This window comes from Pseudoalteromonas sp. T1lg88, assembly GCF_002964765.1.
Classification (GTDB): Bacteria; Pseudomonadota; Gammaproteobacteria; order Enterobacterales; family Alteromonadaceae; genus Pseudoalteromonas.
The window spans coordinates 153438-211108 of the sequence record NZ_PQCF01000026.1 but is presented as its reverse complement, the minus strand read 5'-3'; the positions used below and the strand labels follow the sequence as shown (position 1 = coordinate 211108).

Annotated in this window: 50 protein-coding genes, 4 tRNA genes and 2 pseudogenes (2 of these 56 cut by a window edge); 38 read left to right on the top strand and 18 right to left on the bottom strand. The window is 49.8% G+C overall.

Annotated elements, in window-relative coordinates; all coding sequences use genetic code 11:
• Window positions 1-102, top strand: partial view of a response regulator transcription factor gene (locus C2M34_RS08935; RefSeq protein ID WP_105200794.1) — the 3' end only. 552 nt of this gene lie to the left of the window's left edge; 102 of the gene's 654 nt are visible here — the last part of the coding sequence; its start codon lies off the left edge, out of view; the stop codon is at window positions 100-102.
• Between the two features lie 70 nt (window positions 103-172).
• Here C2M34_RS08935 and purU read toward each other — a convergent pair whose 3' ends face one another.
• Both purU and C2M34_RS08925 read right to left on the bottom strand, forming a co-directional pair.
• Window positions 173-1006 (bottom strand): formyltetrahydrofolate deformylase, encoded by an 834-nt coding sequence (gene purU / locus C2M34_RS08930; RefSeq protein WP_105258569.1) that lies wholly within the window; start codon window positions 1004-1006, stop codon window positions 173-175.
• Window positions 1007-1078: 72 nt separating this feature from the next.
• Window positions 1079-4510 (bottom strand): PAS domain-containing hybrid sensor histidine kinase/response regulator, encoded by a 3432-nt coding sequence (locus C2M34_RS08925; RefSeq protein ID WP_105258602.1) that lies wholly within the window; start codon window positions 4508-4510, stop codon window positions 1079-1081.
• A gap of 331 nt (window positions 4511-4841) precedes the next feature.
• On the opposite strand from C2M34_RS08925, the gene C2M34_RS08920 reads away from it, so the two are divergent.
• The 4 genes from C2M34_RS08920 to C2M34_RS08905 all read left to right on the top strand — a co-directional run bounded on the left by C2M34_RS08920 (window position 4842) and on the right by C2M34_RS08905 (window position 9457).
• Complete coding sequence (locus C2M34_RS08920) at window positions 4842-5105, top strand: DUF4212 domain-containing protein (protein WP_105190622.1); 264 nt, start codon at window positions 4842-4844, stop codon at window positions 5103-5105.
• 11 nt (window positions 5106-5116) lie between these two features.
• Complete coding sequence (locus tag C2M34_RS08915; protein WP_105200792.1) at window positions 5117-6841, top strand: sodium:solute symporter family protein; 1725 nt, start codon at window positions 5117-5119, stop codon at window positions 6839-6841.
• A gap of 118 nt (window positions 6842-6959) precedes the next feature.
• On the top strand, window positions 6960-8810 hold the full coding sequence (locus C2M34_RS08910) for a DUF294 nucleotidyltransferase-like domain-containing protein (RefSeq protein WP_105213733.1): 1851 nt from the start codon (window positions 6960-6962) through the stop codon (window positions 8808-8810).
• Window positions 8811-8812: 2 nt separating this feature from the next.
• Window positions 8813-9457, top strand: a complete 645-nt coding sequence (locus tag C2M34_RS08905) for a 3'-5' exonuclease (RefSeq protein ID WP_105200790.1) — start codon at window positions 8813-8815, stop codon at window positions 9455-9457.
• Here the strand turns inward: C2M34_RS08905 and C2M34_RS08900 are convergent.
• Window positions 9444-9839 carry a rhodanese-like domain-containing protein gene (locus C2M34_RS08900; RefSeq protein ID WP_158677891.1) on the bottom strand — a complete coding sequence of 132 codons (396 nt, stop codon included), beginning with the start codon at window positions 9837-9839 and terminating at the stop codon, window positions 9444-9446. The two genes, C2M34_RS08905 and C2M34_RS08900, sit on opposite strands and share 14 nt — an antisense overlap.
• 258 nt (window positions 9840-10097) lie before the next feature.
• Between C2M34_RS08900 and C2M34_RS08895 the strand changes: the two genes are divergently transcribed.
• The 6 genes and pseudogenes from C2M34_RS08895 to csrA all read left to right on the top strand — a co-directional run bounded on the left by C2M34_RS08895 (window position 10098) and on the right by csrA (window position 16170).
• Entirely contained in the window at window positions 10098-10718 is a 621-nt protein-coding gene (locus C2M34_RS08895) for a GTP cyclohydrolase II (RefSeq protein ID WP_105200788.1), read from the top strand.
• Window positions 10719-10748: 30 nt separating this feature from the next.
• On the top strand, window positions 10749-11570 hold the full coding sequence (locus C2M34_RS08890) for a BPSS1780 family membrane protein (protein ID WP_105258568.1): 822 nt from the start codon (window positions 10749-10751) through the stop codon (window positions 11568-11570).
• Window positions 11570-12034 carry a regulatory protein RecX gene (locus C2M34_RS08885; RefSeq protein WP_105200786.1) on the top strand — a complete coding sequence of 155 codons (465 nt, stop codon included), beginning with the start codon at window positions 11570-11572 and terminating at the stop codon, window positions 12032-12034. Before C2M34_RS08890 ends, C2M34_RS08885 begins: the two co-directional genes overlap by 1 nt.
• Window positions 12035-12044: 10 nt before the next feature.
• A pseudogene (alaS, locus tag C2M34_RS08880) lies at window positions 12045-14644 on the top strand (alanine--tRNA ligase).
• A gap of 21 nt (window positions 14645-14665) precedes the next feature.
• Complete coding sequence (locus tag C2M34_RS08875; RefSeq protein ID WP_105200785.1) at window positions 14666-15883, top strand: aspartate kinase; 1218 nt, start codon at window positions 14666-14668, stop codon at window positions 15881-15883.
• Between the two features lie 92 nt (window positions 15884-15975).
• Window positions 15976-16170: a carbon storage regulator CsrA gene (gene csrA, locus C2M34_RS08870; RefSeq protein WP_105190613.1), complete on the top strand. Its 195-nt coding sequence runs from the start codon at window positions 15976-15978 to the stop codon at window positions 16168-16170.
• Window positions 16171-16193: 23 nt separating this feature from the next.
• Here csrA and C2M34_RS08865 read toward each other — a convergent pair whose 3' ends face one another.
• Entirely contained in the window at window positions 16194-16673 is a 480-nt protein-coding gene (locus C2M34_RS08865; protein ID WP_105258567.1) for a YcxB family protein, read from the bottom strand.
• Window positions 16674-16710: 37 nt separating this feature from the next.
• Between C2M34_RS08865 and C2M34_RS08860 the strand changes: the two genes are divergently transcribed.
• Window positions 16711-17655: a hypothetical protein gene (locus C2M34_RS08860; protein WP_105258566.1), complete on the top strand. Its 945-nt coding sequence runs from the start codon at window positions 16711-16713 to the stop codon at window positions 17653-17655.
• 48 nt (window positions 17656-17703) lie between these two features.
• Here C2M34_RS08860 and C2M34_RS08855 read toward each other — a convergent pair whose 3' ends face one another.
• Complete coding sequence (locus C2M34_RS08855) at window positions 17704-20679, bottom strand: TonB-dependent receptor domain-containing protein (protein ID WP_105200782.1); 2976 nt, start codon at window positions 20677-20679, stop codon at window positions 17704-17706.
• Window positions 20680-21113: 434 nt separating this feature from the next.
• On the opposite strand from C2M34_RS08855, the gene C2M34_RS08850 reads away from it, so the two are divergent.
• The 4 genes from C2M34_RS08850 (at window position 21114) to C2M34_RS08835 (ending at window position 24962) form a co-directional block, all read left to right on the top strand.
• Entirely contained in the window at window positions 21114-21350 is a 237-nt protein-coding gene (locus tag C2M34_RS08850) for an OadG family transporter subunit (protein ID WP_105258565.1), read from the top strand.
• A 15-nt stretch (window positions 21351-21365) separates the two neighbouring features.
• Window positions 21366-23162 (top strand): sodium-extruding oxaloacetate decarboxylase subunit alpha, encoded by a 1797-nt coding sequence (gene oadA, locus C2M34_RS08845; protein WP_105258564.1) that lies wholly within the window; start codon window positions 21366-21368, stop codon window positions 23160-23162.
• A gap of 8 nt (window positions 23163-23170) precedes the next feature.
• Window positions 23171-24301: a sodium ion-translocating decarboxylase subunit beta gene (locus C2M34_RS08840; RefSeq protein WP_105213725.1), complete on the top strand. Its 1131-nt coding sequence runs from the start codon at window positions 23171-23173 to the stop codon at window positions 24299-24301.
• A gap of 481 nt (window positions 24302-24782) precedes the next feature.
• A complete protein-coding gene (locus tag C2M34_RS08835) occupies window positions 24783-24962 on the top strand; it encodes a hypothetical protein (protein WP_105258563.1) in 180 nt (59 codons plus the stop codon).
• A 59-nt stretch (window positions 24963-25021) separates the two neighbouring features.
• On the opposite strand, the gene C2M34_RS08830 is transcribed toward C2M34_RS08835, so the two are convergent.
• Complete coding sequence (locus C2M34_RS08830) at window positions 25022-26341, bottom strand: peptidoglycan DD-metalloendopeptidase family protein (protein ID WP_105200777.1); 1320 nt, start codon at window positions 26339-26341, stop codon at window positions 25022-25024.
• A gap of 150 nt (window positions 26342-26491) precedes the next feature.
• Between C2M34_RS08830 and tyrS the strand changes: the two genes are divergently transcribed.
• The gene (tyrS, locus tag C2M34_RS08825; protein ID WP_105200776.1) at window positions 26492-27694 is read left to right on the top strand and encodes a tyrosine--tRNA ligase; all 1203 of its coding nucleotides are present in this window, start codon (window positions 26492-26494) and stop codon (window positions 27692-27694) included.
• Window positions 27695-27897: 203 nt separating this feature from the next.
• On the opposite strand, the gene mtnN is transcribed toward tyrS, so the two are convergent.
• Together mtnN and folE2 are read right to left on the bottom strand one after the other, a co-directional pair.
• Complete coding sequence (gene mtnN / locus C2M34_RS08820; RefSeq protein WP_105200775.1) at window positions 27898-28605, bottom strand: 5'-methylthioadenosine/S-adenosylhomocysteine nucleosidase; 708 nt, start codon at window positions 28603-28605, stop codon at window positions 27898-27900.
• Window positions 28606-28949: 344 nt separating this feature from the next.
• The gene (gene folE2 / locus C2M34_RS08815; protein ID WP_105200774.1) at window positions 28950-29873 is read right to left on the bottom strand and encodes a GTP cyclohydrolase FolE2; all 924 of its coding nucleotides are present in this window, start codon (window positions 29871-29873) and stop codon (window positions 28950-28952) included.
• 252 nt (window positions 29874-30125) lie between these two features.
• On the opposite strand from folE2, the gene C2M34_RS08810 reads away from it, so the two are divergent.
• Together C2M34_RS08810 and arcB are read left to right on the top strand one after the other, a co-directional pair.
• Complete coding sequence (locus tag C2M34_RS08810) at window positions 30126-31889, top strand: hypothetical protein (RefSeq protein ID WP_105258562.1); 1764 nt, start codon at window positions 30126-30128, stop codon at window positions 31887-31889.
• A 42-nt stretch (window positions 31890-31931) separates the two neighbouring features.
• On the top strand, window positions 31932-34268 hold the full coding sequence (gene arcB, locus C2M34_RS08805) for an aerobic respiration two-component sensor histidine kinase ArcB (protein WP_105258561.1): 2337 nt from the start codon (window positions 31932-31934) through the stop codon (window positions 34266-34268).
• Here arcB and arcA read toward each other — a convergent pair.
• Complete coding sequence (arcA, locus tag C2M34_RS08800) at window positions 34265-34981, bottom strand: two-component system response regulator ArcA (protein ID WP_105200771.1); 717 nt, start codon at window positions 34979-34981, stop codon at window positions 34265-34267. The genes arcB and arcA overlap by 4 nt on opposite strands.
• 538 nt (window positions 34982-35519) lie before the next feature.
• Here arcA and C2M34_RS08795 point away from each other — a divergent pair.
• The gene (locus C2M34_RS08795; protein WP_105200770.1) at window positions 35520-35981 is read left to right on the top strand and encodes a DUF3293 domain-containing protein; all 462 of its coding nucleotides are present in this window, start codon (window positions 35520-35522) and stop codon (window positions 35979-35981) included.
• On the opposite strand, the gene C2M34_RS08790 is transcribed toward C2M34_RS08795, so the two are convergent.
• Window positions 35978-37024, bottom strand: a complete 1047-nt coding sequence (locus C2M34_RS08790; RefSeq protein ID WP_105200769.1) for a methyltransferase — start codon at window positions 37022-37024, stop codon at window positions 35978-35980. The genes C2M34_RS08795 and C2M34_RS08790 overlap by 4 nt on opposite strands.
• A 1-nt stretch (window position 37025) precedes the next feature.
• Window positions 37026-37751: a tRNA (guanosine(46)-N7)-methyltransferase TrmB gene (trmB, locus tag C2M34_RS08785; protein ID WP_105213718.1), complete on the bottom strand. Its 726-nt coding sequence runs from the start codon at window positions 37749-37751 to the stop codon at window positions 37026-37028.
• Between the two features lie 150 nt (window positions 37752-37901).
• On the opposite strand from trmB, the gene mutY reads away from it, so the two are divergent.
• The 6 genes from mutY (at window position 37902) to C2M34_RS08755 (ending at window position 39920) form a co-directional block, all read left to right on the top strand.
• On the top strand, window positions 37902-38969 hold the full coding sequence (gene mutY, locus C2M34_RS08780; protein WP_105258601.1) for an A/G-specific adenine glycosylase: 1068 nt from the start codon (window positions 37902-37904) through the stop codon (window positions 38967-38969).
• A gap of 42 nt (window positions 38970-39011) precedes the next feature.
• On the top strand, window positions 39012-39284 hold the full coding sequence (locus C2M34_RS08775; RefSeq protein WP_105200767.1) for an oxidative damage protection protein: 273 nt from the start codon (window positions 39012-39014) through the stop codon (window positions 39282-39284).
• Window positions 39285-39401: 117 nt separating this feature from the next.
• A tRNA-Phe gene (locus C2M34_RS08770) sits at window positions 39402-39477 on the top strand.
• A 46-nt stretch (window positions 39478-39523) separates the two neighbouring features.
• A tRNA-Thr gene (locus tag C2M34_RS08765) sits at window positions 39524-39599 on the top strand.
• A gap of 133 nt (window positions 39600-39732) precedes the next feature.
• A tRNA-Phe gene (locus C2M34_RS08760) sits at window positions 39733-39808 on the top strand.
• Window positions 39809-39844: 36 nt separating this feature from the next.
• A tRNA-Phe gene (locus C2M34_RS08755) sits at window positions 39845-39920 on the top strand.
• A gap of 157 nt (window positions 39921-40077) precedes the next feature.
• Here the strand turns inward: C2M34_RS08755 and C2M34_RS08750 are convergent.
• From C2M34_RS08750 to C2M34_RS08735, 4 genes are all read right to left on the bottom strand, one after another.
• Window positions 40078-41430, bottom strand: coding sequence for a M28 family metallopeptidase (locus C2M34_RS08750; RefSeq protein ID WP_105258560.1), 1353 nt, complete (start codon window positions 41428-41430; stop codon window positions 40078-40080).
• 215 nt (window positions 41431-41645) lie between these two features.
• The gene (locus C2M34_RS08745; protein ID WP_105258559.1) at window positions 41646-42332 is read right to left on the bottom strand and encodes an LrgB family protein; all 687 of its coding nucleotides are present in this window, start codon (window positions 42330-42332) and stop codon (window positions 41646-41648) included.
• Window positions 42329-42718, bottom strand: coding sequence for a CidA/LrgA family protein (locus C2M34_RS08740; RefSeq protein ID WP_105200764.1), 390 nt, complete (start codon window positions 42716-42718; stop codon window positions 42329-42331). The genes C2M34_RS08745 and C2M34_RS08740 overlap by 4 nt, the downstream gene beginning before the upstream one ends.
• Window positions 42690-43481 (bottom strand): crotonase/enoyl-CoA hydratase family protein, encoded by a 792-nt coding sequence (locus tag C2M34_RS08735; protein ID WP_105258558.1) that lies wholly within the window; start codon window positions 43479-43481, stop codon window positions 42690-42692. The genes C2M34_RS08740 and C2M34_RS08735 overlap by 29 nt, the downstream gene beginning before the upstream one ends.
• 260 nt (window positions 43482-43741) lie before the next feature.
• Here C2M34_RS08735 and C2M34_RS08730 point away from each other — a divergent pair, with 260 nt between their 5' ends.
• From C2M34_RS08730 to C2M34_RS08710, 5 genes and pseudogenes are all read left to right on the top strand, one after another.
• Complete coding sequence (locus C2M34_RS08730) at window positions 43742-44929, top strand: efflux RND transporter periplasmic adaptor subunit (RefSeq protein WP_105200762.1); 1188 nt, start codon at window positions 43742-43744, stop codon at window positions 44927-44929.
• Between the two features lie 11 nt (window positions 44930-44940).
• Window positions 44941-48068 (top strand): annotated as a pseudogene (locus C2M34_RS08725) (efflux RND transporter permease subunit).
• Between the two features lie 105 nt (window positions 48069-48173).
• On the top strand, window positions 48174-48488 hold the full coding sequence (locus C2M34_RS08720; protein ID WP_105200761.1) for an HI1450 family dsDNA-mimic protein: 315 nt from the start codon (window positions 48174-48176) through the stop codon (window positions 48486-48488).
• A 9-nt stretch (window positions 48489-48497) separates the two neighbouring features.
• Window positions 48498-49325 carry a DUF481 domain-containing protein gene (locus C2M34_RS08715; RefSeq protein ID WP_105200760.1) on the top strand — a complete coding sequence of 276 codons (828 nt, stop codon included), beginning with the start codon at window positions 48498-48500 and terminating at the stop codon, window positions 49323-49325.
• Window positions 49326-49340: 15 nt separating this feature from the next.
• Window positions 49341-49826 carry a hypothetical protein gene (locus C2M34_RS08710; RefSeq protein WP_105258557.1) on the top strand — a complete coding sequence of 162 codons (486 nt, stop codon included), beginning with the start codon at window positions 49341-49343 and terminating at the stop codon, window positions 49824-49826.
• A gap of 46 nt (window positions 49827-49872) precedes the next feature.
• On the opposite strand, the gene C2M34_RS08705 is transcribed toward C2M34_RS08710, so the two are convergent.
• On the bottom strand, window positions 49873-50358 hold the full coding sequence (locus C2M34_RS08705; RefSeq protein ID WP_105200759.1) for an FKBP-type peptidyl-prolyl cis-trans isomerase: 486 nt from the start codon (window positions 50356-50358) through the stop codon (window positions 49873-49875).
• Window positions 50359-50371: 13 nt separating this feature from the next.
• On the bottom strand, window positions 50372-51277 hold the full coding sequence (gene ygfZ / locus C2M34_RS08700; RefSeq protein WP_105258556.1) for a CAF17-like 4Fe-4S cluster assembly/insertion protein YgfZ: 906 nt from the start codon (window positions 51275-51277) through the stop codon (window positions 50372-50374).
• A gap of 144 nt (window positions 51278-51421) precedes the next feature.
• Between ygfZ and C2M34_RS08695 the strand changes: the two genes are divergently transcribed.
• Window positions 51422-51673, top strand: coding sequence for an FAD assembly factor SdhE (locus C2M34_RS08695; RefSeq protein WP_105213710.1), 252 nt, complete (start codon window positions 51422-51424; stop codon window positions 51671-51673).
• Window positions 51606-52085, top strand: a complete 480-nt coding sequence (locus tag C2M34_RS08690) for a protein YgfX (protein WP_158681407.1) — start codon at window positions 51606-51608, stop codon at window positions 52083-52085. The genes C2M34_RS08695 and C2M34_RS08690 overlap by 68 nt, the downstream gene beginning before the upstream one ends.
• Here C2M34_RS08690 and nadB read toward each other — a convergent pair.
• Window positions 52066-53676 (bottom strand): L-aspartate oxidase, encoded by a 1611-nt coding sequence (gene nadB / locus C2M34_RS08685; protein ID WP_105200755.1) that lies wholly within the window; start codon window positions 53674-53676, stop codon window positions 52066-52068. The two genes, C2M34_RS08690 and nadB, sit on opposite strands and share 20 nt — an antisense overlap.
• Window positions 53677-53884: 208 nt before the next feature.
• Between nadB and rpoE the strand changes: the two genes are divergently transcribed.
• The 5 genes from rpoE to lepA form a co-directional block, all read left to right on the top strand.
• Window positions 53885-54466 (top strand): RNA polymerase sigma factor RpoE, encoded by a 582-nt coding sequence (gene rpoE, locus C2M34_RS08680; protein WP_105200754.1) that lies wholly within the window; start codon window positions 53885-53887, stop codon window positions 54464-54466.
• Window positions 54467-54468: 2 nt separating this feature from the next.
• Window positions 54469-55074 (top strand): sigma-E factor negative regulatory protein, encoded by a 606-nt coding sequence (locus C2M34_RS08675; protein ID WP_105213708.1) that lies wholly within the window; start codon window positions 54469-54471, stop codon window positions 55072-55074.
• Between the two features lie 6 nt (window positions 55075-55080).
• Window positions 55081-56022: a MucB/RseB C-terminal domain-containing protein gene (locus C2M34_RS08670; RefSeq protein ID WP_105258554.1), complete on the top strand. Its 942-nt coding sequence runs from the start codon at window positions 55081-55083 to the stop codon at window positions 56020-56022.
• Window positions 56023-56030: 8 nt separating this feature from the next.
• Window positions 56031-56480 (top strand): SoxR reducing system RseC family protein, encoded by a 450-nt coding sequence (locus C2M34_RS08665; protein WP_105258553.1) that lies wholly within the window; start codon window positions 56031-56033, stop codon window positions 56478-56480.
• Between the two features lie 68 nt (window positions 56481-56548).
• Window positions 56549-57671: the 5' portion of a translation elongation factor 4 gene (lepA, locus tag C2M34_RS08660; protein ID WP_105200750.1), read on the top strand. Its footprint extends 665 nt past the window's final position; the window shows 1123 of its 1788 coding nt (coding positions 1-1123); the start codon lies at window positions 56549-56551; the stop codon falls past the right edge of the window.

The following is a 57671-nucleotide window of genomic DNA, read 5'->3' as shown; positions in this document are numbered from 1 at the left end:
CATATTACCGCCATCTTCCGTAAACTCGGGGTGTATAACCGCACTCAGGCGGTACTTATTGCCTCCAAGTTGCAGCTTGAGGCCATGGAAAGCCAACAATAAAGAAAAATAAGGCTAACAGGCAAGGCTAGGAGTGCCTTGCCAGCAAACACTGATCTAATCAAAAACCGCTCTAGTCAAAAACCACGGTGCGGTTGTCATTAACAAAGAGCTTATGCTCGGCGGCCAGCTCCAGGGCTTTACAAAACACCAGCTTTTCCACATCCCGTCCTTTTTTCGCCATGCTTTCGGCGCTGTCCGCATGGGTGACATTCGTTACCTGCTGCAAAATAATCGGTCCTTCGTCGAGCTCATTATTCACAAAGTGGGCGGTCGCGCCGATGATCTTAACACCGCGCTCAAAGGCCTGGTGATAGGGCCTGGCACCAATAAAGGCGGGCAGGAAGGAGTGGTGAATATTAATAATGCGCCCGGCAAAACGGGCAACAAATTCCGGGCTTAAAATGCGCATATACTTGGCCAGGCCAATCAAATCCGGATTGTATTCGGCAATTTTATCTGCCACCAGGCGGTCATGCTCACTGCGACTTAAGCCTTCATGGCTGATGCAGTGAAAGGGCACATGAAAGCCCTGTGCCAGGGGTTGTAAGTCCGGGTAATTGGCGATCACCGCCAGCACCTGAATATTCAAGGCCTGCTCAAAACACTTTAATAATACCCCGCCAAGGCAATGGGCTTCCTTGGTCGCCAACAAGACCACCTTAACCGGCTCGTCGCCATGGAGCGACAGTGTGGAGTTACTCGGTAAAATTGCTTGTAGCTGAGCCTCCAGGTCGATATTGCTAAAATCGCCATCGAGTTCGGTGCGCATAAAAAAGCGGCCATGGGCCTTGTCGACAAACTCATTGTTGCGGGTGATATTGAGACCATGCTCAAAGCACAGGCCGGTGATCTTGGCGATTAGACCTTCTTGGTCCGGGCACTGCGCCAGTAAAACCTTTTTCATTCCTCATTCCTGTTTGTGTTACACGAATTGCCATTATGCTCAGGGTTTCACGATAATGGCAATTGTGCTTTTTTATAAGGAATGATTTAGCAGGGCCTTTAGTTTAGCGGGCTTAACCGGCTTGGAGAGATAATGCACACCGGCATTTTTTGCCGCCAGTTTTAACTGGTCGTCGCGCACCGCAGTGATCAAAATAGCGGGTATCTCTTTGCCTCTCAGGGCTCGGATCTTGGCTATCAGAGCCAGGCCATCATCGCCCTCACCAAGCTGATAATCCATAAAGATAATATCGATATTGGTGTCGCTCTCGACCACAGCCAGCGCTTGCTCAGCCCCTTGGCAACCATGACAGCGTGCGCCCCATTTGTTCAGTAGATGATGCATGGCTTCTATATTGGCGGCCTCATCATCGACCACCAGTACATCATAATGAGATTGAGCCGCAGCTGTGGTTGCCGGAATACTTGAACCTTGAATTCGAGCCAGCGAGCCGTAGGGCACTTCTACCTTAAAGCAACTGCCCTTACCGAATTGTGAGCGCATGGTCAGGGGATGGGAAAGCAGCTCGGCCATGCGTTTTACCACCCCAAGCCCAAGGCCGACACCCTTGTTGTCGCCGGACTCAACGCGATAGAAATCATCGAATATTTTTTTCTGTTCATGATCTGAAATGCCCAGACCCGTATCCCACACCTCTATGCTGAGATGGTGTTTACGGCGGCGACAGGCAACCAGCACCTTGCCGCTAGGGGTGTATTTCACCGCGTTGGAAACCAGATTCTGAATGATGCGGCGCAGATAGGTGGTATCGCTGTGGACCACCTCATTGCTCGAACGCAGGGTCAGTTTCAGGCCCTTGTCGGCGCATAAAATGGCGTATTCATTGACCAGGGGCGTAAGAATATCGTCGATATGAAAGTGGCGCGGCGTGGGCGACATGGCGCCTTGGTCGAGCTTGGCAATATCGAGCAGGGCCGACATCAGGTGCACTGTACTGTCCAGACTGTCACCGAGCTTGGCCAGGCTATTGGCGTTGTGGGCGCTTAGCTCCTGCTCGTCCATGGACGCCAGATACAGGCGTGCGGCATTGAGAGGCTGAAGAATATCGTGGCTGGCCAGGGCGAGGAAGCGGGTTTTACTGTCGTTGGCATGTTCCGCTTCTAGTTTTGCCGCCTTCAATGCCTGCTCGATTTGCTCCCTGCTGGCGATTTGCGCCTTAAGATCCTGGTTCATGGCGCGTACTTCCTGGGTCCGTGCCTCGATGCGGTTTTCCAGATCCATGTTGATCTCTTCCAGGGCGTTTTGCGTTTCCATGTGTGCGGTAATATCGGAAAAACTGGTCACAAAGCCGCCGTCCGGCAGCGGGTTACCAATCATCTCAAACACCTGGGCATTGCGGCGATGACGAATAAAGTGATGGGGGGTGCCGTTACGCAGGTGTCGCACCCGTTTTTCCACATGCTGTTCAATTTCGCCGGGGCCGCATTCACCGCGCATGGCGTTATAGCGGATCACCTCTTCTATGGGCTGACCTTGCTGTAAGAAGCCGTCGGGGTAGCCAAACATCTGCGCGTAGCGCTTGTTCCAGGCCACCAGATTAAGGTCCTTATCGACGACGGAAATACCTTGGCTCAGATTTTCTAACGAGGTAAACAAGAGGTTCTGGTTAAAACGCAGCGCTTGCGTGGTTTCGTCGAAAAAGTTGACCACTTCTTCAAAGGCCAGGCGTTTGCCACTGGCCACGGTTTGTATCAAGGCTTGTGCCGAGGAGGCGCCAAGCACCCCGGTCAGGGCGCGCTCGCAATAGGCGATAAATTCATTGCTTGGTTGAGCATTGTTGTCGTCTATATCTTCGCTCAGGCTGTAATGAGCCAGCACCTGGGTACTACGCTGGGCGCCGAGGAAGGTTTGCAGCAGCACTTTAAAGTCATACACAGTGGCATCAACGTTCTTATTCAGACGCTTGGCAAAGTTCAGTTGCTCCATGGGATTAACAAAGGCGGCGGCCTGAATGCGGTCGATAAGGCGCTCCTGAGCCCCTAAAGAGAAGCTGATATAGCAGCAGATATTGGCAAACAGGGCGATGAGGGTGCCCTGGGTAATTAGATTTTGCTGGGCACCGCTGTCGAGTGCCGTGGTGGCGCTCAGAATAGGGATGAGCAGGAACAGGGTCCAACAGACTACACCGGCGGTCAGGCCCGCATACACGCCATAGGCATGGCCCTTACGCCAATACAGGCCGCCGACTATGGCCGGCAGTAACTGGGTGACTAAAGAAAATGCCACCAAGCCCATGGAGGCCAGGGTTTCACCATGACCAAAAAACTGCTGATAGAGATAAGACAGCAGCAATATGGCGCCTATGGTAAAGCGTCGCACCAGTAAGATACGCGAGCGATAGCTGGTGTTGATATGGCTGCGGCGGAACTTACGTTTAAGTAACAGCGGCAGTACCACGTCATTGGAGATCATGGTGCTCAGGGTCAGGGTCGCTACCACTATCATGGCGGTGGCCGCTGACAGGCCGCCGATAAAAACAAAGGTAGTCAAAACACTGTGACCGCTGCTCAGCGGCAGTGCCAATACAAAGCTGTCGGCGCTATGGCCATGGCCAATTTCCGGCATTATGGCGGCGCTGGCGATGGGAATAATCATCAGCGCAATAAGTAGTAAATACAGGGGGAAGGCCCAGCGTGCCGTGCGCAGATGGCGGATATCCTGGTTATCAACCACGGTGACATGAAACTGGCGTGGCAAGCAAATGATGGCCGCCGCCGCCATCAGGGTCTGGCCGATAAAGCCAAAACTCAGTACCTGGGAGTTCCGCCAGTGTTGCCATACGGTATCGAGTGAAACGCTCTGGGGGAGGCTGTAAAAGGTATATAAAGCGAGACCGGCGACAAAGACCAGGGCAATAAGCTTTACCAGGGATTCAAAGGCCACCGCCAGCATCAAACCGGAGCGGTACTCGGTCACATCCACCTTGCGGGTTCCGAAGAAGATGGCGAACACCGCCATGATCAGGGCTCCGCCCAGAGCCAGCACAGGGCCTGATATCTTGGAATCTCCCGATAATAAGATAAAGCTGCTGGAGAGCGCCTTAAGCTGCAGGGCGATATAGGGAATGGTGGCCATCAGGGCGATAAAGGTCACTAAAATCGCCGTCAGTTGCCGTTTGCCGTAGCGCGCCGAGATAAAGTCGGCAATGGTGGTGATATTTTGCTTTTTACTTACCAAGACGAGTTTGCGCAGGAAGCCCTGAAAGAAGACAAACAATAAAATGGGCCCGAGCAAAATTGGCAAGTAGTGCCAACCATCACTGGCGGCTGTGCCCACCGAGCCGTAGTAGGTCCAGGAGGTACAGTAGATCCCGATCGCCAAGGCATACACAAAGGGGTGATGGCTGATGTACTTGGCCCAGGGTGTGGTTTTGTCGCCCCAGTTGGCTAACCAAAACAACACGGAGATATAGGCCAGAGATACAAGAATTAAAGCTAAGGTCATGGTGTAAGGGTTATTTTTATAAGTACCTCTACCATAGCAAAAGCCCATGGCGAATAGCAGTGCTTTTGTTGCGCACTAGCATGCGACTAAGGGTTATTAGACTAATGTATAAATGCCAAAAAATGCCGTGCCAACCATTTCCTTAATAACTAAAAAGTTCATTATCCATATGTTTTTATTGGTTATTTTTTATTTTATGCTTCTCTCTCATCAAAGGTTAACTTTTTGTTACGACTAAGGTCTGAATTTCCTCTTGGCCAAGCATTGCTAGATTCAAAAGTGATGATAACAACCGTTCATGCCTTTGGGTGTGATGTAAAGGGGATACAAAATGGCTTTTAAAGATGCAGAACATGCGAAGGCCTATTGGAGTGAAAACCTCAGCCTGGTATTTAAATTACTGGTGGTGTGGTTTGTCGTTTCTTTTGGCTTTGGCATTTTGTTGGTCGACGTACTCAACGAAGTACGATTCTTTGGGTTTAAACTGGGCTTTTGGTTTTCACAACAAGGCGCTATTTACACCTTTGTAGCTCTTATTTTTGTCTACGCATACAAAATGAATGCGTTAGATAAGAAATACGGCGTAGACGAATAAGGAGCAAAATGATGGATGTTCAAGGACTTACCTTTTTAATTGTTGGCCTGAGCTTTGCGCTCTATATAGGTATCGCCATTTGGGCGCGTGCCGGCTCAACCAATGAATTCTATGTTGCCGGTGGTGGCGTACCACCCTTAGCCAATGGTATGGCTACGGCCGCAGACTGGATGAGTGCAGCCTCGTTTATTTCCATGGCGGGGATCATCTCCTTTGCCGGTTATGACGGCGGTGTATATCTTATGGGTTGGACCGGTGGTTATGTACTGCTGGCGCTGTGCCTAGCACCTTATTTGCGTAAATTTGGCAAGTTTACGGTGCCGGATTTTATCGGTGACCGTTACTACTCACAGGCAGCCCGTGTGGTCGCTATTTTCTGTGCCATCTTTATCTGCTTTACCTACATCGCCGGTCAGATGCGTGGTGTGGGCGTAGTATTCTCGCGCTTCCTGGAAGTAGACATTGAAACCGGTGTATATATCGGCATGGTGATTGTATTCTTCTACGCCGTACTTGGCGGCATGAAGGGCATTACCTACACCCAGGTTGCTCAGTACTGCGTGCTGGTATTTGCCTACCTGGTACCTGCTATCTTTATTTCCTTGATGATGACGGGTCACCTGTTGCCACAAACCGGTTTCGGCGGCACCTTATCCGACGGCTCCGGACTCTACTTGCTCGATAAGCTTGACGGTCTCAGTACCGAGCTCGGATTTGCCCAATACACCGAAGGCTCCAAGAGTATGGTTGATGTCTTTGCCATTACCGGCGCGCTAATGGTGGGTACCGCAGGTCTGCCTCATGTAATCGTACGCTTCTTCACTGTACCTCGCGTTCGTGATACCCGTATCTCGGCGGCTTGGACCCTGGTCTTTATTGCCATCGTCTATACCACGGCTCCGGCGGTTGCATCATTCGCTCGCGTGAACATGATCGACACCATCAATGGTAAAGACGGCAGCGGTACCTTGTATGAAGAAGCACCGCAGTGGATTAAAAACTGGGAAAGAACCGGCCTTATCACCTTCAACGACAAGAATGAAGATGGTCGTATGAACTATTCGGCGGGTGACATTAATGATCCAGCCAGCGCCAATGAAGTGAAGGTTGACCGCGATATCATGGTACTTGCGAACCCTGAAATTGCCGACTTGCCAGCCTGGGTTATTGCTTTGGTAGCCGCAGGTGGTATTGCCGCAGCGCTATCGACAACCGCAGGCCTGTTACTGGTTATTTCTACCTCGGTTTCTCACGATTTGTTAAAACGTACCTTGAAACCGGATATCAACGATAAGCAAGAGCTGTTGGCGGCGCGTTTGGCGGCCATGGTAGCCATTGGTATCTCAGCCTACTTTGGTATCAACCCGCCTGGCTTTGTAGCCTCTGTGGTGGCCTTTGCCTTCGGTCTGGCGGCGGCGAGTTTCTTCCCAGCCATTATTATGGGGATTTTCTCAAAACGCATGAACAAAGAAGGTGCCATTGCCGGTATGGTTACGGGTATAGGTTTCACCGCCGCGTACATCATCTACTTCAAGTTTGTTAGCCCAGAGCTAAACAGTGTCGAGCATTGGCTATTTGGTATCTCACCTGAAGGTATCGGCCTTGTGGGTATGCTGGTCAACTTCTTTGTTGCTGCCGTGGTGCAACGCATGACTGCGGAAACTCCGGATGAGATCAAAGAAATGGTTGAGGGCATTCGTAATCCTAAAGGTTCTGCAACGGCCCATTCGCACTAAGGTGTAGTAACCTAACTTGCAGATAACAAGCCCGACCTTAGACCAAGGTCGGGCTTTTTTTGTTGTTGAATAGGTCCTAGATTTAGTCTTGTTACCACATGTGTTTAGGACGTGGACTATGAGTGCCCAGCATCAGGATATTTTTGACTTTGTCAGCCAGCAGGCGCCATTTAACGCCTTGCCAGACTCTGCCTGCGATTATTTTACCCATCATTTAGAAGTAATTTATGTCACCCGGGAAAATCAGCATCAATGGCTGGATTCTGCCCATCCCAAGTTATTTTTACTTCGCAGCGGTGTTATTGAGCTGGTGGCCGCCGACGGCGAGCCTATTGCGCGCCTCACCGGGGGCGACTATTTTGGTTATCCCTCCTTGCTTAGCGGCGAGAGTATAAAAAACCGCATTGAGGTGAAGCGTGAAGCCCTGGTCTATATGCTCTCGCAAGCGGACTTCGATTATCTGCGCCACGAATATAAGGCGTTTGAACAATATTTTGTGCGTGCTCATTCAAACCGACTCTTGTCGTCTAAGTATCAGCACCATGGTGATAGTTGGTCGGAGCGCAAAATTGCCCAGTTGATGACGCGTCAGGCCATCACCCTGACCCCGGATGCCAGTATTCGTCAATGCGCGCAGACCATGAGCGAGCATAGGGTGTCTTCCATTATGGTGACTCAGGGGGAGGGCCAGGAGGCTCGCTTAATTGGCGTTGTTACCGACCGGGATTTACGCTCGCGGGTATTGGCCGAAGGCGTGGACCCAGAGTGCAGCATTGCCGAAATCATGAGTGTGGAACCCAAGTTTATTTTTGAAAACAACCGGGTGTTTTCGGCCATGCACTTGATGCTCAAACACAATATTCACCACTTGCCGGTGCTTAACGAGCTGCATCAGCCGCTCGGCATGGTCACCTCTACCGACTTGCTACGCCAGCAAAAAAGCGACCCGGTGCAATTGATTGGTCGCATCTACAAGGCCAGCGGAGTTGCCGACTTAAAACGCTATGCTCAGGAAGTCCCCGAGCTACTTGAGGGTTTTGCCTATCATATTGATGACATCAGTTTGATTGGCAAGTTACTCAGTGGCATCAGCGATGCCTTGACCACACGTTTAATTCAGCTGTTTCAGCAGCGCCACGGCGATGCCCCGGCCCGCTTTAGCTGGATTTGCTTTGGCTCTCAGGCCCGCGAAGAGCAAACCCTGCACTCGGACCAGGATAATGGCCTGCTCTTGCCCAATGGTCTGGATGAAGAGCAGCGCGAGTATTTTAAGGCCATGGGGGAGTTTGTTTGCCAGCAGTTGGATGTGTGCGGTATCAGGCGTTGCCCAGGCAATATTATGGCCAGCAATGAAGCCTGCCGCCTGAGTCTGGATGGCTGGCTTGATAAGTTTGACCGCTGGCTGTCCAGTCCGACGCCGGAGGCCATGCTTAATTGCAAAATCTTCTTCGATATTCGTTTTATCAGCGGCTCGAGTGATTTGTTCGCCACCTTTAGCGAGGCCTTATCGGCGCTTAAACCCGATCAGTTCTTCTACCGCGCCCTGGCCAGTGAGTTAAATCTAAACTCGGTGCCCATAGGTCTGTTTAATCAACTTAAAACCGAGGCGGATGCCGAGCGCCATAAATACATAGATTTAAAACGCCGTGGCATAGTGATCATCAATGATATTGTTCGCCTCTATGCGCTGCAGGCCAATATTCGCCATGCCAGTACCTTGGAGCGCCTCGATGCGCTTAGCAAAACCCAGTGGTTGTCGAAAAAGGATATTTTTGATCTTAAGGATTGCTGGCGCTACCTCACTCAGTTGCGCCTGCGCGCTCAGCTTGATAATGAGCCGCTGCCCAGCAACTGTATCAACCCCGATGGCCTGACTTCCCTGGAGCGGCATCAATTAAAAGAGGCCTTTTATCTGGTGCGCCAGGCACAGCAAGCGGCAACCTTTAAATTTGCCCGCGGGAGTCTGTAACCATGACCTATTCCTGGTGGCAGCAAGTGAAGTCGCAGTTGGGGTTCGATCCCCATGGCTTGTCAAGGCCTTGGACTAGTCATAGGTATGTGGTGGTGGACCTGGAGTTAACCGGTTTAAACCCCAGGGAGCATGAGGTGGTGTCGCTGGCCTGGGTGGTGATAGAGCAGCAAAGCATTAAGCTCAGTCAAAGTGGTCATTTGTTGCATCAGGGAGTATTGGAGCTGGCGCAGTCACCTATTTACCACGGTATTACCGCCGAGCGCCTGCAGCTTGAGGGGTTACCCATGGCACAAATACTTGAGCGCTTTGGTGCCGTATGTGCCGACAGTATTTTGGTGTTTCACAACAGTTTGCTTGATACTCGTTTCTTGCAGCGGGTCTGCAAAGAGCACAAGGTGCAGTTACCTCGAATCACCTTAGACACCCTGAAAATTGAGCAAAGGCGCTTGGCACGCCAGGGCTCGGATATTGCCTTTGATGCCTTGTCCTTGGAAGCCTGTCGAGCGCGTTATGGTTTAATGGCGCATACGTCTCATGATGCGCTCAGCGATGCCTTGGCCACCGCTGAGCTGTTTTTGGCTCAGGCCAACCAGATCAGTAAGCGTGAACCTGTGCCTTTAAGCGCCTTGATCACGGCTGGGTAATCTCTGGCAATTGCTGCTTTTGCCAGCCCAGCCAATCGCCTTCAAGATGGTACACTTGCTTAAAACCAAGCTCTTGCAAGGTACTGATGGCCATGGCTGCGCGGCGGCCGCTGCGGCAATAAACCACTATGGGGCGTTCTTTATCGAGCTCGGCGGCATGCTCCGCCAACACATTGTGGCTGATGTTAACGGCCCCCTTGATATGCCCTTGTTGATATTCTTCACTGGTACGCACGTCCAATAACTGCATTGGCTCGGCATTAAAGCGGTCAACCAAGAGTTGCTGCGCGGCTATATCAGTTGCTTCGCCTTGTGCCATACTTAAGGGCGAGCAAAAAAGTGCGATTGCGGCGATAAGCGCCGCGCCGGTGTTTTTCATCATAGATCTTCCCCTTGTTACTAAAACGCCTGAGCGCCGTTTATCCCAACCAACTGCTATTACCATCAGCTTCATGTTTTAACATTGTGGCTGCCAATAACCATAGCATAACTTTTTGTCGGTCTGAATTGTGTGTTTGCACGTCGCGAGGGCCACTTGTTTCGTGCTATCATTGCCGCCATTTACTAAGTAAAGCAGGCTGATCTTTGAGGTTGGCTTTGTTATATTATTACAATTGTTTATTGTACAGAGTGAGTCGTCGTGGCCGAAGTCAGAGCTAGGGTCCATTTAAATGTGGGCAAAAAAAGTGATATTCCTGCGGAAATCGTATCTTTTAGCGGATTAAAAGATGGTCAGGAACATGTTGCCTTAATTTTTAACCAAGCGGATGAGCAACAAACGCCCCTGATCCGTATGCACTCAGAGTGCCTGACCGGCGATGTATTTCACTCCAGCCGCTGCGATTGCGGTGAGCAACTTAATGAAAGCATCGAGCTTATGCATGAGCAAGGTGGGGTGCTTCTTTATCTTCGCCAAGAGGGTCGCGGCATTGGTTTATACAATAAGCTCGATGCCTATGTGTTGCAGTCTCAGGGCATGAACACCTATGAAGCCAACAATCATCTTGGCTTTGCCGACGATCTGCGGGATTTCTCCGATGCTGTTTTAATGCTTAAGGCGCTTGGCATTAGCCAGGTCAAACTGATGACCAATAATCCGAAGAAGCTCGATGCCCTGCGTAATAATGGCATAGAGGTTAAGGCCGTCGTTGGCACCCATGCGCATATCAAGGTGGGGCAGACCGGCAATCAGGCGTACCTGGAAACCAAAATAGCCCATGGTGCACACATGCTGGATATTAAAAAAATTAAGAAATCATAAGCGCAATACGCAAAAGGAAGATTAGTCATCATGTCGATAGAAATACGCGTGCACAAGGCCAGCTCGGGAGCCCGCTGGTATAAAGCAGGTTTGGATATTTTCCAACGCCAGCCGTTTATTTTTATGTTTATGTATATGTTTATTGCCGCTGTGGGCATGCTGGGCTTTGTCCTGCCGCTGCTAAAAATTCCGGCGGCCTTGGCCACGCCATTTTTATTGGCGGGTTTTTATCAGGCAGCCTTGCGCCGCCAACAGGGGCATAAGGTTGCCTTTGCCGATATCCTGAATGTTTTTTCCCAACAGGGCAGACGCATGTTGCTGTTTCGTGTTGGTCTCTACCAAATGGGCGCGGCCTTGCTGTTAGGCATGGTGAGCAGCTTGCTGTTTGCCGATGCGGTGGCTGTGCTTAGCCAGCCGGATATCGACCCGCAAGTGGCGCTGCAAGAGTTAGCGCAAAGCTTCTCCTTCCCCGCGGTAGCCCTGATTTTAGTCCTCTTTAGCGTTTATTTGTGTGCTTTTGCCTTTGCCGTGCCCTTGGTTTATTTTGGCGGTCATACGTCAATGTGGGCGGTAATGAAGGCCAGCCTGCTGGCGTTTTACCGTAATATGGCGGCGATGACGGTTTATGGCCTGATCGGCGCCGCTCTGATGCTGGTCTGTGCGATTTTGTCTCTTATTCCTCTTCTTGTTGTTATGCCGATTTGCTACATTAGCTTATTCATCGCCTTTCAGGCGATATTTATGCCGCAATTACAGCAGCATGAAGGTGATAAGGGCGCAGTGGATAGGGCGCAAAATGAGCCGGCGAAGCCACAGGAGTCACATTCTTCCGATGGCCGGTTTGACGCTTAATGGATGAGCGCGAACAGCAAAAACAAAAGAATTATGTGCTCTGGTTACTGGGGCGGCAGGAATACAGCCGCAGGGATTTGCAGCGCAAATTGCAGCAACGTCAGGTACCAGAGGAGTTTGCCACCAAGCTGTTAGATTGGTGCGAGCAACAGGGATTTTTGGACGATAACCGCTATTGCGCCAGCTTTATTCGCCGGGCAATAGATAAGCGTCACGGGCCGCGCCGTATTTGTGCCGATGCTCAGCAAAAGGGTCTGGATAAAGACCAGGTGGCTGGAGCCTTGGCAGAAATGGACGTCGATTGGTTCGAACTGGCTCAAGAGGCCTACCAGCGTAAATTTAAGGCGCTGGGAAAACAACTAGATTATAAGGAAAAAGCCAAGCGTATTCGTTACTTAACGGCGCGTGGTTTTGACTACCAACAAATAGAATTTGCACTTGCAAGTGAAGCGACAGACGAGTGAGAAAAACGCAATGCAGCATTTGACGACCGCACAGCTAAGACAGAAGTTCTTAGATTATTTCGCCAAACACCAACATCAGGTGGTGCCTTCGGCCTCTTTGGTGCCGGGCAATGACCCCACCTTGTTATTCAACAACGCCGGTATGGTGCCTTTTAAAGACGTGTTCCTGGGCGCAGAAAAGCGTCCTTATACTCGTGCCGCCAGTGCTCAGCGTTGTGTTCGTGCCGGTGGTAAGCACAATGACCTGGAAAACGTAGGTTATACCGCCCGTCACCATACCTTTTTTGAAATGCTGGGTAACTTCAGCTTTGGCGATTACTTTAAAGAGCAGGCCATTGCCTTTGCCTGGAAGTTTTTGACCGAAGAGCTGCAACTACCGAAAGAAAAGCTGTGGGTGACCGTTTTCACCGAAGATGACGAAGCCGCCGATATTTGGATTAACCAAATTGGTGTGCCTAAAGAGCGCGTGTCACGCATAGGTGCAAAAGATAACTTCTGGTCTATGGGCGATACGGGTCCTTGTGGTCCTTGTTCAGAAATTTTCTATGATCACGGTGAGGAAGTCTGGGGTGGTCCTCCGGGCACGCCAGAAGAAGATGGCGACCGTTATATCGAGATTTGGAACCTGGTATTTATGCAATTTAACCGTCACGCCGACGGTACCATGGAGCCATTGCCGAACCCATCTATCGATACCGGCATGGGCCTTGAGCGTATTGCCGCTATCTTACAGGGCGTGCACTCAAACTATGAAATCGACCTTTTCCAGGCCCTGATCAGCTCAGCTGCTAAGGTGACTAATGCTCAGGATATGGAAGACAAGTCGCTGCGCGTAATCGCCGACCATATTCGTTCATGTGCCTTCTTGGTACTCGATGGTGTTATGCCTTCGAATGAAGGTCGTGGTTATGTATTACGCCGTATTATTCGTCGCGCCGTGCGCCACGGTAATAAGCTGGGCGCCAAGGGCACCTTCTTCCACAAGATAGTGGCCGAGCTGGTGGCGCAAATGGGTGATGCTTACCCTGAGCTGGCCCAGAAGCAGGGCATTATCGAGAAAGTATTACGCATCGAAGAAGAGCAGTTTGGTAAGACGCTTGAGCGTGGCCTGGCGATTCTTGAGGAGCACTTGAGCAGCTTAGAAGGGGATGTGATCCCGGGTGATGTGGTCTTTAAGCTTTACGATACCTATGGTTTCCCGGCGGACTTAACCGCGGATGTGGCCCGTGAGCGCTTTTTGACCATAGACGAGAAGGGCTTCCAGGAATGTATGGATGTGCAGCGCAAAAAAGCCCAACAAGCGGGCAAGTTTGGCGCCGACTACAACAATCAATTACGCTCGGATAAGTCGACCGAATTTAAAGGCTATGATGCTCAGCAGCACAGCGCCACGGTAGTGGAAATGTTTGCCGCCGGTGAGAAGGTCAGCCTGCTTAACGATGGCGAAGAAGGGATAGTGATCCTTAACCGCACCCCTTTCTATGCCGAGTCTGGTGGCCAGGTGGGCGACACAGGTGTGCTGGCTACTGCCAACGGTCAGTTTATCGTTACCGATACGCAAAAACTGGGTAATGCCTTTGCTCACCACGGTAAGGTGGTAGGGCAGATTGGTGTGAACGACAAGGTGGATGCGCGCATCGATGCCGAGCGTCGCGACCGCATTAAGAAAAACCACACTGCGACTCACCTTATCCATGAAGCTTTGCGTCAGGAGTTGGGTGAGCACGTAAACCAGAAAGGTTCATTGGTGCAAGCGGATCGCCTGCGCTTTGACTTCTCGCACTTTGAAGGTGTGACGCCAGAGCAATTACAGCGCGTTGAAAAGAAAGTGAATGACGAAATTCGTCATAACTTTGCGCTGCAAACCGAGTTGATGGCCATAGATGCCGCCAAGGAAAAAGGTGCCATGGCGCTGTTTGGCGAAAAGTATGATGACGAAGTGCGTGTTGTTAGTATCGGCGACTACTCAATTGAGCTGTGTGGCGGTACTCACGTGGAGCGTACCGGTGATATCGGCTTATTCAAGATAGTTTCCGAAGCGGGTATCGCTGCGGGCGTACGTCGTATTGAAGCGGTGACCGGTGCCGACGCCCTAAACCATATTGCGGCGCAAGAAGAGAAGCTAACGCAAATCGCGGCACTGTTGAAAGCGGATAGCGGCAATGTACTGGATAAGGTTCAAGGCCTGTTAGAGCGCTCTAAAGGCTTGGAAAAGCAGGTAGCTCAGCTTAACGACAAGCTTGCTAGCGCTGCTGGTGCCTCGCTGCTAGACGGCGCTAAAGACATCAATGGCGTTAAGGTATTGATTGCCAATGTGGCCGGTACAGAAAGCAAAGCCCTGCGTGGCATGGTTGATGATCTGAAAAACAAAATGGGTTCAGGCATTATCGCCCTGGGTGTTGCCGATGGCGATAAGGTTAGTTTGATCGCCGGTGTAACCAAGGATCTGACAGGTCAATTTAAGGCTGGAGAACTGGTTAACCATATGGCTGCTCAGGTTGGTGGTAAAGGTGGTGGTCGCCCGATATGGCTCAGGCCGGCGGTACACAACCAGAACACCTTGACGCTGCCCTAGCCAGTGTTGAGGGCTGGGTGAGCGAACGCGGTTAATAGCGGGCTGTATTAAACACAGTGGCGCTTTTAGTCCAAAAATTCGGCGGCACCTCGGTTGGCTCTATTGAGCGGATTGAGGCGGTCGCCGATATTATTATTCGCCAACGGCAACTTGGTCATCAGGTGGTGGCTGTGGTCTCGGCCATGTCCGGGGAAACCAACCGCTTGTTGGCATTAGCCGGTCAAGTGGATGACAGGCCCAGTACGCGAGAACTCGATGTGCTGGTCAGCACCGGCGAGCAGGTAACTGCCTCGCTCTTGTCCATGGCGCTGATCCGCCGCGGTTATCCGGCGGTAAGCCTGCTCGGCGATCAGCTGGGTATGAATACCGACAACCTCTTTACCAAAGCTCGCATACTGGATATCGACACTCGTCGTCTGCGTCAGGAGCTGCAGCATGGTCGCATCGTTATTGCCGCCGGTTTTCAAGGTCGTGATAGCGAAGGTAATATTACCACTCTAGGCCGTGGCGGCAGTGATACCTCGGCGGTGGCCATTGCCGGGGCGCTTAACGCCGAAGAATGTCAAATCTACACAGACGTTAATGGTGTCTACAGTACCGATCCCCGTGTTGAACCCAAAGCGCGACGCCTCACCAGCATTGGCGTACCAGCTATGTTGGAGATGGCCAGCTTAGGGGCCAAGGTGCTGCATATCCGTGCCGTTGAGGCAGCGGCTCAGTATCGGGTGCCGTTGCGGGTATTATCCAGTTTTGACCCCGACCAGGGCACTTTAGTTTTAAGCGATGAGGACGAGCCAATGCCACAGCAAAATGTGTCGGGTATTGCCTTTAAAAGGGAACAAGCGCTCATTTTTCTTAATAATTGTGACGCAAATCCAGCAACTTTGGCGAATATACTAGAGTTGTTGGCCCATAAAGGCATAGAAGTCGATGTTATTAATCAAGTTAATCAAAAAGTTGGCAAAGTAGACTATGCTATAAGTATACCCAGCTTAGAGTTGCGAGAAGCGCTAGTTGCGTTATCAAATAGCGACCAATTAGCTGGCGTAAATATCACCACTCGGGACGATTTAGCCATGCTTTCTTTGGTGGGTGTGGGTATAAAAACAAATGCATCGATAAGCAGTCAGTTCTTTCGAGTTTTTGCTGACGAGAATATCGAGGTATTTATTGCAAGCTCTGGAGAGATAAAGCTTTCGGTACTGATCGAACGGCAATATTTAGAGCTTGCAGTAAGGGCACTGCATGCAAAATTTGGCATGGCAGATGAATAATTAAGCAAAGTTTTACTTACTTTTATAGTAATTATTCATTAAAATGCCGTTGACGGAATTTTTGACTAATTTGGAATAATGGGAGCAAGAGAATGCTAATTCTTACTCGTCGCGTTGGCGAAACCCTGATGATAGGTGACGAAGTCACGGTTACCGTATTAGGTGTGAAGGGTAACCAGGTACGTATTGGTGTGAATGCGCCTAAAGATGTATCTGTACACCGTGAAGAAATTTATATGCGAATACAAGCGGAAAAATCGGGTTCATCGAATCCGGGTAATGAATAATACCGCTGATTACTAAGCCACTTTTAAAGTGGCTTTTGTTTTTTCTGAGCCAGTATAAATTCCCTTACTTGGTCATTTAATATGGCGTTACTCAGATAATGGCGGTAGCCCTTATTGGTCACCAAGACTAGGCCTTTTTCTGTGCTCACAGTCTTGCTGATATTGGTCCAAGCCAAGGTGCGGGTATTACCGTTTGCCGTGGTGCTGATCCCTTGCTCATCGATTTTTAGTTCAACCTCATGACCGGCGGCGCGAGAAAGGCGTTGACGGGCTACCCACCAGGCCTTTTGATAGCGATACGCCACCATCTCCAGCAAGGCCAAGGCAAATAAAAAATAGCCTACATAGTTGTTTTGCAGCTTTAGTATGCTAAACAGGGCGAGGGCAACCAAAAGCAGGATTAAACCATATTTGGGCTGTTTGCGATTGCTCAATGGTAACGATTGCTCGTAGCTTTCGAGGAAGTAGTCTTTGTCTAAGATGTAAGTGGTGGTGTAGTTCATATTCGCTCGCTTAAGCCACTGCAAAGTAAGGGATGTTATGCGTATTTTATTTTTTATGGCGGCACTGTTTATAAGCTTGGCCGGCTCGGCTCACGCCGCAGCGCAGCAATTTTTAGTCTTGGGTGATATGCCTTATACACCCATCGACGAGGCTCTGCTCAGTGCCCCTGATGGGCGATTATACCAAGCGATACAGCAAACCCCACACCTATTTGTGGCCCATGTGGGGGATTTAAAATCCGGCTCCCTGCCTTGCACCAATGACTTGCTGCAAAAAAATTATAACCTGGTGGCGCAATTAACCCGTGCGCCCTTTGTTTATACGCCCGGCGACAATGATTGGACAGATTGTGACAGGCCGGCTCTGGAGCCCGGTTTCGATGAGCTAGAGCGCCTTGCCTATATTCGTAAACACTTTGCTCAATCCCAGCTTTCGCTGCCTGATTATCAAAGACAGCAGGAGCAGGTGGAAAATCAGGCCTGGCGCATTGATGGCGTACAGTACCTGACCCTGCATGTGGTGGGCACCAATAATGGTCGCTCGCAAATATTAAAAAGCTCGCCACAAAGCGCTATTGCCGCCGCCGAGCGCCGCGATAAATACAATATGCAGTGGCTCGCATCCGAGCTGGAAGGCGATGTTAACGCTGCGGTGATCTTTATGCAGGCGGATATCTATGCCGCCAATAACTATGGCGCACCTTGCACACAAGAGTTTCAGCAAAACTGTGATGCGTTAGCGCTATACCGTCAGCACCTGGATACCCTGGCCGAGCAAGTGGCATTTCCCATTTTGCTGGTGCATGGCGATACCTCTGAGTTTTGTTTCTCGCAGCGCAAGTCCGGGTTATGGCATCTCAATGCCCCTGGCGATTTTCGCGTATTGGATGTTGCCAAAGTTCAGGTGCAGGACGCGCAGACGAAACCTTTTGTGGTCAGTACACTGATTCAGCCTGGTGAGGCTATTCCAAAGTGTGAGTAATAAAAAAGCCGCGCTTAAGCGCGGCCTTGGGATGTAAAAATCGGGAGTTTAGAATTGGAAGCGAACGCCCAATTTAAACTTACGACCCAGTACGTCATAGCTACTTGGGAAGGTGTTACCCGAGTTAAAGCTGGTGCCACCTGCCTCACCACCTACAACCGGTGGCTCTTTCTCAAAGAGGTTATCCACGCCTAGGCTGGCGGTAATATTGTCGGTGATATGGTAGTTGGCATAGAGATCGAAGTAGCTGTAGGAACCGATACTTCTGAACCTAGGATCATAGTTTGGTACGACGGTACGATAAGGCTCAACATCTATACCATCCATATAGCGCCATTGTAGTGATACCGTAAAGTCATCCATGGCCCAGGTGGTACGCTGTACCGCACGCAGTTCGGATAGAGGATCGCAGTTGGTGCTGTAGTAACCCTTACAGTCGATAACACGGGCCGTCTCCGCACTTTGCGATTCCTGAGTCAGGTACTTGTTAACCGTACCTGAGAACTGTAGTTCACCCCAGTTATCCATAGGCCAGGCAAAGTTAAAACCAAGCTCTATGCCTTCGGCGCGAAGGTTTTTAAGGTTAGTGGTATATTGTTCAATACCTGCACCGGCAACGGTTAGGCCACCGCCAACACGTTGAATCTTGGCACATTGCTCAGCATCGCCTAATGTGTAACAGGCAGCAAGAATTTCATCAACAGTGAACTCACCTATGATGTCGTCAATATCTATATCGTAGTAGTCCAGACTGATGGTGAAATTTTCCAAGGTATCGAACTCGGGTGTCCAGACAATACCCGCGGTAAAGGTACTTGCATCTTCCGCACCCGGTGGGTTAGCTGGATCGCTTCCGGAAATAACCTGCACCTGACCTGAGATAAAGTCTTGAACGTTACCTACCTGAGCCGCGGTCATGCCGGTAGACTCACAGAGCGCTCGCAAAGTTGAATCCGTTGCCAATCTTTCTGCATTGGTCACCGAACATGGATCGCTACCTGCGTTGTCCAGACCTGTTACCACGGGAGCGGCGATTTCACCCACGTTAGGTGCGCGCGTTGCTTGTTGTTGCATTACCCGTACCAGCACAGAGCTGACCGGACGCCAGTTAACACCTAGTTTCCAGGTTTCGTTTGAGCCCACGGTATCGTAATCGGCCCAGCGGAAACCAAACTCAACATCCAATGTTTCAGCAAAGGCCATACCATCGAGTATGGGTAGATAACCCTCAAGGAAGAACTCATCAACGCTAAAGCCGCCTTCTATGGGGAGTCGATTACCACCGGCCCCACCTTGACAGCTGGCTGGGGCAAGTTTTAAACACTCATCTGGCTCAAACAGGCCTTTTTCCTTACGGTACTCATAACCGAAACTCATGGCTAAAGGCGCACCGGCACCTGGGATTTCGATGAACTCCACCGGACCATTGATGGTTGCGGTAGCGATGCGCTGGCTGTATTTCTGTTGTTGTAGGGCAATGGCGGTAGCATAGCCGGCCATTTCATCGGTAATGGTACCGAAACCACCAAACAGGTTGATGGGCACACAGGTGGCATCGCCATTCAAACAGGTTACACCATCAGCGGTATCCAAGGCGTTCTGGATGTTAGTCAGGTTGGTATAACCGCCACGCACCGTGGTACGGTTTGACTCGCCGTATTGGAAACTTACATCATATTGCCAATCGTCAAAGACGTAGCCATTCACACCGGTAACGAATTGGAACAAGGAGGTGTCGTAACGCTCGGTACGCGCGCCTAACTCTAAGGTACGACGGCGCAGCTGCACGGTAAGATAATCTTCTTCATCCACCATACCGTTGTCGTTAACGTCATTCCAATTGCTGCCATCAAGTAGTCCGTTGGCCAAGGCACCATTCCCTGCATCTATCATAAATTGACGGGCTTGGTCGCCAATCAGAGGGTTAAACAGGGGGAGTTGAAATGCCGAACCAAAGGTACCCGATGGCGCTACCTGGGTATCAACCGAGATAGAGCTGTAGGTTAGTGATGAATAGACTTCATGTTCTTCGGTCAGGTTATAGCGCGCCAGCGCGGTACCCGAGTAACGCTCAGAAGGGGTTTGATAGAAGTTATAAGGGTTGAAGTTAAATACACTACAGCTATCCGCTGCCAGCGTGCCATCGTTTCTAAATTGTCCCGATGAACTGGCGCCACCACCAACAATGGCAAAGCGTGTCGGGATAGCCGTTGTTGAACCGCCGCTTTCTACCGAGTTAGGTGCCTCACACTCAGGTGGAGCCGGGATTGGGGGCTCGCCATTTAAGAATTGCTCATAGTTGGCACCGCTTTTGGTTTCTATACCTAAGAGGCCGAGCGGGCGATCACCCAGGCGGATTTCCTTACGTTTGGTCCAATCTAATGACAACACCACGTTACCGCGATCATCGGCCAGGTTAGAACCTATGGTTAGCGAGATATTGTCTTTATCGCCATCATTGTCACCGGTCTCCTGGTGCGAGGTATTGAGGGCTATCCCTTCAAAATTCTCTTTAAGGATAAAGTTAACCGCACCGGCGATAGCATCCGAACCATATACAGCCGAGGCACCACCAGTTACCACATCGATACGCTCTACCAGAGCTGCAGGGATTACCGAGGTATCTACCTCGCCATCGTAGTTAAAGGGGATCATCCGACGGCCATTGACCAGGATAAGTGAACGTTCCGCGCCAAGACCACGCAAGTTAACCGTGGCAGCACCGGCTGAACCATTGTTCACGTTACTGCCGTCACCGGGAATGGTGGACGGCAAGGTACGTAGTACCTGCTCTACTTCAGGCTCTTGTTGAAAAGCAAGTTCTTGCTCGCCGATAGAGGTAATGGGGCTGGCGGATACGGCACCAGGTTGACGGATACGACTACCGGTTACGGCAATCACTTCGATATCTTTGTCGGCCTCTTCTTCGCCCGCGGCTTGTGCCTGAGGGGCAATAAAGGCCATAGAGGAAATGCTAACGCCGAGCGCGAGTTGAAGCGCCAGCGCAAGTCTGGATTTTAACATTGTCTTTCTCCCTAGTTATTAGATAGTTCTAATACATCAGGGACAATCAAACTGCGGTTGTTCCTATTAGCGCAATAAAGCTTAGACGCTGAAAGTCAATAATGCCAAGGGCTTTAGCCATATTGGTGCAAAATACTTGTTTCAAATTATTTTGGTCTTACCAATTTCTTTTTCTGGTAGGGTATCTTGCCCTGCCAAATCAGCTCTTCCCAGTAACCACTATTAATAATGGTTATATCCAATATTTTAATCGCATATATTCGGATTTAACCTGAGTTATCTCTCTAAGTGGCTAGTTTTAAAGCTAATTAATAGCCTTAGAGTAAACTCAAATATTGGTAATACCAATTTACATTGTGTAGACAATTTACTTTTATTTGATATGGTGTTGATTGTACGTTTACCAAAATTAACAGAAATGCACTGGAGTGAGGATGAAGATTGCAGCACTGATGCTTGAAGCAGCGGGATTAATGGCCACTGGGATGCTGGTGGTTTTTATGTTTTTGCTGCTGCTGATTGGCGCCTTAAAGCTGATGTCGCACTTTCTGCAAGAAGATGAGTCGACTGGGGCGCAGTTATCGACAAGCAGAGGGCCAGTCACAGAGGGCATACCGAAAGCCCATATCGCAGCCATTGCCGCAGCGATTCACCAGTATAGAAAGCAATAATAATAGGGGCACAGAATGTCAAAATTACATTTAACAGAGCTGGTATTACGAGATGCACACCAGTCTTTACTGGCAACGCGTATGCGCTTGGACGATATGTTGCCCATAGCCGCCAAGCTGGATCAGGTAGGATACTGGTCCGTTGAATCATGGGGCGGCGCCACCTTTGATGCATGTATTCGTTATTTGGGTGAAGATCCTTGGCTGCGCATTCGCGAGCTTAAAAAGGCGATGCCAAATACTAAGCAGCAAATGCTGCTGCGCGGACAAAACTTGCTGGGTTATCGCCACTATGGCGATGATGTAGTGACCAAGTTTGTAGAGCGTGCGCACGCCAATGGCGTCGATGTGTTTCGTATTTTTGATGCCATGAATGATGTGCGCAACCTGGAAACGGCCATTAAGGCCGCGGTTAATGTGGGCGCTCATGCCCAGGGCACGATTTCCTATACGGTATCGCCGGTACATACCTTGGATATGTGGTTAACCCAGGCCAAACAACTTGAAGACATGGGTTGTCATTCCATCTGCATTAAGGATATGGCGGGATTATTAAAGCCCTATGATGCCCATGAGTTGATCACCGGATTAAAACAAACCGTGTCCTTGCCTATCGCCATGCAATGTCATGCCACTACGGGCTTAAGCACTGCCACCTATCAAAAGGCCATAGATGCGGGTATTGATATGCTCGATACCGCAGTTTCCAGTATGAGCCAAACCTATGGCCACAGTGCCACCGAAACCATGGTTGCGATAGTTGAAGATACGCCAAGAGATACGGGCTTAGACTTGGGGCTGTTAGAAGAAATTGCTGCCTATTTTCGCGATGTGCGTAAAAAATACGCTCAGTTTGAGGGCAGCCTAAAGGGCGTGGATGGGCGCATTCTTTTGGCTCAGGTACCTGGTGGCATGCTGACCAATATGGAAAACCAGCTAAAAGAGCAGGGCGCCGCGGATCGCCTCGATGAGGTACTCAAAGAGATCCCTCTGGTACGTAAAGATCTTGGCTACTTACCGCTTGTTACGCCAACTTCGCAAATTGTCGGTACGCAGGCGGTGTTAAATGTACTCACAGGTGAGCGTTATAAGTCCATCACCAAGGAAACCGCCGGGGTATTGAAAGGTGAATACGGCGCTACGCCGGCACCGGTGGATAGCCTGCTGCAACAACAGGTACTTAACGGTGCTGAGGCTATTAGCTGTCGCCCCGCCGACTTAATCGATGCGGAGCTGGATAAACTGACCGCTGAGCTGGACGAGCATGCGAAAGCGCAGCAGTTGCAGCTTGCCGATGAAGTTATAGACGATGTGCTGACCTACGCCTTATTCCCGCAAATTGGTCTGAAGTTCTTGGCGAATCGTAATAATCCTGATGCATTTGAGCCAGTACCTACCGGTGAGATAAACCAAGACGCGGTCGCGCCTGCGGTTTCTCCGATTGCTAAAGCGCCTGCACAAGGCGGGCCTGAGCGCTACAGCATTAGTGTTGATGGCAAGGCTTATGATGTTGTTGTGGCCCCTGGCGGTGAGCTGGAAAGTGTTCGCGCCATCGCAGGTGAGGGTGAAAATCCGCCACAAAGTGCGGTAATAAGCAGTGGCGAAACCCTGAATGCACCACTGACAGGCAATATCTTCAAGGTGCTGGTTAAGCCGGGACAGCAGGTTAATGAAGGTGATGTGGTTATCATCATGGAAGCGATGAAGATGGAAACCGAAGTGCGCGCTTTACATGGTGGTAAAGTGGCAGAAGTACTGGTGCGCGAAGGCGACTCGGTAAGCACAGGCGATGCGCTTATCGCGCTGGCCTAGGAGGAGCTATGGAAGCAGTCGTTAATCTTTGGCAGGCCACGGGCATAGCCAACTTTTCCGCCGGCCAGTTGATCATGATAGCTGTGGGCTGTTTACTCTTGTATTTGGCGATAGCCCGTAACTTTGAGCCCTTGCTTTTGGTGCCCATAGGCTTTGGTGCGTTACTGACTAACATCCCAGTGGCCGGTATGGCCGACCCTAACGGTATTCTCTATTACGTTTACCATGTAGGTATAGATACCGGGATATTTCCCTTGTTGATCTTTATGGGTGTGGGGGCACTGACCGATTTTAGTGCCCTGATAGCCAACCCGCGCATGTTGCTCCTGGGGGCGGCGGCACAATTTGGTATCTTCGCCACCTTGTTTGGCGCCATAGCCCTGAACTATGTGCCTGGCTTTGAATTTACTCTTAAAGATGCCTCGGCTATTGCCATTATAGGTGGTGCCGATGGCCCTACGGCGATATTCCTAGCTTCAAAATTGGCCCCGGATTTACTCGGTGCCATTGCCGTTGCAGCCTATTCCTATATGGCCCTGGTACCCATTATTCAGCCGCCTATTATGCGGGCGCTAACATCGGAGCAGGAGCGAAAAATTGAAATGCCGCAACTGCGGACTGTGTCGAAGAAGGAAAAAATCATCTTCCCGCTTATGGTGCTGGCGCTTACCGCCATGTTCCTGCCGGCAGCGGCGCCCTTGGTGGGGATGTTTTGTTTGGGCAACCTGATGCGTGAAAGTGGGGTGGTGGACCGTCTCAGCGGCACGGCGCAAAACGAGCTGATCAATATCACTACCATCTTTTTGGGTCTGGGCGTGGGCTCTAAACTGGCGGCGGATAAGTTTTTAACCGTGGAAACCCTGGGCATATTGGCGCTCGGAGCCTTGGCATTTTCCATCGGCACCGCCTCTGGGGTGTATATGGCCAAGGCGTTAAATCGCTTTTCGAAAACGCCCATTAACCCCTTGGTTGGTGCTGCGGGAGTGTCTGCTGTGCCCATGGCGGCGCGGGTGGTTAACAAGGTCGGGCTTGAAAATAACCCACATAACTTCTTATTGATGCACGCCATGGGTCCCAATGTCGCCGGGGTGCTTGGTAGTGCGGTGGCCGCGGGTATCTTGCTTGCCCTGGTAGGCTAAAATCGGTTAATTGGCTCTTCCTAGCCATTGCGCACCTTGGTTGTGAACTCACTAAGGTGCGCTTTTTTATGCCTTGTAGGTCGGGCTTTGCCGCCATGGTTGTAGGTCGGGCTTTCAGCCCGACAAAAGATAACCCCCAGCCTCATTGTCGACGCAAAGCATCGACCTACAGGTAAAGCATTAACCTTGGAGCGGCCTTTGCCATCTTGTAGGTCTGGCTTTCAGCCCGACAAAAGATAAAACCCTGCCTCATTGTCGACGCAAAGCATCGACCTACAGGTAAAGCATTAACCTTGGAGCGGCCTTTGCCATTTTGTAGGTCGGGCTTTCAGCCCGACAAAAGATAAACCCCTGCCTCATTGTCGACGTAAAGCATCGACCTACAGGTAAAGCCCCGCCCACAACACTAACCTCAGACAATCAAGACGCTAATATGCTTGGTATGTTATAAGGGGAGTATTGAATTAAGGAGTAGATAAGCATGAATGCGATTTTGATTATCCTCGCTTTGTTTGTAGCCTTGGCCATCGCCGTGCCTTTATTGGAGCGCTATCAGCAGCAAATGGGGCTCAATAAAATGGTGCGGTTTCGTAAATACATCATCCCCTTGGTAGCAATTAGCCTGATCCTGCAGCTGTTGTACTTGGCGTTTAATCGCTAGCTAGTTCGCAGGCATAAAAAAAGCACCCTGAGGTGCTTTTTTTATTCGTATCACAATTCTTATTTGCTGTTCATGGCCAGCTGAATTTCGCGCTCACGCTCCAATTGCGCCAACAAGGTATCGGCAATTGGTTTGAACTTGGCTAGCTCACTAGCCGGTAGCGGCTCTGACTTAGGCAGCTTAACGGTTTTCGGATTACGGTGAACACCGTTAACCAGGAACTCATAGTGCAGGTGAGCGCCGGTAACGCGACCTGTAGCCCCAACCGTACCAATTAATTGACCCTGTTTAACCTTCTCACCTTGCTTAACCTTACGCTTATGCAGGTGCAGGTACTTAGTAACATAGGTATTACCGTGCTGGATAAAGACATAGTTACCGTTAAAGCGGTTATAGCCAGCCTTGAGTACGCGACCATTACCCGCGGCCACCACAGGCGTGCCGGTCTTAGCTGCGTAATCTATGCCACGGTGCGGTTTAACCGTTTTCGTTACCGGGTGAAGGCGACGAGGGTTAAAGCTTGAGCTGATATATTTAAAGTTAACCGGGGCACGTAAGAAGGCCTTTTTCATGCTGCGGCCTTGCGGTGTATAGAAGTTACCATCGCTGTGCAGCACGGCGGCATAACGCTCGCCTTGGTTAATAAATTCGGCAGCAAGGATCTTGCCTGTGCCAATATATTCACCATCCACATGGTGAGTTTCATAAATCAAACTGAATTGATCGTCTTTGCGCAGGTCGTTGGCAAAGTCCACATCCCAACCAAAAATGGTAGCAAAATTCATAATTTGTTTTTCGCTCAGACCGGCGCTGATCCCTGCGGTCCAAAAGCTACCGTTAATCGAGCCCGAGGCCGATTTGGTCAGGGTCTCAATTTCTTTGGAGTCGATGGCGGTATCGTAACTGCCTTCGTTGTTTAATGTTACGAACAGGGTATCTGTTTTGCTAAGCACATATTTTAACTGCTGCAATTCGCCTTGCTCATTTTTTGCAAAGCTAAGCACTTCACCGGGATGAATCTTGGTTAGTTTTTTGGTTTCTTCGTTGGTATTAACGAGTTTGTGCAGAGTTTGTGCGGAAAAGCCGGCGCGCTTAAAGATAACAGCCAGGCTGTCTCCATTTTTTACTTCAAAGTCTTGGTGTTCGTAGCTAGGCAGGGTAAGGGCTTCTTCGGCGGAATTAAGCTCGGCAATTTTTTCTTCATCTTCCAGCTTAACTTGTAGCTCGTAGCGTTTGCCTACCTCTAGTGGTTTAGCATCGTTATCCTTTGAAGCCGTAGCTCGTTCCGTAGGTATAAGCATCAAGGTAACAATAGTCACCAAGAAGCCCACAATGAGCATTTTGTGTTTATTGGGGAGCTTGTGTACCACGCTTACCATAACCTACCTTTTTTGCCATAAAGGAAATAAAACTAACCAATGGCTGAGCATATATCTAATATTGGCAAAATACCAGGGTTTTGTGCATTTAAACCGGCGCCAAAGTGCGCTAGAATCGCGCGGTTAGCACATATTTTATCGGAGAAATAAATGACAGACTTGCAGACGGCACTGGCAGAAATTAAACGCGGTGCTGAGGAAATTTTACTCGAAGACGAGTTGGCAGAACGACTTAAGTCAGGGAAAAAACTAAGAATTAAGGCTGGTTTTGATCCTACGGCGCCGGATCTTCATCTTGGCCATACGGTGCTTATCAACAAGATGAAAACCTTCCAGGACTTAGGCCATGAAGTAATCTTTTTGATCGGTGATTTTACCGGCATGATAGGTGATCCAACGGGTAAAAATGTGACCCGTAAACCTTTAACCCGTGAAGATGTGTTAGCTAACGCCGAAACCTATAAAGAGCAAGTCTTTAAAATCCTGGACCCTGAGAAAACCACCATTGCCTTTAACTCACAGTGGATGGAAAACTTAGGTACAGCGGGAATGATCAAACTCGCGGCCAAACAGACCGTAGCACGTATGCTTGAGCGTGATGACTTTAAAAAACGCTATGCTAATGGTCAGGCGATTGCTATTCATGAGTTTTTATATCCTTTGGTGCAAGGATGGGATTCGGTAGCACTTGAAGCCGATGTTGAGCTAGGTGGTACCGATCAGCGCTTTAACCTGCTGATGGGCCGCGAGCTACAAAAAGACGAAGGTCAAAAGCCGCAAACCGTGCTAATGATGCCATTGCTGGAAGGTACAGATGGCGTCCAAAAAATGTCGAAATCTTTGGGTAACTATATAGGTATCACAGACTCGCCTGAGGACATGTTCGGCAAAATAATGTCTATCTCCGATGATCTAATGTGGCGTTATTACGAGTTATTAAGTGCTTTGAGCCTGGAGCAAGTCGAGGCATTAAAGGTGGATGTTGCCAATGGCACCAACCCTCGTGATATCAAGATTGCCCTGGCCAAGGAAATTATCACCCGTTTCCACGATGAGCAGGCGGCGCAGCAGGCTCATGATGATTTCACCCAGCGTTTTTCTAAAAATGCTTTGCCTGATGATATCGAAGAGCAGACGTTGGACTGTGCTGATGCCGAAATGATGATCACGGCCTTGCTTAAAGATGCGAATTTGGTTGCCAGTACATCTGAAGCCATCCGCATGATCAAACAAGGTGCGGTAAAAATCGACGGTGAAACCAAGGTTGATGACAGCAAGCTGATGATAGCCAAAGGTACAACCGCGGTATACCAGGTTGGTAAACGTCGCTTTGCCAAGGTTACTCTGGCCTAATAAAAAGCCGTAGTGCTAAAAATAACTAAGCCACCTTCAGGGTGGCTTTTTTTATGCCATGTTTTAGGCGAGCAATTAATTGACTAAAAGCGAGCCGCTGCAGGGTAAATGTGTGGTGCGGTGGCAGTGGCGGCCATCGCGCAAGGCGACAGCTGCCAATAACTGCAATTACTCAGGTGATTGCTAAACGCCGCCAACGGCATTTATAGGCTAACGTTGGAAAGCTTGGTTAGCATGGCCATCACCATGGCCGATGAGTTCTTTGATGCTACCTCAAGGTAGGCCTCAAATGAGTCTGGAGATTCTTTACCGGCAATATCTGACAGCGAGCGGATCACCACAAAAGGAGTGTTAAGTAGGTGACAGGCCTGAGCAATGGCCGCACCTTCCATTTCTACCGCCAACATGGTGGGGAATTGCGCTCGGGTTTGCTCGATACGGGCCGGATCACACATAAAAGAATCACCGGTACAAACCAGACCAACCAAAGACTGACACTGCGCCAGCTCGGCAATAGATTGCTCCGCTACCTTTACCAGCTCAGGATGAGAAGTATAAGCGGCTGGCATTTGTGGCACTTGGCCGAATTCATAACCAAAAGCGGTTACATCCACGTCATGGTGGCGCAACTCATTGGCAATGGCGACATCGCCTACCGCCAGACGTTGATCAAAGCCACCGGCAGAGCCCGTGTTGATTACACAATCCGGGTGGAATTGTTCAACTAAAATAGTGGTAGCAACGGCCGAGGCAACCTTACCGATACCCGATTGCACCAAGGTCACTTCCTGGTCGTTTAATTGCCCGTGATAGAAGGTGAAGCCACCTTGCTCGAGAACCTCAACGTTACTCATTTGCTCACGTAAAATTGCAATTTCCGGCTCCATAGCGCCGATAATACCTACTTTCATAGCATCTCTAATTTATTGGCAAAAACAGCCCTTAGTATATCAAAGGCTGTATCGATATGGCATTAAATCTCCGCCACCTGGGTCGAGGTGATAATGACAGGGCCTTGCATTTTTGCCTTGGCTTGTGGCGATGACAGCACAGCAGGAGGCCGATTTATGGCTGGTTCAGCTTATGCTGAGCTTAAGTAAAATAGCGCTGCACAGGGACTTAAGTCGAGAATTGAGAAGGGAGTGAATTTCATGAGTTACTCCAGAGCGAATATTGACATATACGCTCTGGGAGCAATAAGCCTGCTCGAACTGCTAGGAGCTTGAGCCTTGCTGAGTGATTTGTTATCCAGCCTCTAAGGCTGATAACCACCGGCAATGCCTTTAGTAGCAATGGCTACGGCATCATGGGCGTGCAGCGACTCATAGTGGTTAATACGCAACCAGAAGTCTTGTACATCGGCGTCTTGATTCAGGGTCGATTTGATCTTGCGCGCCGCATCCTCACAGAACATCAGGTTTTCACCGTTAAGGCGAGCAAATTCCTGCTCGTCTTCACGTTTTACCGCGGTTTGCACTGGAGTTTTCAGGGTGTTTTCTATGGCGTCGATCAGGGCCAGGAAGTTGAATGCTGAAACCTGGCTAGCCAAGCGCACCTTCACCTCGGCGACCGAGCGCTGAGAATGCGGAGTAGCACTGATCCCTTCACTGCTGCCAAGCCAGGCATGCACATCGGCGAAGCTTAGTTCTTTGGCATCGAAATCGCGCACAAAGTTGGCCTGAATCAGCTGTCGCGCCAGGGCTGCTGAGCAGGGGCAGGTTGACGAATAGGTCACCTTAATGCCGACTTCAAACTCCAGTTTGCCTTCATTGATGCGAGCATCAATGGCGATAGGGTAAAACTTCCAGCCGCTGTTATCGCTTAACAGGGCCGGGCGACGAAGTGGTAAGTCAAAGGCCAGGCTGATACGCGCCTGTGAACTGATATCACAGTGCGAGCTGATAAACTTATCCAGTGTAGCCTTAATATTTAGCGGCGTTACCGCTGGGGCGCTGGAGAGTTCATCAAGTGCTAAAAACAATCGCGACATATGAATGCCTTTGGCATTTTTGTCGATCAGGTTAACAAAAGCCTGGGCTTTGGCGTTTACGACCACGGGCGCAAGGCCGTCGGATTCGACCAGCAGCGGCAGCTCAATATCACTCATCCCCACCCATTCTAGTGTTTCTTGAACGGGAGCTGAACTCGTGTTAGCAATATCTGGCATGGCGTTGTGCATGGCCTTCCTCATAGGTAATACTGAAAAGCCCGATATTCTACCTGAAAATTAGCAAATGTGGAGTTTACAGGCGCCATAACTAGCAGCAGATGCAAAAGCGTATCTCTTGCTAATATTAAAGGTGTAACTATTCCCATACACTGCAAACATTGTTAATATTCTGTATTGCTGTACACCTGCTTTTAACCCGTAACTTGCAAAATAATAATAATGACCAGTCCCATGAAATCATTTCTATTAAGAGTTGCCTCAATGGCAATACTAGGTAGCTCTAGCGTTAGCGCTCAAGCGGCACCCCAGTTATTGCTAATGGCCGATGATCTACAAGTGTGCTCCAGTGAGCGATTGCAATATTGTAATAGCGAATCTCGCGAGCGCCTGAATAAGAACAGCTATAAACAACAGCCGGTTTTCAAGATCACCGATGAAGGCCTGGAGCGTATTGTTAATATGGCCTGGACCGAACAGTCGAATATTCGTAATCAGGCTGTGGAAATCTTAACCAAGGCACGACAACATTTTGCCGATGACGTCTTTAGCCAACAAGAATTCGAACGTTACCTGCGTCGCAGCGACTTTAAGTTGAGCAACAGCGAGACAACGGCACGAGAGTTTTGGTTTAACTTGTTTGGTTTTGAGCAGCAAAACTTTTTTGACCTGCTAGAGCAAAAACAGGGGAATAGTAAGCGCCGCTTAAAGCCTCAGGTTGATATTAACGGTACTCGCGATTGGGTCACCAAGGACGCTTTTGCGACACTCTTTAGTGCGGCACAAGGTATTGCCGAAGCCAAACGTAAGCCTCGTATCGCCTTTGTAACAGGCGGTAGCCGCGACCCGTATCGCGATGTTGAGTATTATCAGACCCTGTTTGAACAACTGGGTTTTGAAGCGCACTGGCTGGCCATAGACGGCGCAATGCAAGCCCTGAATAATACTAATGATTCGGCGCAATGCGCTAACCTGGCCGAGTATCAGGTGTCGCGATTGGCAAGTTTCCGTCGTGATGTTTTGTACCCGCAGCTATATCAAAAGCAGCAAAAGTTATGTCGCGACCCAGAGCAACTTTATGATCTGCTGCGTCGTTCCGATGCGCTATTTATCGCCGACTCCAGTCCCTTGCTGCTGTACCACGCGTTTTATAAAAATGCCAACCAGCCCAGCGAGCTGCTGAAGAAGATCCAAGAAATGACGGCGAAAGGCCAGTTGCTGGTAGCTGCGCAAGGCGAGTCGGTTAACGCCATGGTGGGTGGTAGCAATAATGTCACTATTCTTTCTGGTGAAGGCGTACAGGTCTTAACGGAACAGCCAATTATTTATGGCAATGGTTTTGAAGCCTGTCGCTTAGGCGTTGACTGTATTTCCGTAACCAATAACCGTGAGCTTAGTTATCTTCAGTCAGGGGTGTTAGATCTTTTCCCATGGGGCACCCTGGATACGCAAGTGGCGCGTCACGGTAAACAGCCACGTTTAATTAAGGCTGGCGTGCAAAACTCAAGCTCAATGATCTTTGGTCTTGATAGTAATAGTTACGTCACTGTTGAGCGTGTTGTCGACGGCGATACGGACGATATTGAGGTGCAGGTATTTGGTGAAGGCGGCCTTTGGTTAGGCGACTTGCGTCAAAGTCAGGACTCAATGTCCGGGGCTATGCAATATGGTCCTTTTGACAGTTATTTCCTAACCCATGAGGACAAGATCAGCATGCGTGGTGGCGTGGTTAATGTTGAACTGGCCTCTTGGAAACAAGCGGTGAACACCACCAGTGCCGGTCCGCTAGTGAATACATCGACACCCTTTAGCCGTGCCAACTATCATAAACTGGGGCAAATGCAGTGTAATACCGGGGCGGCCACCGCCGGCGGTAGCAGTGATATAGACAGCCAAAGTTATGAGCTGATCTTAAACGCCAGCGGCGCCAGCAATATGCGTAAAGGGGTGTTGGTTAAAGGCGGAAAACGCATGGGCGTGTGCTCATTCGCAAGAATCTCAACGCAGATACTGCCAAAGGCACTCTAAGTTGATTACAATAGAGGGGTTTGTAGCAAAACCCCTTTTTTTATGATTGACTCTTCCCTGAGCCCCTGGGTTCGTGTTTTAACAAATCTCCTTATACGCTTCGGGACTTGGTATGCCGGCGCCATAGTCTATGGCGTGTTCATTGTTGCCGCACTGATCTTCAGCGCCATGTATTATTATGTCGCTACCGGCGAAATCATGTTGCTGGATGTTTTGGCCGTGGTATTTTTTACCGCCGTGGCAGCTCCCTTAGTGATCATGGTGGTGCTGCAATCCATCACGCAATTACAAGACTCGCAAAAATACTTAGAGACGGCGACCAAGCAAGAAAAGCTGCTCAACCAATCATTAAAAGACAATATTCGCCTCCTGAACACAGAGATCGATGAGCGGAAAATGGCCCTTAATGCCAAATATCGTGCAATCGATGAACTGCGTCGGGAAATTGCCGAGCGCAAGAAAACCCAGGTCGAGTTGGCGCAGCAGGGCATGTTGCTACGCTCCATAGTCGACTCCTCTCCCGACCTTTTCTATTACCGTGACCGCCAAGGTGTGTTTGCTGGCTGCAACAAGATGTTTGAAAAGGTGATGGACCGTAGTTCTGATCAGCTTATCGGCATGAAGGCCGAAGATATCTATCCGGCACAATTATTACCGGCGGTGCTTAAAACCGATCGTCAGGTCGAGTCCTCGCACGAGGCCGTGACCGTGGATGTGCAATATCCGGTGGATGGCGAACAAAGGTGGTTTGAGATGCGCAAGCTGCCGTTTATCAATGATAAGGGTGAATATATAGGCCTATTGGCTTTCGGTCGTGATATCACCAGTCGTAAAGAAGCCGAGCAGGCCCTTGAAACAGCCTTTAAGGACAAGGGTAAATTTATTGCTACCTTGTCCCATGAACTACGCACTCCACTCAATGGCATAGTGGGTTTAACCCGTATGCTGCTTGATACCGAGCTTAGTAAACAACAGCGCAGCTGGTGTAATACGGTCTTTTCCAGCGCCGAGACTTTGGGCAATATTTTCAACGATATTATTGACCTGGATAAAATTGACCGGGAGCAACTGGATATAGTGACCGAGCCGGTCAGTGTCGCCGACTTTATCAATGATGTGGTTAACTTTGGTGCCTTAATTGCCGCGCAAAAAGAGCTGTCATTCGATATAGAGCGCGTGGGTGAACTCCATGTATATGCGCAAATTGACCCGACGCGTTTGCGCCAGGTGCTTTGGAACCTGATTAATAACGCCGTTAAGTTTACCTCCGAGGGCGGGGTTGCTTTGAGCTGTGAACATCAGCAACAGGGCGATAATCATAGCCTGATCCTGACCGTGCGCGACTCAGGCATTGGCATTCCCGATGACCAGCTTAGCCATATTTTTGATATGTATTACAAGGCTCCGGATGCCAGCGGCGCTAATGCCATAGGTTCGGGGATTGGCCTGGCGGTGACCAAGGCTCTGGTGAGTGCCATGGGTGGTGATATTCAGGTGAACTCATGCCCAGGCGAGGGCAGCAGCTTTACCGTGAGTATTCCTTTGCAATTGACTTCTGCTCCGGTAGTCGAGAGCTATGAGTGTAAGAGCCTTAATATCCTGCTGGTTGAAGACGTGCCGCTCAACGCCGAAATCGCTACTAACCTGCTGGAGCAGCGCGGCCATGAGGTGATCTGGGCGGAAACCGGTGAAGATGCGCTGGCCTTTGTGGAAACCGAGGATGATCTCGACCTGGTGTTGCTGGATATGCAGTTACCTGATATCAACGGCGATGTGGTGGCCAGGGAAATTCGCGAACAAAGCGAGTTCGACCATCTTCCCATAGTGGTGCTCACCGCCAATGTGCGCAGTGCCGAAGAAGAGCTGCGCGGCATTAATATACAAGGTGCACTGGCCAAGCCCATCAACACCACCAAGCTCGACAATATGCTTTCACAGCTGTTTGGGATAGGCGAGGGATGCATGCAACAGGTAGCGGCTGAGCGTTTGGTGCATCAGCAAACTCTAGCGCCAACACTTAAGCTTGATGAGCGTTTGCTCGACCAGGAAATTATCAGTGAGTTTATAGACTCCATGGGAGTTACGGCGTTTTCACGCAGTGTTGCCCTGTTTGCCAAGCTTGCTCCCGGCTATCAGCAAGAACTGCTTGTTAGCGTGGCTGACGACGTTGAAGAGTATAAATCCGTGGCCCATAAGATTAAGGGGGCGGCTGGCTCTGTGGGTCTAAAGGCGGTGCAGTTGCAGGCCAAGAAGATGGAAAACCAGTGTCTTGAGGTTGAGCTGGAGTTGCGCCAAAGCTGGCTGGATGAGTTAGACGGGCAAATAAAAGAAGGGCTCGAGGCCCTTCAGTCATTCTTATCTAGTTTGGCAGATGATTAGTTATCAATCTTGCCGATGAAGCGGTAGCCTTCACCATGAATCGTGCTGATAAGCTCAGGTGTGCCGCTGTCGCTTTCGAAGTGCTTACGAATTCGGCGAATGGTTACATCCACGGTACGGTCATTGGCACGTAATTCACGGCCAGTCATATGCTTAATTAACTGTTCACGGCTAAAAATACGACCCGGTGAATCAAGCATCAGACGTAGGGCACGGTATTCACCCTTAGGTAGGCGCTTAGATTCGCCTGCAGGTGAAGTAAGGCAGCGACTGTTTTCGTCCAGCTCCCAACCGTTAAAGTTTACAACGCCATCTGAATCTAGCGCCGGATCGTCCTTGCTCGCCGCGGTGCGAGAAATAAGGTTACGGGCGCGAATGGTTAACTCGCGAGGATTGAATGGCTTGGTAATATAGTCATCAGCGCCAATTTCTAAGCCTAGAATACGGTCGACATCGTTGTCACGACCGGTCAAGAAAATAAGGCCAACATTACGCTTCTGGCGTAACTCGCGCGCGAGGATCAGGCCGTTTTTACCTGGTAAGTTGATATCCATAACAACCAGGTTAATATCGTCATTGGTGGTGAGTTTGTCATGCATATCATCACCATCAATGGCTTCAATCACTTTGTAGCCTTCAGCTTCAAATAAGCTAACGAGGTTTAGACGAGTAACATCTTCATCCTCAACGATCAGAATGACTGGCGTTTGCATTGTTTATTAACCTTTTCGGAATAAAATATTTACATAAAGACGGAAAATAGGAACTTTCCGAATACTTGCGATTATAGGAGTATATCTAAATGTTAACAAGTAAAAACAATTTGGATAAAATTTAGACGTACTCAAGATTCTAGCTGAATATTTACACTAATTTTTCAGCCGACCTTCGTTGTTGACATACAATCGAATTTGCTCACTCATTATTCACCAAGCTAAGGCTTTGGTATGAGTGAAAAACTCAAAATCGACCTTTAATAGATAATAAATTCAAGGGTGAATTTTGAGCCAAGGAGATAGTATATCATTCTCTTTTTTACCTTCAAAGCATGGGATGGCTGTTATGTGAAAAAGTTCCTTCGTTTTTATACTTTTAGGTGTTTTTTTACGTTTGATAACGCTTTTTTACGTATTTTTCGACTTTTGTTGCGTTTAGTTAAACAAAAAAACACCCATGCTGCCCCCGTGTGATCATTATCAATAAGATGATTAAGTTGTAAGCAAGAGAATGAGTGAGGAGAGAAGTACCCTTATGTTCAAAACAGGTGTTAAAGACATAGCTCCGGCATCACTTGATGTCTACCTTGATGCTTATACGCAGGCCTATTTTGTTTTTGCCCAGCGCTTGCCCAAAGCGACAAGTGGCTGTGTAATTACCGCCTGTAATCCCTATGGGCGGCAAGTAGGAATACGTAAAAACCGTCATCAACTGGGTTTGTTGATTGATGCTGTTAGGCATCATGGTTATAGCCTGGGCTTTGGTGGCGACAAGCGCATGCAATATCGTGAGGCCAGTGTATTTGTACGCTGCAATCCCAAATTGGGGTGGGGTTATTTGCGGCGCTTTCAGCAAAATGGTGTGTATCTAGTGCGTCGAGGAGTGTTGTATTTATTGTTGGCGGATGGCCGGGAGCTTAAGTTAGGTTGTACGCTAGCAAGTAGAATACGAAAACGCCCTGGTTTGCCGCGGCTAAACAGGGCGCAAGTACTTTAGCGGTTTTGATACACGGCAAAACGTTTGGTTTTTGCCAAGGTACCATGATGCTTAAAGTGCGTTTGCAGTTGCTCTGGGTAAGCCAGGAAACTATTGGCCACCAGGGTTAGCTCGCCACCTCGGTTTAAATGATCCTTGGCGGCGGCAAAGAAGCGTTCGGTGATCTTATAATCGGTTTTTAAGCCGGTATGGAACGGTGGGTTGCTAATGATCAGATCAAAGCGCTTATCCACTTCACTTAAGCCGTCACTCAGTAACACTGCACCATCTACATCATTAGCGGCAAAGGTTTGCGCCGTGGCATAGCCAGCCAGGGCGTTAACGTCGAGCCCGGTAACCTTGACCTTAGGGTTTCGCTTGGCACAGAAGCTGGCAATAATGCCGGCGCCGCAGCCAAAGTCCAGTAAGCTTTTGGCTTTTGGATAAGCGGGTAGGCTATCTAGCAGCAGGGCGGTGCCGTCGTCCAATTGCCCATGGTTAAACACCCCAGGCAGGCTGACGACCTTGCACTCTATGCTTTGCCCGGCGATATCTCGGGTTAGCGTAAAGGTTTTATGGTAACGGCTAATATCAAACTCGGTTAACAGAGCGATATCCGTGTATTGATACAACTGGCAATGCTTGGCCGAGTCAAGCTTATGACCTTGAGCCAGATCTTTGAGCTGTTTCTCGATAGACTTAACGCCACCTTTTTTCTCGCCTACGACTAAAAGTCTGGCATCAGCATTGATGCTGGCACGAATATTATCTAGTGTCATCAGGGCTTCGGCCTTGGCCTTAGGGTAGTAGTAGATCACCAGATCAAACTTTTGCTCCGGCAACTGATGAGACACTAAAGTAGTGACATTGGCGCCGCTTAGTTGGTTTTTTGCAAACTGGCCGTCGGCAAAATTGTAACTAAACAGGCAAATATTTGCGTGCGGGTTCAGGGCTCGCAATTGGTGAGCGAAACCATCGCAGTTAAAGTTAACCACTAGAATTGAGTCGGCGCTCAATAGCTCATCACTGCGCAGCAACAGCTGCGATGGATTACTCAACTGCATCTTATTTCACGCGCTCGAACATAAGATCCCATACTCCGTGACCAAGACGGTGACCGCGTTGTTCAAACTTGGTAAGGGGACGGGAATCTGGGCGCGGCATATAGTCATTGGTAGGTGACTGGTTAGCGTAGTTTTCACTTGCCTGCATTACTTCAAGCATGTGCTCGGCGTAATTTTCCCAGTCGGTGGCCATATGGAAAACACCACCGATTTTTAATTTGCTGCGTAGGCTCTCGACAAACTCAGGCTGTACTATGCGACGCTTATGGTGGCGCTTTTTATGCCAAGGATCTGGGAAGAACAGCTGTACCTTGGCTAGTGAACCGTCGGCGATACAATCTGCCAGCACTTCTACGGCATCGTGTTCGAATACGCGCAGGTTAGTAACTTCCTGGGCATCGGCATCCATTAAACAAGCACCCACGCCAGGGCGGTGTACTTCAATGCCGATAAAGTTGCTGTTTGGGTCGTTCTTGGCCATTTCGACCAATGATTTACCCATGCCAAAACCGATTTCCAGCACAACTGGGTTGTCGTTGCCAAATACCTTGGTGAAATCAAGTAGGCCGTTTTTATGCTCTAGGCCCATGCTTGGCCAACACTTTTCTAATGATGCTGCCTGACCTTTGGTTAAGCGGCCTTCACGTTTTACAAAGCTGCGCACCTTGCGAATGTATTTGCCTTCGCGCTCGGCTTGCGCAAGAGCCTGTTGTGTTGATTCACTCATGATAGTGACAGTCCTAATGAAAATGGGTGCGTATTATCCCCACTTGCGTGCTTAAGTACAAGTCGGTGGCTATTGATATTTATCGACACAATTATAGACTGGGCGCAATTTAAAAAAGCAAAGAGTAATGTAGTGGAATTATCTCAAGAAATGCGAACCTGGTTCGCCGAGCAGATTGTCGATTGGTACGACTTATGTGGGCGTAAAACCTTACCTTGGCAATTAGCAAAAACGCCTTATAAGGTTTGGGTTTCGGAGATCATGCTACAACAAACCCAGGTAGCCACAGTGATCCCCTACTTTAATCGCTTTATGGCACGCTTTGCCACAATAGAGCAGCTGGCTGCGGCCGATGAGGACGAGGTGCTGCATCATTGGACCGGGCTGGGTTATTACGCCCGAGCCCGTAATCTGCATAAAACCGCTAAGCTGATTTGTGCCGAGCATAAGGGTGAGTTTCCTAAAACCCTGGAGCAGGTGATGGCACTGCCAGGTATTGGTCGCTCCACCGCCGGCGCCATTTTAAGCTTATCGCGCGGGGAGCATCATCCCATTTTGGACGGTAACGTTAAACGTGTGTTGGCTCGCTGCTTTATGGTTGAGGGCTGGTATGGGGTTAAAAAGGTTGAAAATCAGCTGTGGCAGCTTAGTGAACAGCTGACCCCTAAAGATGGTGTTACTCAGTTTAATCAGGCCATGATGGATTTGGGCTCAAGTCTCTGCTCTCGCAGCAAGTTTGATTGCGAACCTTGCCCGCTTAAAAGCCGCTGCCTGGCGTTTACACATAATAAGGTAGGTGAATTTCCTCACTCTAAGCCGAAAAAACAGGTACCGAAGAAGAGCTGTACCATGCTTATTCCCGTTATCAATGGGCAGACCTATATGGAGAAAAGGCCCAATAGTGGGATTTGGGGCGGACTGCACTGCTTTTTGGAATTTGCCGATAAGGATCTGGCGCAGCAATATGTGGCACAGCAAGGGTGGCAAGGCAGGGCCCATGAACTTGAGTCATTTACCCATATATTTTCCCATTTTCAGCTGAATATTAACCCCGTGGTAGTGCAATTGGATAAGGTACCGGCAGCCCTGGCCGATGGTGGTCTTCTGGATTATGACCTGGAGGATGAACCTCAGGTTGGTCTCGCAGCCCCGACCAAGAAGTTGCTGAAGCAACTAAAGCGTCACTTGGCAGATGCGAGCACTAGTGCATTAGGGTAAACTAACATACAAATATAAGCAGATGCGTAGGTGAGGATTAATATGGCACGCACAGTATTTTGCCAAAAATTGCAAAAAGAAGCTCCAGGACTGGATTATCAGTTATACCCGGGCGAAGTGGGCGAGAAAATCTTTAATAATATTTCCAAAGAGGCCTGGTCTCAGTGGCAGCAAAAGCAAACCATGCTGATTAACGAGAAGCACCTTAATATGATGGAGCCTGAGCATCGTACTTTCCTTGAGGAGCAGATGGTGGGCTTCCTTTTCGAGGGTAAAGAAGTCGAAATCGAAGGTTACAGACCTCCTGAAAAATAAGCGATTTGCTGGGATTTTCGGCAAAAAATCCCAGTTTGCATGAATTGTGTGCAAACGAATTGTTTATTTTAAAAAATGGTTGACTTGATACCCTAAAAACCGTTTAATACGCCGCACGCCCAGATAGCTCAGTCGGTAGAGCAGGGGATTGAAAATCCCCGTGTCGGTGGTTCGATTCCGCCTCTGGGCACCATTATTTGGTGTTTTTGATTTAATCGAGAATACGCACACTTTTGTGTGCCTGCTTAGCTCAGTTGGTAGAGCAACTGACTTGTAATCAGTAGGTCGCCAGTTCGACTCCGGCAGCAGGCACCATTTATATTTGCCCAGATAGCTCAGTTGGGCGAAACGAAACCGAAGCACAGCTTCGCAGTTCGTTGAGGTGGAGTCAGGATGACGACAGGACCTCGCTTCATGGATGAATTTAGAGCACAAGAAACTAATTCTTGCCCAGATAGCTCAGTCGGTAGAGCAGGGGATTGAAAATCCCCGTGTCGGTGGTTCGATTCCGCCTCTGGGCACCATTATTAAATGTGGTGCTAAACAGCACCATTTTTATTGCCCAGATAGCTCAGTCGGTAGAGCAGGGGATTGAAAATCCCCGTGTCGGTGGTTCGATTCCGCCTCTGGGCACCACTAATAAAAAAACCCTGATCAGCAATGGTCGGGGTTTTTTATTGCCTGAAATTTAGTGGCTCAGGCGCAATCTCACGCTCTTTATTGCCTGAAATAACCTTACGGATATAAAAAAGGCGGCCCTTAGGCCGCCTTATAACTAATTAGCTAATTAAGATCAGTAAATTTTACCTTCGGCGTCATCCTTTAACGGGGCTACGCGTGAGGGCGTGGCTTTCGCGCTTACCAGCGGCTCGCTTGCCATGGCCAATAGGGTTACCGACTTATAAATAGATTCAAAATCCAAGTTTGCCAGCTCGTCTTTCGGTGTATGGTAGTGGTTGTTATTGGCCATATCCGTTGAACTAAAGCTATGTGCGGGTACGCCCATGCCCGCTAATGAGGCATTATCGGAGCGGTAAAATAAATTCAGCTTAGGATAGGGGTTGGCCTGAATATGATTTTCTTCGGGCAGGCTTTGGTTTAACAGGGTTTGTAAGTCAGACTTGTCAGCTCCCGTCATCCACAGCTTACCGCTGCCAAATGGAGAGGGTTTACCGATCATTTCGATGTTGATCATGGCGGCAATCGCATCCGGGTTTTGCGTCTTTGCAAAGTGTTTTGAGCCGATCAAACCCATCTCTTCCGCGGTGAAGGCGGCAAACATCAGGGTGCGCTCATTATCACCAAGGTGGGCATAATGCTGCGCCAGATTCAACATGGCGCCGGTGCCAGAGGCGTTGTCGTTGGCACCGTTATAAATGGTATCCTGCTCTTCGCTCTCTTCTTGCTGATGGTCATGTTGATCGCCTTTGCTTTCGCCCAGGTGATCATAGTGGGCGCTAAAAAGTACCATGTCGGTGTCTTTGCGCTTACCGGGTAACACGCCAACAACATTGGTTAGTTGCTGCGTCTTAACCTCATTGACTACTTTAACGTCCAGATCTTTTACTTCACCCTGATGGTCTAGCACCAAGACCATGGCACCTTGGTCTTTAAGCTCCAGCTTGGTCAGGCCATTATTAAAATAGTTCTGATAACGGCTGAAGACTTCTTCGTGAGCTTTATCAATAAGAACCAGGTGATTACCACCTTGTTGGTTTAATTTGCGCAGTTGTTCACGAAGATCAGCGTCGGCGGAGATATGAGTGATAATCAGCTCATGAGTTTGTTGCCAAGAAAAGCCGGCAGACTGAGATACAGTAGCGACTCGTTCTGCTGCGATTAGCTGGCCATCTAGCGCGACCGATACGGACTTGGGAATCACGGAGTGCAGATTGAATTGCTGTTTAAAACTTTGGGTACCCGGCATGGGTTGCAAACCTATGCTGGTAAAACGCTCGACTATGTAGTCGGCGGCAACGTCAATTTCCTTAGAGAAGCTTTTGCGGCCTTTGAGGTCGTCGCTGGCCAGGTAGCTGATATCCTGCTGCAGCTGTGCTCGTTCAAAATACAGAGCATTATTGGTTGAACTACAAGCGGTTAGTGTTGCCGCGGCAATTAGACTAAGTAGCGGGAGCTTAGTTTTCATTTTTGATTCCCATAAAATTACGTAAAAATAACAAGCACAGCACGCCTAGGCACTCCTTGCTCGGATTTCAGTGTAATAAAAAAGCAATAATGAAAAAAGCTCAGTGGTCGATATCGCCCGAGGGGATAGTAAAGCATATTTGCCACAGGTGTAAGTAAGCACTTACCTTGCTAGTGAGAAAGCAAGGTAAGAGTGAGAGCTAAGGGTGCGGTTGCTTATCCTACCCAGTGCACCAGCCAGGGATAATAAAGTGGTACCAAAAGCGGTGTGAGTATGGCGCTTAATGCCATGGCTGCTGAGGCATAGGCAGCACTTAACTCGTTATCTGCGATGGCGGTTGCCGTACCTATGGCATGACAGGCACCGCCCAAGGCCAGGCCCTGGGCACTGCGCTCCTTGATGCCAAACAGGCGCAACAGGCTAAAGCCGACGATGGCGCCGACTACGCCAATAAGGATCACCATGGAGGCGGCTATGCTGCCGATGCCGCCCAGTTGCTCGGTCACTAACAGGGTGATGGGAGTGGTCACCGAAAGGCTGGCTAAGGATGCCTTTAGTTGCTGTGGGGCATCAAGTAAGGTGGCAATAACATAGGCACTGCTGGTTGCCATAATAACACCCACGGCTACGGCGATAAGGATCAGCAGCAATTGCTTTTTAAGCTGATGTATTTGTTTATACAAGGGCACCGCCAGTGCTACCACGGCCAGTTCCAAGAGGTAATTAAAGGGAGACGTGGCGCGGCTGTAGCCGGGCAGATCAAGGTCAAACAGCAGCAGGCATAAAACGGACGCAATTATGGTCCATAAGACAGGGTTTAACAGCGGTGAGTTCACTTTAGCGTGGAGCTGGCGTAAACATAGAAAAGCGATAATGGTCAAAGGTAGCGCCAGCCACATCATGATGTGCCCCTTAGCCTTTGCATTAAAAAGCCTATACTGATTAAGCCCAGCGCCGGTACCAAAAACAAACAAAGCAAAAGCACCAACCAGTGCTCGCTAATAAGCGGGCTATGTTCTACCACCTTGGCGGCGGCGGGCACGAAAAACAGCGGCATAAAATTAAGCAAGGGTTGTGTGCCCGGCAGCAACCAGTGCAACTTTATTAGCCCAAGCTGCAGGGTTAAAAACAGCGCCAACATGGCGCTGAGCGGTGCCGGGAAGGTGAGCGCCAAGTGGTCACTCACTAAATGTGCAACAACGAGAAAGGCGCTTAAAATGGCCCAGCTTCTCAGTAGCTGCAAAGCCGTTTTGGCATGCTTACCAAGAGCGGCGGTGTTGATAGTCATATTGTTTATCACTGCTGGCGTTTTTAACTGCGATACGGGTATTTTTACACATAAGCAGGCGCACCTGCGACCAGGTTTCTTTTGCTAATTGGCGCCTGTGACCTTGGCGGTAAGCACTGGTGGTCAGACGCTTAATGGCGGCTATAGCATCAGGGGAGCGTTCGATGATATCAGCGATCAGCACCTCTGCCGCGGCCATGGGGTTTTCCTCTATGGCAGAGATAAGCCCGATTTCGCGCGCCTGAACTGCATCAATCGGCTGTGCCGTCAGCGCCAGGCGTTGATAGTCATCGGCTTTAAGCAGGCTTGGAATAATCAGGCTGGCGCCCATATCCGGACACAAGCCCCAGCGCGCCTCCATAATGGCAAAGCTGGCATCCTTACTGGCAATGCGAAAGTCTGCGCCAAGGGCGATTTGCATGCCGCCGCCCCAACAGCGCCCTTGCGTCAGGGCTATTACAGGCACATTTAATTCTTGCCAGCCTAAGGTTACGCGCTGCGCCAGGTTCTGATTGCCCGGCAGCCATTTAAACAGTAGCGACACTACCTGACGCGGCTTGGCCATCACACCTTTAACATCCAGGCCGCTACAAAAATCCTGGCCTTGGGCATCCAGAATTACAGCGCGTATATCCTTACGCTTTTTAATGGTTTTTATGACCTTATCAAGCTGTTTAAACATCTCATAATTCAAGGCATTACGCTTTTGCGGCCGTGCTAGGGTGACATGGGCTATTTGTTCTTTAAAGCTGAGCGTTATCATTATTATCTCCTCTGACCACTAGCAATGTAACGCAAAGGGTTTGCCCTGTCATTTTGTTATGCAACTTCATTGATAGTATGTAATTTATTCAACAATAAGTTTGTTTACATGGTATTTATATAATCTAAGGATAAATACAGTAAGTCACAAATTAGTCTATATTTTCAAAGAACTGAGAAGCGCTATTGAGGTCGACTTGATGTAATCTCCGCGGGGATTAATTGCGCGCTTATCATTATTAGCTATCAAGGAGAGGGAGTATGCTCGGCGTACCTTCGAATAAAAGTTCATTTACAAAGAAGATCTTAGCCGTGGCGCTTACGGGTGCTACGTTAACACTGGTCCAAGGGTGCTCAGAAAAACCCGTCGCCAATCAGAACGCCCCTGCTCCCGCAGTATCGGTCTATGATGTTCAAGTAGAGGAAATTGGTCAATATCGTGAATTTGTGGCTCGCACCGAGGCATTTCAGGAAGCCAGTATTCAGGCGCGGGTGTCTGGGGAGCTGATTGAACGCACCTTTATTGAGGGTTCTCAAGTTGAAAAAGGGCAGTTGCTGTTAAAGATTGATCCTTCCGAATACCGTGCCAGCGTCAGTGAACTTGAGGCTACCTTGCGCAGCAATAAGGCCATTGCCGACAGGGCAGAGCGCGATCTTAAGCGTGGTCGTGAAATTGCCTCCGATGGCTTTATCTCTGCCGCCGACTTAGACAAGTTAGAAACCAACTACAATCAGGCGCTTGCTGCCGTTAAGGCCAGTGAAGCCGGATTGGAAAAGGCGAGGTTGAACCTGGGCTATACCGAAATTCAAGCGCCTTTTAGCGGCATGATAGGTAAGGTAAATTACGATGTTGGTAATATCGTTGGCCCTAACTCCGGCTCGTTAGCCGAGTTGACCGATATCGACCCTATCTACGTTAACTTCCAGGTTGAGGAAGCGGATTACATTACCTATCAACAGCAGCAACAGCAAAAGAACGCAGATCCCAGTAAGGTGCAATTAGATCTGGCCCTGCGTTTACCAAACAATACGGATTTTGCGCAAAACGGTGAGCTCGACTTTGCCGACACCAAAATTGATCGTAGCACGGGCACGGTGGAACTGCGTGCCAAGTTTGATAACCCGGACGGCATAGTGATGCCTGGGTTGTTTGTGACCCTGATTGTAGAAAGTAAAGAGAAGCAAAAGCAGGCCCTGGTGCCGCAAGCGGCGGTGCAGGTGAATCAGCAGGGTAACTTTGTGCTGGTGGTTAAAGAAGATAATACGGTGGCGCAGCGATTGGTGAAATTGGGCCGTCGCATCGATGCCATGTGGGTTGTTGACTCGGGCCTTGAGCAAGGCGAGCGAGTGATAGTTGAAGGCTTACAAAAGGTGCGCTCAGGTATTAGCGTGCAGCCGGTGCCAAAGCAGATAGACAAAAAAACCGGTACCCTTAGCGACAAACAATAAGAGAGTCTCCAATGATCAGTAAGACGTTTATTTATAGACCGAAATTGGCTTTGGTGATCTCCATTGTGATCACCTTAGCCGGGCTTATTGCCATGACCCAATTGCCGGTCAACATGTACCCGCAAATTACCCCGCCCCAGGTTCAGGTGTCGGCTTTTTACGCCGGTGCCAGCGCCCAAACCATAGAAGAAACCGTGATCCGGCCCATTGAAGAAAAGATCAATGGCGTTGAAGGCATGATGTATATCGAGTCCACCTCCAGCAATAATGGCTCGGCCACCATAACCGTGTATTTTGAGGTGGGTACGGATACCGATATGGCTCAGGTGAATGTGCAAAACCGGGTCTCCCTAGCCGAACCTTTCTTGCCGCAAGAAGTACGCCGCCAGGGCGTGTCGGTGAAAAAAATGTCGAGCAACATGTTGATGGGTGTGAGTCTGTACTCAGACAATCCGGATATGGACTCCAGCTTCTTAAGTAACTATGCCACTAACTATCTGACCGAGCCGCTCAGTCGTATTCCAGGCGTGGCAGAGGCTAGTGTCATGGGTGATTTGACTTACTCCATGCGGGTCTGGTTAAGGCCGGATAAAATGGCCTCTCTTGGGGTGACGGTTGTAGAAGTGAAAACCGCCCTGGAAGAACAAAATACCTTGGTGGCCGCCGGTAAACTCGGTGCTTCCCCGGCGCTTCCGAATCAGCAATTTGAATATGCTATTCAAGCACAGGGGCGCTTTATAACGCCGCAGGAATTCGGTGAAACCATTATTCGCTCCAACCTAGATGGCGATTTTGTTCGCTTAAAGGATATTGCCCGCGTTGAGCGTGGCGCCAAGAGCTATGCCGGTACGGCCAAGTTGAATCAGCAAGACACCGGCTTTATCGTTATCTATCAGCTTAGCGACGCCAATGCGACTGAGGTTGCCGAAAAGGTTAAAGCGCGGATGGAGGAGCTGTCAAAGCAGTTCCCCGACGGGCTTGAATATAAAATCCCTTATGACACCACCAAGTTTATCAACCGCTCTATAGAAGAAGTTAAAGTGACTCTGTTCCAGGCGGTAGGCCTGGTGATCTTAGTGGTCTTCTTATTCTTGCAAAATTGGCGCGCAACCCTGGTCCCCACCCTGGCTATTCCGGTTTCACTGATCGGCACCTTTGCCGCCATGTTGGCCATGGGTTTTTCCATTAACCTGATCACCCTGTTTGGTTTGGTACTGGCCATAGGTATAGTGGTGGATGACGCCATTATCGTTATCGAAAACGTTGAGCGTATTTTACGAGAAGAAAAGCTTCCGATTAAGGATGCGGTTTTTAAGGCCATGTCTCAGGTGGGTGGGCCCATTATCGCCACCACCTTAGTATTGCTGGCGGTGTTTGTGCCTGTCGGCTTTATGCCGGGGATCACGGGTGAGCTATATAAGCAGTTTTCTGTGACCATCTCCTTTGCGGTACTGATTTCATCGGTAAACGCGCTGACCCTGAGCCCGGCCCTTTGTACCTTGTTGCTTAGTGCCGAGAAAATGAAACCGATTAAATGGTTGCGTCCATTTGAAAACGTGATCACCAGCTCGACCAAGGGCTATACGGGGATTATCGGCTTTTTACTTAAGCGTGCCGGTCGTATCGGTATTATCGTTGTAGTGCTGTTTGTGGCCACCGGCTGGTTGGCGAAAAACGTGCCTACCGGTTTTGTGCCACCGGAAGATCAGGGTTTCGTATTTGTCGATATCCAGCTTCCGGATGCGGCGGCCTTAGGGCGTACCGATGCCGTGGTGCAAAAAATAGGTGACATCATAGCGCAAGATCCGGCGACCGCAGACTTTGTTGGCGTATCGGGCTTCTCACTCTTGGGTGGTGCCGGCTCTAACAACGCTCTGGGCATTGTGGTGCTTAAAGACTGGGAAGAGCGCACCACAGCAGAATTATCAATCAACCAGGTTATTAGCCGTTTGCAGGGGCAATTATGGGCGCTGCCCGATGCTCAGGCCATGGTCTTTAACGTGCCACCTATCCCGGGCCTGGGCGCCAGCTCCGGCTTTGAATATCGCCTGCTTGACTCCGAAGGGCGTGACGCGGCCGAGCTGGCCGGGGTGATGAATGGCTTGATTTACGAGGCTAATTCACGCCCTGAGCTGCAAAGCGTATTCAGTACCTTCCGCGCCAATTCGCCGCAATACTTCCTGGAGGTAGACCGTAACAAGGCCAAGGCGCAAGGGATCACTTTAGGTAATATCTTCCTTACCTTGCAGGCTCAGCTGGGCTCCTTGTATATCAATGACTTTAACCAATTTGGTCGTACCTATCAGGTGAATATCCAGGCTGAGGCCGAGTATCGCGCCAAGCCAGAGGACTTGCAGTACTACTATGTGCGTAATAACCAAGGGATATGGTGCCGCTGACCACGGTTGCCACCTTGCGACCTATACTTGGCCCAACCAGCATGAATCACTTTAATCTGTATCGCAGCGTGAGCGTCACAGGTAACGCCGCTCCTGGTTATTCCACCGGTGATGCCATTAAGGTGATGCAGGAACTCTCTGCCGAGTTGCCTGACGGTTATGTGTTCGACTGGGCGGGGCAGACTCGTCAGGAGATAATGGCCGGGGATTTGGCCGGTGTCTTGTTTGCTTTGGCCGTGCTGTTCGTGTTCTTGTTCCTGGTGGCCCAATATGAAAGCTGGACCATACCCTTTTCGGTTATTGCCGCGGTCCCGCTGGCGATTTTCGGTTCCATGAGCACCCTCTATATGCTCGGCATGACCAATAATATTTATGCTCAGGTAGGCTTTGTACTATTGATAGGTATGTCGACCAAAACCGCGATTCTGATCGTTGAGTTTGCCATGGAGCAAAGAGCCGCCGGTAAGACTATTTTCGAAGCCGCGAAAATTGCCGCCGAGCAGCGTTTTCGCGCCGTACTTATGACCGCCTTGTCGTTTGTGCTCGGGGTGCTGCCTTTGGTATTGGCGACCGGTGCTGGTGCCGCCAGTCGGGTGTCTCTGGGTGTCACTGTTATGTCAGGGATGATAGCGGCGACCGTACTGGGTACCTTATTGGTTCCGCTCTTCTACACCTATGTGCAGAATATGCGTGAGGGGGTTAAGCGTAAGCTCGGCATAGACCCGAACCCCCAAGAATAAAAATATCAACAAGCCGGGAATTTCCCGGCTTTTTATTGGTCCTATGCACATTGCCCATAACTTTTGTTATTATCGGCACAAACAAGAGTAAATAAAGAAGCCAGCATGTCCGGACCCAGATTATTTAGCGCCGAAGAGATCACTCACCACGCGTATGAAGTGTTTTTAGAGCTCGCTCCAGAACATTTGAGCGAACAGGATATTGATGACTTTAATGCTCACAGAGAAGAGCTGGGTTTTATTGAAGAAAGTGAACCAAGCGCGGACTGGCAGAGCATAGTGGCAATGGAAATCGAGCCAGAATTTTACAGTGAAGTGACCATAGGTCTGGAGCTGGAAAATGAAGATATCGTTTTTGCCCGGGTGTTGATCAGCCGAGATCAGGATGCCCCTTTTTGTCACGTTATTTGGAAAGAGTAAGTAGTTAGTATGCGGTTTTTGGTAGTCCTCCTTGGTTGTTTTAGTTTGAGTTGTTGGGCGGTGGATCCGTTTGAAGACTTTCACGAATACGGACAATTAACGGATGCCGAAATCCATGAAATACATCAGGGCGAAATGTTCTACGGCGATGCCGAGTTTGGCTTTATCGTCACCAGGGGCAACACAGACTCAACCAGTTTTAAACTGCGTGCCAACGTCTATCAGGACTTCACCCATTGGCGAAACCAGTTTAAATTCGACTCCCTTTATCGTCGCGATGTCGACAGCGAAACCGGTGAAGAAACCATCTCAGCACAGCGCTTTTTTGTCTCCGGGCAATCCAACTATAAGGTGGGCAGTGAAGACGCCTCTTTATTTTTGTACGGCGATTATGAAGATGATGAATTCTCTGGCCTGGATTTTAAGGCTACGGTGGCAACCGGGTACGGCAATCGTCTGTATCGCGGCGTAAAAAATACCGTGGATTTTGATATAGGTCCCGGACTTTATGTGTCTAAGGTTGACCTTGATGAGGCCGAAGGCGAGGAAGAGGCTGAGCAAAACGATGGCGATGTGACCGGCTATCTGTTGCGCCTTGCCCTGCAGTGGGAGCGTAAGGTGTCGAAACGCACCCGCTTTAATCAGTTTATAAGTGCCGAGCAATCCCTGTCTGGGTTAAACTCACGGTTAAAGTCGGAAACCTCCTTAATTAGCCAGATTATGGGTCAGCTTTCGCTAAAGTTTGCCTACTTGTATCGCTATAACTCCAAGCCAGAGACGTTAAAACACACCTATGACTCCGAGCTAAGCGCCACCTTTGTCTACAGTTTTGACTAAAAGAGTTTAATTTCTATGTATCAGCATAAACAATATGCCTGGGCTATTTTGGCCCTAATCTTGTGGATCGGCACCTTTGTCGGTATGGCGTTCTACCTAATGGGCAGCGATGGCCCCATGCTCATGTTTGCGGCAATACTGGCAGTCTGTGCCTTTTTATTTCATGGCCTGACGGTACGAGTGGATGAACAAGGGGTGGAATGGTTTTTTGGTCCGGGAGTTGGCAAAAAGCGTTTGGCCTTTAGTGAAATTAAATCCGTGGCCGTAGTCAGTAACTCGTTTCGTCATGGTATCGGTATTCGCATTACCCATGATGGCTGGGTCTACAGTGCCAATGGCTTTGCCGCTGTGGCTATTGAGTTAGAGGACGGGACCTTTTATCGGGTTGGCAGCAATGAGGCCGAGCACCTGGCCGAAGCCATCAACAAGCATTTGTCTGGGTATTTGCCGGAGCCTTCGCCGGAGCCTTCGACGAAGCAGTCGCCTAGCCAAGAAGCATAAAAAAAGGACGCATCAGCGTCCTTTTTCGCTTACAAAAAAGGCTTTCTTAGTGATCGTGGCCGCAGCCGCCAGCACCATGGGCATGACCATGGGCCAATTCTTCGGCGGTCGCATCGCGTACATCAACTACTTCGACGTCGAACTTCAACGCAATACCGGCTAGCGGGTGGTTACCGTCGACAATCACATCTTCACCCTGAATATCAACGATGATCACGGTTTGCTCGCCGTCATCCGTGGTGGCACGAAACTGCATGCCAACCTCAATATCCATGCCTTCGAACATGGCCTTAGGTACCGCCTGCATTAGTTGCTCATGACGTTCACCGTAGCCGTCTTTTGGCTCAACTTCGACGCTAAAGGTGTCGCCAGCCTGTTTACCTTGAAGCGCTTGCTCCAGGCCAGGGATCAAAAAGCCGGTACCTACGATAAATACCAGTGGCTCGCCATCAAAGGTGTTGTCTATGGTGTTGTCCGCTTTGTCGACCACACTGTAGTGCATAGTAACGACTTTGTTGTCAGCTATATTCATAATGTATTCCAGATCAATCTTCTGTCAGTGAGTAAGGCAAAGGTGCAATGGTGAACAGCACCTGTGGAGCGTGTTTTGCGCGAAGCTGAACATCTTGCTCAGTATCATTTGGCAACACGGCAAGGCCAAAAAGTTCGCCATTGGCGCTGGCTTGGGCGATTAAGCTACCGGCACGACGCCAGTTATCGCCAACCTGGCGCTCTAAGTCGAGTGGGTTTTGCTCTGCATCTAGCTCAGGGGCTAAGATGCCCTCATGCTCAGCTCGTAGCACAAACATAGCACGCTTGTTTTTACCCAGGTATTTCATACGCGCCACGGTTTCCTGACCTGTGTAACAGCCCTTGTTAAAGCTGATACCACCTAGGGCCTGCAGGTTAACCATTTGCGGCACATAGGCATCGATAGCTTCGGCATTCAGGCTTGGCTCGCCAGCTTTAATTTGTGCGCAGGCAAACTCGCCGCCTTGTTGTGGCTTGGGCAGAACGCTGTTATCGCCAATAAAGAGGGCGCGTTGGTCGTCCAAGAGGAGCACTAGGTTTTCTTGCCATTGATGGGCATTGCCGCTGATGTCGATATTTAACTGGCTGGCCAACTCCGCCTTGGGCGCTATCACTCCCAATATCTGGGCGTCGAGCTGTTCGATCTCGACCTTGCTAAATACCGCGTATTTTTTTAACTCGGCAAGAGCAAATTGTGCTTCGGTGTTTGAGCAAATAAGCACATAGCCTTGCTGATACTGGCTAATGCGAAAACAGGCCCACAGCTTGCCTTTGGCATTACACTGACCGGCCCAGCGCCAGGTGTTGGCGTCTATATCGATGACGTCTTGCGTCAACTGACCTTGCAGGTAAGACTTGGCATCATCACCATGAACATAAATGGCGGTGTTTTCGGTAACATAAACCGACAAAGTGGACATGCATGACTCCTTTGGTGCACGAGCAATTACTGTGCTTAGTGTAACTTAAGCACCTCTTTGATGACAGCGCCTTAGCGTAAAATAGCTGTGAGCCGGAGGAGATTTTGTTACACTGCTGGGCAGCAGACTATTGAGAGGAAAACCATGGCGAATTTAGATAGTAAGGCGCGTTTACGTTGGGCATGTCGTCGCGGCATGTTGGAGCTGGATGTATTGTTTATGCCATTTGTCGAGCAGGGCTATGATGCCTTAAATGACGAAGACAAGGCGGTGTTTCAACGTTTGCTGGAGGCGGATGATCCGGATCTGTTCGCCTGGTTTATGGGCCATGAGCAATGTAAGGACCCTGAGCTGGCGCGTCTGGTTAAGATCATCCTCGACCGCGTCCGTGTATAGCGGCGCCTTCTCAAACAATATCCCACAACACCGCCCGGTTATGGCGGTGTTTGTTTTTGTCTATGCGCTCTTGTTATTGGCGCACCCGCAATGGCTTTGGGCGCTGTGCAGTGCCTTAATTCTGGCCTTAGGTTATTGCCATTTTTGGTTTCGTTTTCGTCGCTGTTGGCCACATCAGGGCAATGTGCTGATCCAAGGACAACGTGCCGAAGTGCATCAAGCTAATGCTTCTGTTAGCGGTAGGCTGTTGGCTCAATCCCAGGTTTATCCGGGCTTAATTCATTTGCAGCTGCAAGACGATATGGGCGGGAAACGTCATCATGTCTTTATTGCCGCCAGGGCGATGACGCCCGAACACTTTCGTGAGTGTGCCCGGGCGGTGCAATTGGCGCTTAGTCAGCCCCAGGTTTGAGCTCGGTAATATGAGCTTCGGGTAGGTGCTCTGGATAATCCAGGGTGTAGTGCAGGCCACGGCTTTCTTTGCGCGCCAGGGCACTGCGGATGATTAGCTCAGCTACCTGCACCAGGTTGCGCAGCTCCAGCAAATCATTGCTGATGCGGAAGTTGGCATAATATTCGTAAATTTCCTGCTGCAGTAATTCTACCCGGCGCAGAGCTCGCTCCAGGCGTTTGGTGGAGCGCACTATGCCGACGTAATCCCACATAAAGAGGCGCAGTTCATGCCAGTTATGGGTGATCACTACTTCTTCATCCGAGTCACTTACCCGGCTGTCGTCCCATTGTGGCAAGGCCGTGGGCTCATACGGCAAATTCAGCTTGGCGACTATGTCCTTGGCTGCCGCATGGGCAAAGACGATACATTCTAATAATGAGTTGCTGGCCATACGGTTGGCGCCATGCAGCCCGGTGTAGGCGACTTCGCCGATGGCGTAAAGGTTGTCTAAATCCGTTTTGCCGTTAAAGTCGGTCATCACTCCACCACAGGTGTAATGGGCCGCTGGCACTACGGGAATAGCTTCCTTGGTAATATCTATCCCTACACTTAAGCACTTGGCATAAATGGTGGGGAAGTGTTCGATAATAAATTCTTTGTCGCGATGGGAAATATCCAGGTAGACGCAATTAGCGCCCAGGCGCTTCATCTCAAAGTCGATGGCCCGAGCCACTACGTCACGCGGCGCCAGTTCGGCGCGCTCATCAAATTCCGGCATAAAGCGGGTACCATCCGGGCGCAGTAGATAAGCGCCTTCGCCACGCATCGCCTCGGTGATCAAAAAGTTTTGCAACTTAGGATGATACAGGCTGGTGGGGTGGAACTGGTTGAACTCCATATTGGCAACGCGACAACCGGCCCGCCAAGCCATGGCAATACCATCGCCGCTGGCCACATCCGGGTTGGAGGTATAGAGGTAAACTTTACTGGCGCCGCCGGTAGCCAAAGCCACAAAGCGGGCGCTGATGATCTCGACCCGTTCCTTGGCGCGGTTAAATACGTAAAGGCCATGACAATGCTTGCCTTCTTTGCCGAGCTTGGCATCTGTGATCAGGTCGATGGCGTTGTAGTTTTCCAACAGCGTAATATTGGGGTGAGCCAACACCCGCTCAATGAGGGTGGTTTGCACCGCGCGGCCGGTGGCATCGGCAGCATGCAAAATACGGCGATGGCTGTGGCCGCCTTCACGGGTTAGGTGATAGCGCTCATGACCCTTGTCATCGGTTTCCATATCGAAGGGCACACCCTGCTCAATCAACCAGCGCATACAGGTTTTGGCATTGGAGGCCGTGTAGTGCACCGCCTCGCGGGAGCACAGACCGTCGCCGGCGGTGAGGGTGTCTTCAACATGGGATTCAATACTGTCGTTTTTCTTATCGAATACCGCCGCAATACCGCCTTGGGCGTACAGGGTGGAGCCCTCGTTAAGAGCGCCTTTACTGAGTACGGTTACTTGACAATGGTTGGCGAGAGAAAGCGCCAAAGACAGGCCAGCGGCACCGCTGCCGATGATAGCAACGTCGCTGTGATGTTGTTTATTCGGGTTCATGTTATAGTGTCGAGCCGAGGTTTATATTACCTATTATGTTGCCTCTATATGTATCATATTTGCCGCCTGGGCACGACTGAAGTTAACTAAGAACAGAAAAAAAATGCAGTTATTGCGAACTTTTTCATTTCGACCCAGTCAGACTGAGTGTATTTGGTAGCTTGGATACAAGATAAAAGCAAAATAACGCAGAGGAGTACCGGCTCGAATGAGCGAGCAGGATTTGGATTTAGCGCTGGTAAGAAAGGTTCAACAGGGAGATAAAAATGCTTATAACCTGTTGGTCGCCAAATATCAGAACAAAGTAGCAGGATTGATATCGCGTTATGTTGCCAACCAAGGTGACATTGCAGATGTAGCTCAAGAAGCCTTTATAAAGGCGTATAGGGCGCTGCCTAATTTTAGGGGCGACAGCGCGTTTTATACTTGGCTATATCGTATTGCCGTGAACTGTGCAAAGAACTATTTGGTTGCACAGGGGCGCAGGCCGCCGGCAAATGATGTCGATGCTGATGATGCTGAGTTTTATGAAGGTGCAGATTCACTGCGTAGTAATGCCAGCCCAGAAAATTTGCTGTTAAGTGACGAGGTCAGAGACGTCATTTTTGCCACCATTGATAAGCTACCTGAAGATTTGAAAACAGCCATCACTTTACGAGAACTTGAAGGGATGAGCTATGAGGAAATCGCCGCGGTAATGGATTGCCCAGTGGGCACGGTGCGTTCACGTATATTCCGTGCTCGTGAAGCGATAGATAACAAGTTAACTCCGTTAATAGGTGAGTCGTAATTATGACTAAAGCAAAGTGTAGTGAGCAGGACAAAGCCTTTATTTCTGCCTTGGTGGACAATGAAGCCAGTGTCGATACGCTTAACGTTGCTGATGTAGATACAGATACATTGGCTCGTTACAGCCTGATTGGCAATGTGATGCGCTCCGAAACAGCACCTAGCATCCAGTTAGATATAGCCGCGCAGGTAGCCCAACAACTTGAACAAGAACCGGTTCATGCGCAATTCGGCCAAGAGTTTGAGTCAAGCAGGGAAGCACAACCCCAACAGGATAACGTCATCCGCGGTACTTGGTGGCGTGGTATTACGCAAACCGCCATTGCCGCAAGCGTGGCCGTGGTTGCGGTACTGGGCGTCCAGCAATATGGTGCGACGGGCAATGGTGCCGATGAACTACCGCCCTTGCAGTCTAACCCATTTATTGGTGCGGCCTCCCCGGTGAGTTATTCTTCGGAGCCGGCGCTTGAAAATGCCGAACGTGGTTTACGTGAATTACAACATCAGCGCATTGGCGCCCTGGTATTAGAGCATCAGCGTCAGACCCGTGAAGCCGCGCATTTAGCGAACACGGCAAACAAAGATGAGCAAGAACAACAGGAACAATAATAGTTAATGAAGTACCTTTATGTTGTGCTAGTGAGCCTGTGGCTGTTCCCGGCCCAGGCTATGTCGGAGATGACCGCCAAGCAGTGGCTGGACAATATGGCCACCGCGGTTAAACAGCGCAACTTCGTCGCCTCATTTGTGGTGGTGAAAGACCGCGCCATGGAGCCTTACCGCTGGAGTCACGGTATTCATGAAGGGCAGGAACTGGAATTACTGACCTTGCTTAATGGTGCCGGCCTGGAAATGGTGCGCGTTGACGATCGTGTTACCTATTACGAACCCCAAGCTCAACCTTATTCGGTAAAAACCTCGGCGATCAGCGGTCCCATCCCGGAAGTGCTGTTTGGCGACGTGGAACAACTGGCACAAAACTATAATTTCGTGCTTGGTAACAAGGGCCGTATTGCCGGTCGTCCAGCACAGCTATTGCGCATTGAAGCCAAAGACCAGGACAAATACAGCTACTGGGTCTGGCTTGATACCGAAACCTCATTACTGCTTAAGTCCGCCTATGTGAACAATCAGGGTGAATTTTTAGAGCAACTGCAACTGAGTCATATCAATGTCTCGGAAACCCCGGCTCCGGAGTTACTTGAGATCAGCCGTCGTGAATTCCCGGCCCCCTTGCCTCGTAATGAAGAGGCACGAGACCAGGGCAGTTGGCAAATAGGCTGGTTGCCTCAGGGCTTTGAACTACTTAAATCAGATCGCCATAAACTCAATTTAAACAATGAGTTGGCAGATTATTATTTGTATTCCGATGGCTTGGTTGAAGTCTCGGTATTTGTGCAGCGGCCTTTGGCCGGGCAACGTCCGAGCGGCTCGTTAACCTCGGGTGCCACCACCATTTATATCCATAACGCCGGCGCCTTCGATGTCTCGGTGATAGGTAATATCCCCGTCGCTACGGCAAAAAATATAGCCGAGTCGGTACAGCGACCTCTGTAGTTAAGCCCATGATTGAACAAGTTCTTACCGTGGTCGCCGTCAAGGGCGACACCGCGTTTTTACAAGCCGAGCCTAAGCCGGCTTGTGCCGGTTGTAATGGCAAGTGCGGCTCGCAAGTGTTCGCCAAGCTGTTCGGCACAGACAAAAAGCGTTTTCCCTATCAATTTTCCGAGCCTGTGAGCGTGGGCCAAAAGGTTAAACTGGCCCTTGATGACTCGCACATAGTGATGAGTTCATTTGTCGTTTATATCTGGCCGCTGTTATTCGCTTTGGTGACGGCGGTGCTCGCGCAGGCTGTTTTCGGTGTTAGTGAAGGGTTGCAAATAGGCGCCGCATTTGCTGCGGGTGTTCTTGGTTTTATCCTTGCTAAACATAGGCTTAAGCGTGTTGTTCATGATGTGAAAGTGATAAAGATTTACCCTCTTAGCCTGCCAGTATCGCAAAGAGATGGTGATTAGCGTCAATTACAGGTAAAATTGGCCCTTTGTTTACCCGAGCTCAGTTTTAAGAAGTCAGAATCCAATTTATGAAGCATATCCGTAACTTTTCGATTATCGCCCATATCGACCATGGTAAATCGACCCTGTCCGATCGTTTGATCCAAGTGTGTGGCGGCTTAACCGACCGCGAAATGCAGCAGCAAGTATTGGACTCAATGGAGCTTGAGCGTGAACGCGGTATTACCATCAAGGCGCAGAGCGTAACTCTTAACTACACCGCCAAAGATGGTGAAACCTACCAGTTAAACTTTATCGACACCCCGGGACACGTGGATTTCTCATACGAAGTATCACGCTCTCTGGCGGCCTGTGAAGGGGCGCTGCTGGTTGTTGATGCCGGTCAGGGTGTTGAAGCACAAACCCTGGCTAACTGTTACACCGCCATCGAAATGGACCTGGAAGTGGTGCCAATCTTGAACAAGATTGACCTGCCGCAAGCCGATCCTGATCGTGTGGCCGAAGAAATTGAAGACATTGTCGGCATCGACGCCACAGATGCGGTGCAGTGTAGCGCCAAAACCGGTATCGGTATCGATGACGTACTAGAGCGTATCGTGCGTGATATTCCGCCGCCGCAAGGTGATGTGGATGGCCCGCTAAAAGCACTTATTATTGATTCTTGGTTCGACCCGTACCAGGGCGTTGTTTCACTTGTACGTATTATGCAAGGTGAGCTTAAAGCCGGCGACAAGATCAAGATCATGTCGAACGAGCAAGTTCATATTGCCGATAAAGTAGGTATCTTCACCCCGAAGCAGACCACCACGGGTGCGCTGAAAACGGGCGAAGTAGGCTTTATTATCGCCGGTATCAAAGAAATCCACGGTGCTCCTGTGGGTGACACCATTACTCTGGCACGTAATTCAGCACAAGAACGCCTGCCAGGCTTCCAGCGCGTTAAGCCGCAGGTTTACGCCGGTATGTTCCCTATTTCTTCAGACGAGTATGAATCATTCCGCGATGCCCTTGATAAGCTGAGCCTGAACGATGCTTCGCTGTTCTTCGAGCCTGAAAACTCAACGGCCCTGGGCTTTGGTTTCCGCTGTGGCTTCTTAGGCATGCTACACATGGAAATCATCCAGGAGCGTCTGGAGCGCGAATACGATATCGACCTTATCACCACGGCACCGACCGTAGTGTATGAGGTGG

Excerpts from the sequence above, each read along its gene's own strand:
- purU (WP_105258569.1), bottom strand. The coding sequence starts at position 1,006 with ATGAAAAAGGTTTTACTGGCGCAGTGCCCGGACCAAGAAGGTCTAATC.
- C2M34_RS08925 (WP_105258602.1), bottom strand. The coding sequence starts at position 4,510 with ATGACCTTAGCTTTAATTCTTGTATCTCTGGCCTATATCTCCGTGTTG.
- C2M34_RS08920 (WP_105190622.1), top strand. The coding sequence starts at position 4,842 with ATGGCTTTTAAAGATGCAGAACATGCGAAGGCCTATTGGAGTGAAAAC.
- C2M34_RS08915 (WP_105200792.1), top strand. The coding sequence starts at position 5,117 with ATGGATGTTCAAGGACTTACCTTTTTAATTGTTGGCCTGAGCTTTGCG.
- C2M34_RS08910 (WP_105213733.1), top strand. The coding sequence starts at position 6,960 with ATGAGTGCCCAGCATCAGGATATTTTTGACTTTGTCAGCCAGCAGGCG.
- C2M34_RS08905 (WP_105200790.1), top strand. The coding sequence starts at position 8,813 with ATGACCTATTCCTGGTGGCAGCAAGTGAAGTCGCAGTTGGGGTTCGAT.
- C2M34_RS08900 (WP_158677891.1), bottom strand. The coding sequence starts at position 9,839 with ATGATGAAAAACACCGGCGCGGCGCTTATCGCCGCAATCGCACTTTTT.
- C2M34_RS08890 (WP_105258568.1), top strand. The coding sequence starts at position 10,749 with ATGTCGATAGAAATACGCGTGCACAAGGCCAGCTCGGGAGCCCGCTGG.
- C2M34_RS08885 (WP_105200786.1), top strand. The coding sequence starts at position 11,570 with ATGGATGAGCGCGAACAGCAAAAACAAAAGAATTATGTGCTCTGGTTA.
- csrA (WP_105190613.1), top strand. The coding sequence starts at position 15,976 with ATGCTAATTCTTACTCGTCGCGTTGGCGAAACCCTGATGATAGGTGAC.
- C2M34_RS08865 (WP_105258567.1), bottom strand. The coding sequence starts at position 16,673 with ATGAACTACACCACCACTTACATCTTAGACAAAGACTACTTCCTCGAA.
- C2M34_RS08860 (WP_105258566.1), top strand. The coding sequence starts at position 16,711 with ATGCGTATTTTATTTTTTATGGCGGCACTGTTTATAAGCTTGGCCGGC.
- C2M34_RS08855 (WP_105200782.1), bottom strand. The coding sequence starts at position 20,679 with ATGTTAAAATCCAGACTTGCGCTGGCGCTTCAACTCGCGCTCGGCGTT.
- C2M34_RS08850 (WP_105258565.1), top strand. The coding sequence starts at position 21,114 with ATGAAGATTGCAGCACTGATGCTTGAAGCAGCGGGATTAATGGCCACT.
- oadA (WP_105258564.1), top strand. The coding sequence starts at position 21,366 with ATGTCAAAATTACATTTAACAGAGCTGGTATTACGAGATGCACACCAG.
- C2M34_RS08840 (WP_105213725.1), top strand. The coding sequence starts at position 23,171 with ATGGAAGCAGTCGTTAATCTTTGGCAGGCCACGGGCATAGCCAACTTT.
- C2M34_RS08835 (WP_105258563.1), top strand. The coding sequence starts at position 24,783 with ATGAATGCGATTTTGATTATCCTCGCTTTGTTTGTAGCCTTGGCCATC.
- C2M34_RS08830 (WP_105200777.1), bottom strand. The coding sequence starts at position 26,341 with ATGGTAAGCGTGGTACACAAGCTCCCCAATAAACACAAAATGCTCATT.
- tyrS (WP_105200776.1), top strand. The coding sequence starts at position 26,492 with ATGACAGACTTGCAGACGGCACTGGCAGAAATTAAACGCGGTGCTGAG.
- mtnN (WP_105200775.1), bottom strand. The coding sequence starts at position 28,605 with ATGAAAGTAGGTATTATCGGCGCTATGGAGCCGGAAATTGCAATTTTA.
- folE2 (WP_105200774.1), bottom strand. The coding sequence starts at position 29,873 with ATGCACAACGCCATGCCAGATATTGCTAACACGAGTTCAGCTCCCGTT.
- C2M34_RS08810 (WP_105258562.1), top strand. The coding sequence starts at position 30,126 with ATGGCAATACTAGGTAGCTCTAGCGTTAGCGCTCAAGCGGCACCCCAG.
- arcB (WP_105258561.1), top strand. The coding sequence starts at position 31,932 with ATGATTGACTCTTCCCTGAGCCCCTGGGTTCGTGTTTTAACAAATCTC.
- arcA (WP_105200771.1), bottom strand. The coding sequence starts at position 34,981 with ATGCAAACGCCAGTCATTCTGATCGTTGAGGATGAAGATGTTACTCGT.
- C2M34_RS08795 (WP_105200770.1), top strand. The coding sequence starts at position 35,520 with ATGTTCAAAACAGGTGTTAAAGACATAGCTCCGGCATCACTTGATGTC.
- C2M34_RS08790 (WP_105200769.1), bottom strand. The coding sequence starts at position 37,024 with ATGCAGTTGAGTAATCCATCGCAGCTGTTGCTGCGCAGTGATGAGCTA.
- trmB (WP_105213718.1), bottom strand. The coding sequence starts at position 37,751 with ATGAGTGAATCAACACAACAGGCTCTTGCGCAAGCCGAGCGCGAAGGC.
- mutY (WP_105258601.1), top strand. The coding sequence starts at position 37,902 with ATGCGAACCTGGTTCGCCGAGCAGATTGTCGATTGGTACGACTTATGT.
- C2M34_RS08775 (WP_105200767.1), top strand. The coding sequence starts at position 39,012 with ATGGCACGCACAGTATTTTGCCAAAAATTGCAAAAAGAAGCTCCAGGA.
- C2M34_RS08750 (WP_105258560.1), bottom strand. The coding sequence starts at position 41,430 with ATGAAAACTAAGCTCCCGCTACTTAGTCTAATTGCCGCGGCAACACTA.
- C2M34_RS08745 (WP_105258559.1), bottom strand. The coding sequence starts at position 42,332 with ATGATGTGGCTGGCGCTACCTTTGACCATTATCGCTTTTCTATGTTTA.
- C2M34_RS08740 (WP_105200764.1), bottom strand. The coding sequence starts at position 42,718 with ATGACTATCAACACCGCCGCTCTTGGTAAGCATGCCAAAACGGCTTTG.
- C2M34_RS08735 (WP_105258558.1), bottom strand. The coding sequence starts at position 43,481 with ATGATAACGCTCAGCTTTAAAGAACAAATAGCCCATGTCACCCTAGCA.
- C2M34_RS08730 (WP_105200762.1), top strand. The coding sequence starts at position 43,742 with ATGCTCGGCGTACCTTCGAATAAAAGTTCATTTACAAAGAAGATCTTA.
- C2M34_RS08720 (WP_105200761.1), top strand. The coding sequence starts at position 48,174 with ATGTCCGGACCCAGATTATTTAGCGCCGAAGAGATCACTCACCACGCG.
- C2M34_RS08715 (WP_105200760.1), top strand. The coding sequence starts at position 48,498 with ATGCGGTTTTTGGTAGTCCTCCTTGGTTGTTTTAGTTTGAGTTGTTGG.
- C2M34_RS08710 (WP_105258557.1), top strand. The coding sequence starts at position 49,341 with ATGTATCAGCATAAACAATATGCCTGGGCTATTTTGGCCCTAATCTTG.
- C2M34_RS08705 (WP_105200759.1), bottom strand. The coding sequence starts at position 50,358 with ATGAATATAGCTGACAACAAAGTCGTTACTATGCACTACAGTGTGGTC.
- ygfZ (WP_105258556.1), bottom strand. The coding sequence starts at position 51,277 with ATGTCCACTTTGTCGGTTTATGTTACCGAAAACACCGCCATTTATGTT.
- C2M34_RS08695 (WP_105213710.1), top strand. The coding sequence starts at position 51,422 with ATGGCGAATTTAGATAGTAAGGCGCGTTTACGTTGGGCATGTCGTCGC.
- C2M34_RS08690 (WP_158681407.1), top strand. The coding sequence starts at position 51,606 with ATGAGCAATGTAAGGACCCTGAGCTGGCGCGTCTGGTTAAGATCATCC.
- nadB (WP_105200755.1), bottom strand. The coding sequence starts at position 53,676 with ATGAACCCGAATAAACAACATCACAGCGACGTTGCTATCATCGGCAGC.
- rpoE (WP_105200754.1), top strand. The coding sequence starts at position 53,885 with ATGAGCGAGCAGGATTTGGATTTAGCGCTGGTAAGAAAGGTTCAACAG.
- C2M34_RS08675 (WP_105213708.1), top strand. The coding sequence starts at position 54,469 with ATGACTAAAGCAAAGTGTAGTGAGCAGGACAAAGCCTTTATTTCTGCC.
- C2M34_RS08670 (WP_105258554.1), top strand. The coding sequence starts at position 55,081 with ATGAAGTACCTTTATGTTGTGCTAGTGAGCCTGTGGCTGTTCCCGGCC.
- C2M34_RS08665 (WP_105258553.1), top strand. The coding sequence starts at position 56,031 with ATGATTGAACAAGTTCTTACCGTGGTCGCCGTCAAGGGCGACACCGCG.